Consider the following 57,671-nt stretch of genomic DNA (forward strand, 5'->3'; position numbering starts at 1 on the left):
GAAGCCGGCCTTGGTATTCAGCACCGGCACCTGCACATCGCGCAGCACCGGTGTGGGCAGGCAGAACTCCTCGCCAGTCTGCGCCTCACAGGGCTGGCTGCCGCGCATCACATAGATGCTGACGGGCACGAAGCGCTGGCTGCCGAGGGTGCGCACGCTGGCCGAGGCGGGCACGAGCTTGTGCGCCTTCACGCGCACAAACTGGCCCTTGACGCCGCGTACCGAGGTGGCCGCCGCACGGGCCATTTGCGCAGACGCGGCCGGTTGCTCCTCCACCCACAGGCCGGGTGGCAGGCTGACCTGCAGCAGGCGCTGGCCCTCATCGTGGGCGGCCAGCGGCAGCAGCCACCAGCTGCCGTCGGCCTGCTGCAGTGCGATGCGGTCCTGCAGCACCTCGTCGACATCCTCGTCGGCGCCGTAGCGCATCGACAGCGTCAGCGTGCGGGCCGGGCGCTCGGGTAGGCTGAGGCTCAGCCCCGGGCCGACGCCATCGGGCAGGGGATTGGTGACGGGCTGCAGCGTCGCAGTGCCGGCCTGGCTCAGGCTGCCGGCGGGCAGGTCGAGCTGCAGGCTGCCGTCCGCCAGGCGCAGGCTGCTCGTCGTGGGCGTGAAGGGCAGCGGGATGCCCGCGCCCACCGCCGTCGGGGCGGCCGTTGTCAGTACCGCCTCGGTGCCGGTGCGGGCCGTGGCCGTGGCCAGCACGCTGCCGTCAGTGCGGCTGAGGCGGTAGCTGTAGCCGGTGTCGGCACTGAGGCCGCCGTCCAGCCAGAGGCCCGCGCCGCTGTCCACCTCGGCGACGAGGGCGTACTCGCCACCGTCCTCGCGGCGGCGCTCCAGGCGCCATGCAGTGCCCGCGCTGCCGCCGCTCCAGGAGAGGGTGGCGTGCTGCGCCGAGCCGGACAGGGCCGCCATCTGCACGCTGGGGGCCGGTGCGGACGGCGTTGTGGGAGTGGAGGGGGTGCCCGGCGTGTCGGTGGTGGCGGGGTCGGAACCACCGCCGCAGCCAGCAAGGATGAGCAGGGCGGCGCACAGGGGCGCGAGGCATCGAGGCGAGAACATGAGGGCTCCAGGAAGTTGCGCAGGCGTCAGGTCGGGGCTCAGAGCCAATGGCGCATCAGCACGATGTCCAGGTCGCTGTTGCCGCTGGCTTCGCCGGCCTGCAGCACGCGCACCGTGGGCACGCGTTCGTCGGGCTGCAGGGCCAGGGCGCGGCCTGAGTCGGTGCGCACGCCGCTGGCCACCGCGGTGACGCGGACGCCGTTGGGGGAGAAACCGGTGTCGCGGCTGCCGTCGCTGTTCAGCCGCAGCAGCACGGTGTCGGCGCTGGAGCTGTTGCCGGTGTACATCCAGCCGCCGAGCAGCAGCCGGCCATCGGCCTGCTGCACGAGGGCGGTGGCTTCGTCCCAGTTGTCGGCGCTGACCGCGACGACGGCACGGCCCCCTGTGCCGAAGCTGGCATCCATGCCGCCGTTGGGCAGCAGGCGCACGGCGGCGAAATCATGGTCGCGGTGGCCGGCCAGCACGAGCTTGCTGTCGGCCGTGACGACGACGCCGCGCGCCGCGCCGGTGACGCTGCCGAACAGGCCGCGCACGATGCCCGCGGTGCCGAAGCCGGCGTCCAGCGTGCCGTCGGCGCGGTAGGCGGCGGCGATGAAGTCTCCTTCGCCGCCGGCGGCGACGATGCGGGACACGCCTGCGGCCGTCTGCAGCGCCAGCGCGTAGATGGTCTCGCGCGCGCCGTCGCTGCCGATGGCGGTCAGCACCTTGCCGCCGTTGCCGAAGCTGGCGTCGAGGCTGCCGTCGGCGTTGTAGCGGGCCATTGCGAAGTCGCTGCCGTTGGCGCCCTGGCTGCTGTCGCCGCCGAGGACGATCTTGCCGTCGGGCTGCAGCAGCAGGGCGTAGGCCTTGTCGGCGCCGTTGCCAAAGGAGGTCGTCACGCGGCCGCCGCTGCCGAAGCTCGTATCCAGCGTGCCATCGGCGTTGTAGCGGGCCAGCGCGAAGTCATAGCCGCTGGCGCCCTGGTCGCTGCTGCCGGCGACGAGGATCTTGCCGTCGGCCTGCACGGCCACGGCCTGGGCCTCATCGCTGCGGCCGCCGTTGTTGAACGCGGTGCTGACCTTGCCGCCGTTGCCGAAGCTCGGGTCCAGGCCGCCGTCGCGCAGGTGGCGCACCAGCATGAAGTCGGTGCCAGTGGTGGCGCCGAAGACACCGAAGCCGGCCACGACGGCCTTGCCGTCGGCCTGCACCGTGACGCCACGCACGTAGTCATCGGTGATGCCGCCCGGCGTCACCAGCGTGCCACCGCCGAAGCTGGTGTCGATGTCACCCGCTTGGCCGCGCACCGTCACCGTCAGGGGCTTGCTGGCGTTGGCCGTGCCGCCAGCGCCCTTGATCGTGACGCTGGTCGGCAGCGAGTGCGGTGCCGTGGTGGCGGCCTGCAGCGTCAGCGTGCCGGCGTTGCTGCCGGCGGGCACGCTGAGCGCTGCGGTCGTTGCACCGGCGGGCATGCCTTCGGCGCTGAACTGGATGGCGTCCGTGAAGCCGGCATCGCGCTGCACGGCGACGGCGACGCTGGCCTGCTGGCCCTGCCAGACGATGGCCTTGCCCGTGTCCAGCGTGAAACTGAACCCTGCTGCGGTGGGCGGCGGCGTGGTGGGCGTCGGCGTTTGTGGCGTTTGCGGCGTGGGGGCCGGGCTGCCGGTGGCGGCATCGGTGCCGCCACCGCCACAGGCGGTCAACGCAGCGGCGATCAGCAGGGAGAGGGGGAAACGGGAAGCAGTGGTGGTCATGTGGACTCCGGTCGATTGGGGTGGCGGCACTGTGCCGACCGGGTGCGCGGCTGCCATCCGCCCGACAGGCCATGGCGGCAGTCATCGGAGAGCCATGCATGCCACGGCCGCGATGGCTCTTCAGAGCGATGACAGCGCCCTGGCGGGTCGCAACACTGGCGCCTCGCTATCGCCATCCGTCGACCATGAATCCCTCATTCCGCTTCGACCTTCAGATGCCAGTCACCAAGGCCCTGCGCCTGTTCCTGAACGACACCTTGCCGCGCGCTGCTGTCGCGATGAGCACGTTGGCGCTGCTGGCCGTGCCGCAGCCCGCCGCCGCTGCCATCGACTGCTGGGTGGATGCGGAGCACCCCACCACGGCGGACCAGCGCCGCGTCACCGACCCCGCCGTCGCCCCGATGCGGCAGGCGCTGCAACGGGTCAACGCGATCCTCCATGCCCAGCGGGAACTGCACGAGCTGCCGCGCACGCGGCTGCGCAGCAGCTGGCAGGTGGGTGGCCAATGGGACGCACCCGCGCGCAGCGGCAGCCTGCTGCTGCGCGACCACCGCGAAAGCATGTGGCTGCCCGGCCGCTGCGACGTCAACCCCAAGGCCGACCGTCTCGGGCCGATGGCCGCCGTGGTGGTGGCCATCAACGCGCCCGCCAGCTTCTTCGAGTCGCCCCACGCCGAGTTGCGCGACGAACAGCTGCAGGCCTGGCGCGAGCTTCCCGCCACCGGGCAACTCAACGGCTACACGCTGTACGGCGGTCACCAACTGGTGTTCACGCGCGGTGGCCGCCTGCCCTGGGTGGCGGTGACCACCGCCGAGTACGTGGACTTCACGCTGCGCGACCTGAAGCGCCGCATGCAGGAGGACAGCAGCGCCCGCGCGGGCCTGCCGGCCGAGGGCGACGCCGCCGCACGCGAGGCTTTTGACGAAGCCCAGGTGCAGAAGGTGACCGCCGGCCTGCGCAAGGTGGACCCGGCCGCGGCCGAGAAGATGGCTGTCGAGTTGCGCGACCAACTGCGCGCCACCCGCGAAGCCGAGGCACGTACGGCCCGCCGCAAGGCAGCCGCCGGTGTCGACGCCAACCCGCTGCAGACCATGCTTCGCCGCGTCGAGGCCTGGCGCGCCGGCCTGTCGCCGCAGCAACTGGCCGCGCCTGCGCTGCTGGGCCTGAACGGGCTGCACGACGCCACCGTGCCGCTGGACCGCTACCCGCGCCTGGTCAAGCCCGACCCGGATTTTCCATGGGACCGCGGCCACCCCGGCCGGCCGCAGATGCTGAAGGTGGCCGTGAATGGCGGCGACGTCTTCACCGAACCGATGCAGCGCGTGCTGCAGCAGCTGGACCTGAAGGCACTGCAGGCGCTGGTCGATTGACCGAAGGTTCTTGAGAAGCGTGCCGACTCGGTGGGCGGCAGTCCCTACCCACCGTGCCCCGGCATCAACGGCGGCGGGAGGTTGGCTTCCAGCTCCGCCGTGTGGCTGCGGCAGGCGGCCAGCAGCGACAGCAGGTTGGGGTCACGCTCCCGCGTGCGCAGGAAGACGACACTGATCTTCTGCCTCATCTGGTAGCGCGCCGCCAGCGGCACGAGGCAGACGCTGCGCGGCAGCACGCCGCGCACGCGGCCGGGCAGCAGCGTGCAGCCGATGCCGCCGCCCACCAGGTTCATCAGCGAGAAGATGTCGCTGGTGGTCATGACGACGTTGGGCTCGAAGCCCGCCACCTGGAAGGCTTCGACGAAGCGGTCGCGCGTCACATAGCCTTCGTTCAGCGACACGAAACGCTCGTCCGCGCAGGCGCCCAAGTCCACCTCGGTCTGGCGGGCGTAGGCCGAGTCGGCAGGTGCGGCGAAGAAGATCTCGTCCTCGAACAGCAGCTGCGACTCGACGTCCGCCGCGCCCTCGGGGAAACCCATCACCGTCGCGTCCACGGCCCCGTCGCGCAGCTTGCGCAGCAGGTCGCTGTTGGAGCCCAGCACCAGCTCGGTCTGGATGTCGGGCTTGCGCAGGCGCAGCGCCATGATGAGGGCCGGCACGGTGCCGCTGGTCAGCGAGTACAGCGAGCCGATGCGGATGCGGTCGGCCGCGTAGCCGGCGATCTCGCGCGTCGAGCGGATGCCGTGGGCCATCGCCTGCAGCACCTCGCGGGCCACATCGGCCAGCGCGTGGGCGGCGTCATTGGGCTGCAGGTTGCGGCCCTCCAGCCGGAACAGGCTGCAGCGCGTGCCCGTCTCCAGCGAATGCAGTGCCCGGTGCACGCTGACCGCGCTGATGCCCAGCCGCTCCGCCGCCCGCGCGAGGTTGCCGCTCTCCATGAAGGCCAGCAGGATCTCGAGCTTGCGGAAGGTGATCTCTTCGTCGATGCGGTGGAGCATGGGCCGGCATCCTAGGCCCGGGCAGGCGTCAGATGTGCGCGGCAGCCAGCCCGCCCAGCACGATGCCGATGCCGCCCGCGGCGATGGTGGCCCATTCCATCCAGCGGCGCTTGGTCAGCAGCGCGATGGCGGCCAGCGCGATGGATACCTGCAGCGCCGTCGTCGCCTGGGCCCAGCGGTGATGCATGTGCAGCTGCGCCTCGCTCTTCTCGTCGAAGTGCTTGGACTCGGCTTCCAGCGCCTCGGCCGCCAGCTTGATGTCGGCCTTTTCCTTCTCGTAGCGGGCGACCTTGTCCTTGTACTTGGCCTTCTGCTCCTCGCTGGTCGTCAGCTCCAGCGCCAGTTCAGACAGGCTCTGCTTGCTGCTCTTGGCCTGGTAGTAGTTCCACTGGTTGCTGGCCTCGGTCTTCTTGATGGCCGCATCGTTCTTCAGGATGCCGGCATTGGCCTGGGTCGCGCCGCCCATGTACGAGAAGCCGGCGCCGAGCGTGGCCAGGATGGCCGTGATGACGGCCAGCTGGCCGGCGAAGCCCTTGGCATCGTGCTGGGCCGCATGCTCCAGCTCGTGCTCGTGCGGGCCGTGGACGTGGAAGCCGTGTCCGGACATGGGGTTACTCCTTGAGAACGTAGTCAACAAAATCGAAACGAAGACCGTTGGCGCCGGTGTGCGGCTCGCGTCGGTCTTCGATGAAGCGGTCGCGCGGCCAGGCCGGGAAATGCCGGTCCGCATCCGGGAAGACGGCATCCACCTCGGTCAACGCCAGCTTGTCAGCCCGCGGCAAGGCCAGCGCGTAGATCTCGCCGCCGCCGATGACGCAAGCCTCGGGCGCGTCCTGGCAGGCGGCCAGCGCGGCGTCCAGGCTCGCAAACACCTCGGTACCGGGCAGTTCGACCCCCGAACGGCTGATGACGAGATTGCGGCGGCCCGGGAGCGGGCGGAACTTTGTGGGTATCGAGTCCCAGGTCTTGCGGCCCATGACGACGGGCTTGCCCAGGGTCAGCGCCTTGAAGTGCGCCATGTCTTCGGGGAGGTGCCAGAGCAGCGCGTTGTTGCGGCCGATGGCACCGTCCTTCGCGACGGCGGCGATCAGTGTGATTTTCATGGCTTGCTCCAGCGCTGCGCGAGCAGGGCCACAGGCGGCAGGCGGTCAGCCCAGAATTCATCGGCAGGGCTGTTGTGGCTGGAGAAATAGGTGAAGGTACGACCCCAGACCGACTTCGCTGCCGATTCGAATACGGGTCGCGCCAAGGACTCGGTGTCAGGGGTCTGCAAAACGGTATCCGCCACCGCGTTCAGAAATGCAAAGACATGGTTGAGTGCCTCGGTCGCAGCACCGTCCTCATCTTCGACAACGGAAAAGGGGATGCCGGCGCGCAGGGTCGCGCGGTAGTCGGCGATAGGTGCCTGATCCCACAGGCCGATGAGGCGCTCCATCTTTTGCCGCGCCGATTCGGTCGGCGTCGATGCTGTGCGGCTCGCATGCCTGGCCGACGACGAGATGGCCCTGCGGATCTGGTTGCACGGTGCGCCCAAGGCGGCGAGGAGATTCTTGTCGCTGCGCTCTGCGTTGAAGTCCAGGGACATTAGCCCCAGGAGATCCGAGGGCAGATGAAGGTCCGTGGCATCGCGAGGCCGCACCATGAAGCAGCGTTCGGGGGAGAGATGTCCCATGAACAAGCCGAGCTCGAAGAGCACGTTGTCGCGCACGGCACGATGCGCTGTGCCGCGGATCTTCACGATGTCGTCGGGGCTGAAGACGAAGACGGCGAAATCCATGCGCTGCATGGCAGAGACGAGTTGGCCGAGCGCTTGACGCGTCGGTTGAAAGATCCCTTGCGTCCAGACCGTACATTCCGCGTCATAGTCCAGGTTCTCCTGGATGGCATACGCGATATCCAGGCTCTCGACTGAAGACCCGACAAAGAGGCGGGGTGGCCGCGTCGCCGACATCACTTCGAGACCTTGGCCGCGATGGCAGGGTGATGCTGATAACCGATGACTTCGAAATCCTCGTACGCGTAGTCAAAGATCGACGCGGGGCGGCGCTTGATATTCATCACCGGATAAGGGAAGGGCTCGCGCGCCAGCTGAGTTTCGGTCTGGACAAAGTGGTCGTTGTAGATGTGGCAGTCGCCACCGGTCCAGATGAAGTCGCCCAGGGCAAGGTCGCACTGCTGGGCCAGCATCATCGTCAGCAGCGCGTATGACGCAATATTGAACGGCACGCCCAGGAAGATGTCGGCGCTGCGCTGGTAGAGCTGGCAGCTCAGTTTCCCGTTCGCCACGTAGAACTGGAAGAACGCATGGCAGGGCATCAGCGCCATCTTGGACAGCTCGGCCACGTTCCAGGCACTGACGATGATGCGGCGTGAGTCCGGGTTGGTTTTCAGCTGCTTCACGACATCGGCGATCTGGTCGATGTGGCCACCGTCCGGCGTCGGCCAGGAGCGCCACTGCACGCCATAGACCGGCCCGAGGTCGCCATCCTCACGCGCCCACTCGTTCCAGATCGTCACGCCACGCTCCTGCAGCCAGCGGGCGTTGCTGTCGCCGCGCAGGAACCACAGCAGCTCCAGCACGATCGACTTCAGGTGCACCTTCTTGGTCGTGACCAGCGGGAAGCCCAGGGCCAGGTCGAAGCGCATCTGGTGGCCGAACACGCTGCGCGTGCCGGTGCCGGTGCGATCGCTTTTCTGCACGCCATGCTCGAACACATGGCGCATGAAATCTTCGTATTGCTGCGGAGGACGGGGCGGGGTGCTCATGCCCCTATTGTCTCCGCAGGCGCCTGGTCTAGCAGGGCCCCAGGTTGTCGGCCAGCACCTGCTCCAGCGGCGTGGCTGACACGCCCAGCAGGCGTTGCGTCTCGCTGGCATCCAGCAGGAACGGGCGCTCGAACAGGTAGACCATCTCGGCCACCTCCGCCATCATGGTGTCAGTCTCGGCCGCCTGCCGCAGCTCCTCGGCCGTCATGCGCCGCAGCCTGGGTGCGCCCAGCTTCGCCAGGCGGGCGGTGGCGTTGGCCAGCTCGCGCACCGAGGCCGTGCAGGACGGTACATGCCAGGCCCGGCCCCAGGACTGCTGCGATGTCGCCGCCGCGGCCAGCGTGGCCGCGACGTCCAGCGTGAAGCTCCAGCTGTGCGCGGCGTCGAGGTCGCCGGGAAAGACACTCTCCTCACCCTTCAGCAGCGCCGGCAGCACGAAGAGATTGAAGTAGCCCACCGACGCGTGGCCCAGGAAGTCGCTCGCGCGGACCTCGGCCACCGGGACGCCGCTGCGCCGGGCCAGGTCCCACATGCCGGCGCGCACCCGCCCCTTGACGGTATGGGGCGCCAGCGCATGGTTCTCGCGCAGCGGTCCTTCGACAGGGCCGTAGCCGTAGACGTTGCTCAGGGTCACGAGCCGGGCGCCCACGGCCGCCGCCACCGACAGCGCGGCGCTCCCGATCGGCGGGAATTCCTCGGGCCAGCGGTCGTAGGCCGGCATCGCGCAGTTGATGAGGGTGTCGACGCCCGTGGCGAGTTCGCGCATGGTTTGCGGGTCGTTGACGTCCGCCGCCACGTGCCTCACACCCGGGTGGGATGCAGGCGTTCCGCGCCGGCTGACCAGCGTGACGTGATGGCCCTTCGACGCAAGGAGGGCCGCAGTGTTCGAGCCCGTGGGGCCCGCGCCGATGACAAGGATGTTGTTCATGCCGAGTTTGTAGGGGCTGTGGGCATGCCCTGTCGCGCACGAGAAGAGCAGCGAACGGCACATTCGGGCACGGCCCCTCGGCGGCTGGGGATTTGGCCGGCCCGCTAGATTGCCGCCATGCATTCAGAGTTGATCAGCCGGAGCGGGATGGCGTTGCGGTCGCGGCACGAACGTGCGGGTCGGGCGCTCGCCACGCCGCTGGACCACCACCGCGYCGTCCTCCATCTCAGTGCCAGCACCAAGACGGCCTGTCTGCGCACGGGGCTGCCCTTCCTGCGCACGCGCGGCGACGTGGACATCGTGCCGGCTGGGGCCGCCGACGGGTTTGAGGCCCAGTCCGACTTCAACAGCCTGGAGGTGTTGATCGCCCCGTCCCGGCTGGAGCGGATGGCGGACGAGCTGGGCCTGGGCAGCCGGCATGTCGAAGTCGGCATGGTCCACATGGCGCGCGAGCCGCGCCTGCAGGGGCTGCTCTATGCGCTGGCCCAGGACCTGCAATCCGACGCTCCCTTTGGCGAGCACTTCCGCAACGGCCTTGTGCAGTCGGTTGCCACGGCGGTGCTGCTGCGCGCGCCGTCATCGCAGGAGGCGCCCGCAGCCCCGGCCCTGCAGCGCGTGCAGGACTACATCGAGGCGAATCTCGAACGACCGCTGTCGCTGCCCAGCCTGGCGCGGGTGGCGGGCGTCAGTCCGTGGAGCCTGCAGCGGCTGTTTCGCAGCGGCGTCGGCATGCCGGTGCATCGCTACGTGGTGTCGCGGCGTGTCGAGCGTGCCCGGCAACTGGTGCAGCAGCGGGCGGGGGCGCTCAGTGAGATCGCGTTGATGGCCGGCTTCGCCCACCAGAGCCACATGTCGCGCTGGATGCGGCGGCTGCCGGAGTAGCTCGGGCCGCTCCTGCGTTCGTGACCAAACCCAACTTCATCGCCGCCAGCTTCGCATACAGCCCGCCGCGAGCCACCAGCTCTTCGTGGCGCCCAATGCGGCGGGTTCTTCAGCATCGCACGAGCGATGCTGAAGCGCTGGCGCTGGCCGCCAGACAGGCGCTCGCTGCCCTCGCCAAGGAGGTTGGCATAGCCCTGGGGGGCCTTGGCCGCCGCGATGCCTATCGTCTAGCGCCGCAAGAAGCGAACGTACGCAGGCTGGTCAATCGCTACCTCGCCGCCAACGCGTGACAGCGTGCCGCGCTCGGGATTCATGCGAAAAACGGTGACGTTGCCGCTGTCATGATTGGCCGCCACCAGAAAGCGCCCGCCCGGCACGATGCCAAAACTGCGCGGCATGTGCCCGCCGGTGCTCGTCGCCTCGATGAAGCGCAGCGAACCGTCCTGCGGGTCGATCTCGAACATCGCGATGCTGTCGTGTCCGCGGTTGGACACGTAGAGGAACTGGCCGCCTGGGTGGACCAGAATCTCGGCGGTGCTGTTGCCTTCGGCCTTGGTGCCGGGCGGCAGGGTGGACAGCACTTGAAAGCCCTCCATCGCGCCGGTGGCCGCGTCCACGCGGTAGGCGGCCACGCGGGACGTGATCTCAAGGTTCACGTAGGCGAAGCGGCCGTTCGGGTGGAAGGCCATGTGGCGCGGGCCGCCGCCGGGCTCGGTGGTGGCGTAGGCAGGAACGTTCGGCGAGAGCCGGCCGCTCGCCGCGTCCAGCCGATAGATAACCACCTTGTCCAGCCCCAGGTCGGGCACGTAGGCGCGGGTCTGGGTCGGGCCGGGATAGATGCCGTGCGGGTGGGGTTGCTGCTGGCGCTGTGGGTTGACGCTGGCGCCCTCATGCTGGACCGTGGAGGCCGCCGGCCCCAGGCTGCCGTCGCCCTGGATGGGATAGGACACGACGTTGCCCCCGTTGTAGTTGGCCAGCAGCAGCACGCGCCCACCGGCATCGACGGAGATGTGGCAAGGGCCGTTGCCGCCGGAGGGCCGGGTGTTGAGCAGCACCAGGCGGCCGTCGTCCTGCACGGTGAACGCGGCAACTTCCTCTTTCCAGGACCCATCCGCGGCGCGGCCGGCGGCGACCGAATAGACCAGGGGCTTGCTCGGGTGCGTGGCGAGGAAGCCCGGGTTGCCGATGGCGGCGGCCAGCAGCGGCGGGGACAGCGCGCCGGTGGCCTCGTCGAGCGTGGAGACGTAGATGCCTTTGCTCTCGCCGCCGGTGTCGGTGCCGAAATAGACGAGCGTCTGGGCCGCGATGGCGATGGGCAGCAGTGAGGGGATCAGCGCAAGGGCGAGTTTTTTCATGCGGGGGGAGTTTGGCCGGGGAAGGCCGTGTTGCCCCGTCCGGTGCTCAGGCGGCAGCGTCTGGAGTTGCAGTGCGCCAGAGCCTATAGCTCGAAGCTTGCGTCAATGTCGCGTGATCCGTGCAAAACGCGAACGACATCAATACCGTCTGGCAAGGGCTGGAAGAACACCACGTATCGCCCGAACGCGAGGCTGCGAATTCCGGGTGCCAGTTCACCCCTATTGCGTCCCATCGTGGGTTGCGTAGCCCAGAGAGAAAGTTTCTCGTCCAGGCCATCCACCCAGCGATCAGCCTCAGCGAGGCTGTCTTCGGCGATGTAGCCCCAGATCTCGAGGATGTCGGCCTCTGCCAACGGCCGCCGAGTGACGCGCGCCATCTACTCCGCCGTCGACTTGGTCGTGCGGCGGGCACGGGCTTTCGCCTTCACGGCGGTAGCGTCCCATTGCTCGCTGGGACCACTGTCGAGGCCCTTGCGAACCTCGCGGCGCAGTTCATCAAACTTGACCTGCCGAAGGCGGTCCTGCTCGTCCATCAGCCGAAGTGCCTCGCGCACGACCTCGCTGGCTGATGAGTACATGCCCGAGTCGACCTTCGCGCGGACAAGTTCCTCAAGCTGCGGTGTGAGGTTCACGTTCATGCCCATGACTTGGTCCTCTCAGAGAAGGGAGGAATTTATCAGAAAGTGTCAAAGATTGACATCGCGCTTGCAGTGACGCTGCGCACAGGTGAGTGCGGAATCAGCCGCCGGGCTTGTTTGCACGAGCGACCGAAACAAGCAGCTTTGGCCGCCGCTCAAGCAGCGGCTTGCGCGTCGGCCTTCAGCCCAAACTGCATCGACGCCAACTTCGCATATAGCCCGCCCCGCGCCACCAGCTCATCATGACGGCCGATGTCGACGATGCGGCCGGCGTCCAGCACGACGATGCGATCCGCCTTCTGGATGGTGGCCAGGCGGTGGGCGATGACCAGCGTCGTGCGGTGCTGCATGGCTGCTTCCAGTGCGGCCTGCACAACGCGTTCGCTCTCGGCGTCCAGCGCGCTCGTCGCTTCGTCCAGCAGCAGCAGCGGCGGGTTCTTCAACATGGCCCGGGCGATGCTGATGCGCTGGCGCTGGCCGCCGGACAGGCGCACGCCGCGCTCGCCGAGGAAGCTTTGATAGCCCTCGGGCAGGGCGCGGATGAAATCGTCGGCAAAGGCGGCCTTGGCTGCGGCGATGACTTCGTCGTCCGTCGCGCTTGGGCGGCCGTAGCGAATGTTCTCCATCGCCGAGGTCGAGAAGATGACGCTGTCCTGCGGCACCAGGCCGATGTTGGCGCGCAGATCCTTGAGGCTCAGTTCGCGGGTCTCGACGCCGTTGAGCCGGATCGAGCCGGACTGCGGGTCGTAGAAGCGCAGCAGCAGTTGCAGCACCGTGCTCTTGCCAGCGCCGCTGGGGCCAACCAGGGCGACGGTCTCGCCAGGCGCGATGTTCAGGCTGAGCCGGTCCAACGCCGCCGTGGCGGGCCGCGAGGGGTAGTTGAAGGTGATGGCGTCGAACTCGACGCGGCTGCCGCCCTGCGCGGCCGTCAAGGCCTTCGGCGCAGCGGGCTCGGCCACTGGTGACCGCGCCTCCATCAGTTCGATGAGGCGCTCCGTTGCACCCGCCGCGCGCAGCACGTCGCCCCAGACTTCGGCCAGCACGGCCACGCTGCTGACCAGCAGGGTCACGTAGACGACGGTCTGGCCCAGGTGGCCGGCCGAGATCTTGCCGGCGATGACGGCCTGCGTGCCCTGGTAGAGGCCCCACAGCATGGCGCCGAAGACGGCCGTGATGATGAAGGCGACCATGAAGCTGCGGATGCGCGTGCGCTTGCGCGCCGTGTCGAAGGCGGCCTCGCTGGCGGCGGAGAAGCGTTTGGCCTCGGCGGCCTCCTGGGTGTAGCTCTGCACGACGGTGACGGCGTTCAGCACTTCGGCGGCAATGGCCGAGGTGTCAGCCACACGGTCCTGGCTGGCGCGCGAGAGCTTGCGCACGCGGCGGCCGAAGTAAAGCGCCGGCGCCACGACCAGCACCAGGATGCCCAGCACCTGGCCCATCACATAGGGATTGGTGACGATGAGCATGACCAGCGCGCCGGCGCCCATGACCATGTTGCGCAGGCCCATGGACAGGCTGGAGCCGACGACGGTCTGCACGACGGTGGTGTCGGTCGTGATGCGGGAGAGCACCTCGCCGGTCTGCGTCGTCTCGAAGAACTCGGGGCTCTGGCGAAGCACATGGGTGTAGACGGCATTGCGCAGGTCGGCCGTCACGCGCTCGCCCAGCCAGGTGACCATGTAGAAGCGCGACGCCGAGAACAGGCCCAGTGCGGCGCCGACGGCGAACATCGCGAGGAAATGCTCGCGCAACGCCATCAGCTTCTCGCCGGGGTTGGCGGCCTCGAAGCCGGCGTCGATGAGGCCGCGCAGCGCCAGCGGGAAGGCCAGCGTGGCCATGGCAGACAGCAACAGGGCTGCAAAGGCCAGCGCGATGCGGCCGCGGTAGGGGCGCAGGAAGGGCAGCAGGCCGCTCAAGGAGCGGGCCTGCTTGGACGCGGGGCGTTCGGTCGTGGAACTCATGGGGTTACAGCTTTTCAGTCAGCACGGCGCAGGTGCGGGCCAGCATCGCGTCGTCAAGGTCCTGGTGGCAGAGCAGTTGCAGCGCATGGCTGCGCCGGGTTGTCCCAGCCAAAGGTCGGGCGAGTGGGTTGCCGTGGCTACATTCGGCGCGCATTGTGGGTCACGGTAGTGGCAGGCGCCCTGCGTAGCCGGTCAACTCCAGGTAGCCGGCGCCGAGTGGCCGTTTTTCGCGGTCGAACAACTGGGCGACACCTTCCCAATAGACGAGGCCGCTGCTGTTTCGCGCGTCGATCTCCTGGGCGTCGAAGTACGTGCTCAGCAGCATGTCGCCAGCTGGGCTCTTCAGCCGCCATTCGACCGGGTAGCGCGCGCCCGTGGCGGGGCTGGTCCAGTGTCGCAGCGGCGTCATCTCGACCTCCTGGGGCGTGAAGCTGCGGTCGGGCTGGCCGGGGCTGCGCAGGCTGCCGCCGGCCCAGTCCCGGCTGCCGTCCTTGCGGCGCAGCTGGAAGAGGGTCAGCGCGCGTCCATCATCGAGGTTGATGCCCAGCCAGTCCCAACCTTGCGCCTGGCCCAGCAGGCTGTCGCTCCATTCATGGTCCAGCCAGGCGCGGCCGGTGAGGCGCTGGCGTTGGCCGTCCAGGGTCAGTATGGCCTCGGTGGCGAGTTGGGGGCGCGAGTAGTAGCGGCTGAACTGCGCGGGATCGGGCCCCTTGCGGGACAGGCCGGCCTCGCCCTGCAGCAGTGGCGCGTCGGGCGTGGACAGGTTCAGCGCCAGCGCGAAGCCCGGGCCGTTGAAGGCGGCGCGATAGCCGTCGCCGCTGCGCTTGAGCGTCCAGTCGCGCAGCTTGACGTCGCTGTCACCCTCCATGGCCTGCACCGCGCCGGGCAGGCCGCGCAGCAACCGTTGGCTGTGGCGTTGCTTCTTCGCACCCAGGTCGGACAAGGCGACATGGCCGAGCAGCAACTGCCTGGCCGCGAGTCCGCTGGGATGGTCGGCCGCTGCCGGGCCGGGCAGGCGGAAGAAGGTCAGCTGGTAGCCGAAGCGCGGCGGTGCGCTCTTGCTGTCGCCGAGCAGGCCCGTCAAATACCACCACTCGATGCCCTGGGCCGGGTGGGCGCCGAAGTCGTGCGGGAAGTTGAGGGCGGCGCGCGCGGGCAGTGGCAGGGCGGCGAGCAACAGGGCGCGGCGCTTCATGCGTCCTCCCTCACGGCGCGCACGGCGTCAGCGCCGAGGGCGCGCCGGCCGGCCAGCAGCGAAGCGCCGACCGCCGCCGCGAAGGCCAGGCCGACCAGGGCTGCTAGGCGCGCAACCGGCAAATGCATCTCCATGCTCCAGTGAAAGCTTTGCGGGTTGACGACGTAGACGAGCACCACGCTCAGGCCCAGGCCCAGCGCCAGCCCGGCCAGCGCGCCCGCGCCGCCCGACAGGCTTGCCTCGATGAGCAGCAGCCGCTGCAACTGGCGCCTGGACAGGCCGAGATGGCGCAGCAGGCCGAACTCGCGTTTGCGCGCCAGGGCCTGAGCCGATTGGCTGGCGATGACGCCGAACAGACCCACGGCCAGGGCCACGGCCTGCAGCCACACGGTGATGGCAAAGCTGCGGTCGAAGATCTTCAGCGACAGCGCGCGCAGCTCGCCCGCCGCGGCCATTTCGACGTTGTCGCCGCCGAGCTGGCGAACCGCGGTGCGCGCCGATTCCAGCGACCGGCCCGGTGCCAGCCAGAGTGCCAGCTCGGCCGTGCTGGTGTCGCCACTGGCGCGGCGGTAGTCGTCCAGCGCCATCCACAGCGCGGTGTTCTGGCGTGAATAGTCACGCCAGACGCCGCGCACCTGCAGCTTCAGCGCGCGGCCGCCGTCGACCAGCTCGCCCTGGAAGACATGGCCCGGCTTCAGCCCGTCGCGGTCCCGCGCGGCCTCGTTGACCCAGACCGCCAGAGTGCCCTCCGCGGCTGCGCCCGTCCAGCGTTCGACGAGAGGCAGGCCACCGGCCCGGATGTCGCGCGCAGTCAGGGCCACGGTTTCGCCGCTGGACGCCAGCCGCAGCCGGGCCGTGAGCTGGGGCGAGGTGCGGGCGACTTCGGGCAGGCGCGACAACGCCGTCAGCAGGGGTGGCGGCAGCGGTGTGGGAATGCCGTTGGCGCCCCGCAGCGCACTGCGCACGTAGAGGTCGGCCGGCAGGGCCTGGTCCAGCCAGCGCATMAGGGATTCACGGAAGCTGCCGATCATGACCGTCATGGCCACGGCCAGGGCCAGGGCAACCAGGACGCCGGCCAGCGACCGGCGCGCTTCGGTCGCCTGGTCGCGGCTGCGTTCGCGGGCCAGCAGCAGCAGGGCGCCTGCCGGCAGGCGCGAGAGCAGCGCCGTCATCAGCTGCACCAGGGCGGGCACCAGGGCCAGGCCGCCCATCAGCAGAAAGAACATGGCCGCATAAGCAGCGACCGGTGTGTCACCCCAGACGGGCGGCAGCCAGGCCAGCGACGCCCCCACAGCCAGCAGCGCCAGGCCGGCCCAGGCGGGCAAGGTGCGCGCCGCCGGCAGGCCCAGGCCCTTGAGCACGAGCGCGGGCGCGATGCGGCGCACCGTCAGTGCGGGTGCCAGCGCCGCGACCAGGGTGGCCGCCAGCCCCAGTGCCGCGTAGACCAGGGCCGGCAGCAGCAGTGGCTGGTTGAACAGCAGTTCGGCCGATGAATCGGTGGCGCCGTGCAAGCCCAGGTCGCTGCCCATCAGCTTCAGCGCCCCCGCGGCCAGGCCGACGCCCAGGGCCAGCCCCAGCGCCGTGCCCGCGAGGCCGATGACCAGGCCTTCGGCCAGGATCAACCGCCAGCGCATGCGCGCCGATACGCCGAGCAAGCCCACCAGCGCCCATTGCGCCAGGCGCTGGGCCGTGGCCAGGGACAGCACGGCATAGACGAGGAAGCTGCCGGTGAACAGGGCCATCAGGGCCAGCAGGCCGAGGTTGACGCGGTAGGAGCGCGTCATGTCGGACAGCCGGGCGCCGGTATCGGCCGGCGGCGTGGCCAGCCAGCGCGCGGGCAGGCGGGCGGTCCAGGCCGTGGCGTCCACGCCGGGCGCGAGTTGCACGTCGATGCGGTCCAGGCTGCCCACGCGGCCGAACAGGGCTTGCGCATCGGCGATGTCCAGCACGCCCAGCGGCGTGTTGTCGGCGGCGACGCGCCCGCCGATCGCCAACTCGATGTCGCGCGGCGTGCCTTCACCTGGCAGGCGCAGCGCCAGCTGGGTGGCGCCGCCAGGCAGCAGCTTGCGGGCAGCAGCGTTCAGGTGGACGACATGGGGGCTCAGCAGCGCCGCCGGCCCGCCTTCGACCTGGGGCGTCAGTTCAGCCGCCAGCGGACGGCCGGCAGCGGCCGAGGCCAGCAGCGCCAGTGGGTCCAGGCCGATGAGGCGGATGGACAGGCCCCGCCCACCTGGGCCGACCTGGCCCGGCCACAGCGCCATGGCCTCGACGACGGGGTTGGCGGCGGCGACTTCGGGGCGGTTCAGCAGATCGACGAGGTCGGCATCGGTCAGCGGGCCGGCGCGGGCCGTCAGCACCAGATCGGGCTGGCCGTTGACGCCGCGCGCCGCACGCGCGAATTCGGCCAGGGCGGCGCCATTGAGCAGATGTACGCCGAAGGCCAGGGCCACGCCCAGCATGACGGCGATGACGGCCAAAAGGACGCGGCCGGGCTGGTCCCGCCAGGCGGGCCAGGTGAAATGGCGCCAAAGGGTCATGCGCTATGCAGCCCGCTGGCATCCAGCCGAAGCCTGCGGTGTGCCGCCTCGGCCGCACGCTCGGAATGCGTTACCAGCAGGCAGGCCGCACCGGCTTCCTGCGTGCAGCGGCGCAGCAGGGCCAGCACTTCGCCGGCATGGCGCGGGTCGAGGTTGCCAGTGGGTTCATCGGCCAGCACGAGGCGAGGGCGGTGCACCAGGGCCCGCGCGATCGCCACGCGCTGCAACTGCCCGCCCGACAGCTGCCTGGGCATGCGGGCCGCCAGAGGCGCCAGTTCCACTGCCGTCAGCATCTGCCGCACCCGTTCGTCATCGCGCTGGCCCAGCAGGCGCAGCGGCAGGGCCACGTTGTCGGCCACGTTCAGGTGCGGCAGCAGATGGAAGGCCTGGAAGATGAACCCCAGCTCGCGGCGCCGCAGCGCCGAGCGGGCCTCGTCGTCCAGCGCCCGCAGGTCCTGGCCCACCAGCGTGATGGTGCCGGCGTCGGCCTCGTCCAGCCCGGCCAGGCAGTTCAGCAACGTGGACTTGCCGCTGCCGGACTCGCCGAGCAGGGCGACGATCTCGCCGGCGTCCAGGTCCAGATCCACATCGGAAAACACGGCCACCTCGCCGTAGGACTTCGCCAGGCGGCGCGCACTCAGAAGACTCATGGACCGGATTCTGGGTCCTCGCGCGCGGCGCCGGCCCGCGGGGGAATCAAGCGAGCAACCTCTGCAAGCCGACCAGCAGCTCGGGGATGGGTTGGGGGCCGTCGCAAGCGATGACGCGGCGCTGCGGCATGCTGCGCAGCCAGGTGATCTGGCGCTTGGCCAACTGGCGCGTGGCGGCAATGCCGCGCTCGCGCAGGTCGGAGAAGTTGTTGGCGTCCAGCGCTTCCCAGGCCTGGCGGTAGCCGACGCAACGCATCGATGGCAAGGCCAGGCTCAGGTCGCCACGGGCCCGCAAGCTCTTGACCTCGTCGACCAGCCCTTGGGCCAACATGACGTCGAAACGCTGCGCCAGGCGCTCGTGCAGCCAAGCGCGGTCGCTGGGCTCCAGCGAGAACAGCGGCCAGTCCACGCCTTCGTCGCGTGACGCGGCATGCAGCGCGCTCAGGGGCTGGCCGGTCAGGCGGATGACTTCCAGCGCGCGCTGGATTCGCTGGCTGTCGTTGGGTGCCAAGCGGGCGCCCGTTTCAGGGTCGAGCTTGGCCAGCTCCGCATGCATCGCTGGCCAGCCGCGCTCGGCCGCCTCGGCGTCGATGGCGGCACGCAGGTCGGCGTCGGCCTGGGGCAGCGTCGACAGGCCATCGAACAGCGCCTTGAAGTACAGCATCGTGCCGCCCACCAGCAGCGGCAGCTTGCCACGCGCGCTGATCTCCGCAGCAAGCCGTTTGGCGTCGCGCACGAACTCGGCGGCCGAATAGCTCTCGGTCGGGTCAAGGATGTCGATGAGATGGTGCGGCACCGCGGCCTGCTCAGCGGCCGTGGGTTTGGCCGTGCCGATGTCCATGCCGCGGTAGACCAGGGCCGAGTCGACACTGATGATCTCAACGGGCAGCACCTCGGCAATCGCCAGGGCCGCCGCCGTCTTGCCGCAGCCGGTCGGGCCGGCCAGGCAGATCGGTGTATTCAGAACTTCTCCCATGGCGCGAGATAGCGCCACTGCCCAACCGGCAGGTGCCCGAGCGGAATGCGGCCGATGCGCACGCGCTTCAGGCCGACGACCTTGAGGCCGACCAGTTCGCACATGCGGCGGATCTGGCGCTTCTTGCCCTCGCGCAGCACAAAGCGCAGCTGGTGCTCGTTCTGCCAGCTGACCTTGGCGGGCTTGAGTTCTTCGCCATCCAGCTCCAGGCCATGGTTCAGCAGGGCGAGTTTGTTGTTCGACAGCGCCGCGTTGGGCAGCGTGCCCTCTGGCACGGCTTCAGCACCGGGCAGGCCGACGAACTCGACACGCACGAGGTACTCCTTCTCGACGTCGGAGTCGTCGCCGATCAGCACCCGGGCGATGCGGCCGTCCTGCGTCAGCACGAGCAGGCCGGTGGAGTCGATGTCCAGCCGCCCGGCGGGAGCCAGGTTGCGGTGGTGGCCGGCGTTGGGCTTGATGCCGGAGGCGTCTTCCGCCCAGCGGTTCTCGGGCTGGAACAGCACGACGGCCGGCTCGTAGCCGTCTTCGGCCTGGCCCGAGACGTAACCGATGGGCTTGTGCAGCAGCACGGTGACAAGCTGGGCCTGTTGGTTGCGGGCGGCGGGGTCGATGTCGATCTGCACGTCGGGGCCGACTCGCTGGCCCAGCACGGCGACCTTGCCATTGACGCGCACCCAGCCGGCGGCAATCCAGTCGTCGGCCTCGCGGCGCGACGCAAGCTTGAGCTCGCCCATGCGCTTGGACAGGCGCTCGCCGTCTTCAGGAGCGACCTCGCGGGCCGGGTTGCGGCGTTGCTGAGGGCGTTGTGGCGGCTCGAAGTTGGGGCCGCGGTTGGCCACACGGCGTTGGTCGACGCGCGGCGGGCGGTCGGCAGGAGGGCCTTCGTCCGGTCGCGCGCGAGGGGCGCGTTCTGGGCGCTGCGGTGCGTCGCCGCGGTATTGCGGCGGGCGCTCGTCTGGCCGTGCACGCGGGCCGCGCTCTGGGCGCGGCGGCGCATCGCCACGCGGCTGCTGCTGCCAGTCAGACTTGAAGCCCGTCGGCTTCGGGCGAGCCGGCCGCTCGTCGCGAGACGGTGCGGGCCGTTCGGCGCGCTGCGCTTGCGACTTCTGGAACTGCTCCTCGCGCTCGGCCCGGTCGGCTTGCGCCTTGGCAAGCGTCGTGCGGGGCTTGGAGACGCCCTTGCCGCGCACCGGCGCGCGCTTCTCGCCCTCGGCGTTGCGAGTCTTGGCAGCAGGCTTGGGCTTGCCCTTGAGGGTGATGGTGGCCATCGTTTTCTTTCAGCGTCCGCGCAGGAAAAGGGCGTCCAGCTCGCGCATGTCGAGCTGGCGCCAGGTGGGGCGGCCGTGGTTGCATTGGTCGGCGCGTTCGGTGGCTTCCATGTCGCGCAGCAGCGCGTTCATTTCGTCCAGCGTCAATTGCCGGTTGGCGCGCACGGCGCCGTGGCAGGCCATGGTGGCGAGGATTTCATGCTGTGCGCGTTCGAGCACCGAGCTGGCGTCGAACTGGGCCATCTCGGCGAGCAGCTCGCGGGTCAGCGCGACGAGGTCGGAGGCCGCGAGCAGGGCGGGGCGGGAGCGCACGGCCAAAGTGCGGGCGGACAGCGGGGCGACATCCAGGCCGAGCTTTGACAGCGTGTCGGCATGCTGCTCGGCGGCGGCAACCTCCTCGGCCGTAGCGGCGAAGCTGACCGGGATCAGCAGCGGCTGGCTTTCGATCTGGGTCGCGCCGAGCCTGGCCTTGAGCCGCTCATAGACGACGCGCTCATGGGCCGCGTGCATGTCGACGATGACCAGGCCTTGCTTGTTCTCGGCCAGGACGTAGACGCCCTGGATCTGCGCGATGGCGCGGCCCAGCGGCCAGTCCTCGTCCGGCAACTTCATCTTCAAGCTGATCGTCGGCGCGGCTGTCGCAGGTGCGGGCTCAGGAGCTTCACCAGGGGCCCACAAGGCCTCGTGCTGGACCAGGGACAGCCTGACCTGCTCGGCCGTCGGCGGCACGGGCGGCACATAGGACTGGTAGGCCGGGCGCGGCTCCGAGACGAAGAGCGTGGCCGGCATCGTCGGCTCGAAGCCAAGCGGCGCCATGGCCGATTCGACGCCGGCGGCGTCCGCACGCGACTGGGCCAGCGCGTCGATGAAGGCGCGGCGCACGGATTGATGGATGGCACGGCCGTCGCGAAAGCGCACCTCGATCTTGGTCGGGTGCACGTTCACATCCACCAGTTCGGGCGCGATCTCGATGAAGAGCACATAGCTGGGCTGGCGCTGGCCGTGCAGCACGTCCTCGTAGGCCGAGCGCACGGCGTGGCTGATGAGCTTGTCGCGCACATGGCGGCCATTGACCCAGACGTATTGCTGGTCGGCCCGCGAGCGCGCCGCCTCGGGCAGGCCGGCGCGGCCGGTCAGGGCCAGAGGGCCGAAGCTGTGCTCGAAGGGGCGGCTCTCGGTGACAAAGTCTGCGCCCAGCGCATCGGCAATGCGCTGCTCGCTGGACGCGGCGCGCCATTGGTCGACGAGCTTGCCTTCGTGCCAGATCGCAAAGCCGACGTCGGGACGCGCCAGCGCATGGCGGCGCACGGCTTCAACGCAATGGGCCAGCTCGGTGGCGTCGGTCTTGAGGAACTTGCGGCGGGCGGGGGTGGCGAAAAACAGCTCGCGCACCTCGACGCTGGTGCCGCGCGCACGGGCGGCCGGCTGCAGCTCGCCACTGCGGGCGTCCAGCCGGTGGGCGTGAGCGTCGGCGGCCGTGCGGCTGGCAATGGCCATGTCGGAGACCGACGAGATGGCGGCCAGGGCCTCGCCGCGGAATCCCATCGTCGCGACGGATTCCAGGTCACTCAGGCTGGCGATCTTGCTCGTTGCATGGCGCTTGAGCGCCAAGGGCAACTGGTTGACAGGGATGCCGCAGCCGTCGTCCTCGACGACGATGGCCCGCACGCCGCCGGCCATCAGCTTGACCTGGATGTTCTTCGCGCCGGCGTCCAGCGCGTTGTCCACCAGCTCGCGCACCACCGAGGCCGGGCGCTCGACGACCTCGCCGGCGGCGATCTGGCTGATCAGCTCATCGGGCAGTTCGCGGATGGCGCGTGGGGCAGGGAGGTCGGGCAGGGGCAAATCCATCGACCGGATTATCGGCGCCGTCCGGCTGTCACGTCCGGGCCGGGATAATCGCTGCCCATGGATTTCCTTCCCTTCCTCATCGACTTCGTCCTGCACGTCGACCAGCACCTGGCCAACTTCGTCGCGAGTTACGGCGCCTGGGTGTATGCGCTGCTCTTTCTGATCATCTTCATCGAGACCGGCGTGGTCGTCATGCCCTTCCTGCCGGGGGATTCCCTGCTCTTTGTCGTCGGCGCCATGTGTGGCGTCGGGCTGATGGACCTGGGCCTGTCCATGGCGCTGCTGACGGCGGCGGCCATCCTCGGCAACCAGAGCAACTACAGCATCGGCCGGCATTTCGGCCCGCGCGTCTTCCAGTGGGAGGACTCGCGCTTCTTCAACAAGGCCGCCTTCGAGAAGGCCCATGCCTTCTACGAGAAGTACGGCGGCATCACCCTCGTTGCGGCTCGCTTCATGCCCTTTTTGCGTACTTTCGCCCCGTTTGTGGCCGGCGTGGCGCAGATGACGCGGCGCAAGTTCACGCTGTATGACGTGGGCGGCGGCGTGCTGTGGGTCTGCGGTGTCACGCTGATCGGCTATGTCTTCGGCAATGTGCCCTGGGTCAAGACCAACCTGGACAAGATCATCTGGGCCATGATTCTCATACCCGGCCTGGTCATCATCGCCGGCGGCCTGAAGGCCAGGTTCAAGCGCCAGCCGGGCTGACTCGGCACGGCCAACTCAGCCCGGCACTGACTTTCGGAGCCGCGCCCAAGGCGCACTAGAGTCGCGGGTTTTCGTCTGATCGGAGATCCCGATGACCCTGACCCGTATCGCCATGGCTTTGGCCTGTGCCTGGATGACCTCCGGCGCGGCCTTGGCGGCCGAACCGACGCTCATGCTGCGTCAGCCCGCCGTCTCCAAGGACCACCTGGCCTTCGTCTATGCCGGCGATCTCTGGCTGGCTGACCGCAGTGGCGGCAATGCCCGGCGCCTGACCAGCCATGCGGCTGCCGAGTTCGCGCCGCGCTTCTCGCCGGACGGCAGGAGCATCGCCTTCTCGGCCAGCTATGACGGCAATACCGACGTCTACGTCATCGGCCTGGACGGCAGCGCGCCCAAGCGCCTGACCTGGCACCCGACGGCTGACGTCGTCAGCGGCTGGAGCCCTGATGGCAAGCGCGTGCTGTTCGCCTCGCCGCGCGAGGTGCTGAACAACCGCAGCAACCAGCTCTACGAGGTCAGCGTGGAAGGCGGCTACGAGAAGCAGGTCATGAAGGCCGTGGCCTTCGAGGGCGCCTGGTCGGCCGACGGCAAGCAGCTGGCCTACCGCCCCTACAACGCCGCCTATGCCGGCATGAGCGGCTGGCGCCAGAGCCGCGGTGGCTCGACGCCACCGGTGTGGGTCATGGATGTCGCCAGCCAGAAGTGGCAGCAGATTCCCCACGTCAATGCGACCGACTCCGCACCGGTCTGGGCCGGCAGCGAGGTCGTTTTCATCTCCGACCGTGCCGACGGCGCGGCTAATCTCTTCGCTTTCAACCCGGCGACCCAATCGCTGCGCCAACTGACCCGCGAGACGCAATGGGACGTGCGCAGCGTCGACGCCGTCGGCACGACCCTGGTCTACGAGTCCGGTGGCCGCATCAAGCAGATTGAACTGGCAGGCGGCACGCCGCGTGTGCTCGACATCCAGCTCACCAGCATCGCGCCCCAGGCGCGGCCGCAGTGGAAGGATGCTGGCAAGACGCTGACCCATGCTCAGCTGTCCAGCACCGGCAAGCGCGCTGTCGTCAGCGCCCGCGGCGAGGTATTCACGGTGCCGGTCAAGGACGGCAGCGTGCGCAACCTGACCGAGACCGCCGGCGTGCGCGAGAAGGACGCGCTGTGGAGCGCCGACGGCCAGCGCGTGGCTTATCTGTCCGACGCCCCGGGCATGCGCCATGAGCTGGTGTTGCAGAACCAGACCGGCCTGGGTGCGAAGGAGCGTTTCCTGCTGCCCAAGGAGGGTTATTTCGCGCTGATGGACTGGTCCCCTGACGGCAATCAGTTCGTGCTGCAGGACAACCACCTCAACCTCTATCGGCTGAGCCTGGTGCCCGGCCCGCAGCGCGGCCAGCTCGTCAGGGTCGCCACCGACGTGCGCCGCTTCGGCGCCGACGGCTATGCCGTGTCCTTCTCGCCGGACAGCCGCTGGCTGGCCTACACGACCTCGGGCGAGAACTATTTCAGCCGCATCGTGCTGCACGAGCTGGCGACCGGCCGCAACCATGCCGTCACCGACGGCCTGGCCCATGCCGGCAACCCGACCTTCTCGGCCAAGGGCGACTACCTGTATTTCACGGCGTCCATCAACTCCGGCCCGAGCCAGGTCGGCCTGGACCTGTCCACGCAGGAGCGCCCGCGCCGTGCCGGCCTCTACGCCGTGGTGCTCGCGGCCGACGGCAAGTCGCCGCTGGCGCCCAAGGCGGGTGACGAGGATGGCAAGAAGGACGACAAGAAGGACGAGAGCAAGGACGACAAAAAGGAAGAAAAGAAGGACGACAAAAAGGACGACAAGAAGGCTGACGCCAAGAAGGACGAGAAGCCCAAGGCCGAGCCGGTCAAGCCGATCAAGGTCGACCTCGATGGCCTGGCCGATCGCGTCGTGGCCCTGCCGGTGGCCGAGCGCAATTACGACAACCTGGCAGTCGCCTCGGACGGCGCGCTCTTCTATCTGCAGCGCCCGCAACCCGGCGCCAGCAACGAGCCGCCGCAGGCCGAGCGTCGCGCGACGGCCGAGCTGTGGCGCTTCGACTTCGAGGAGCGCAAGCCCAAACTGCTGCGCACCGGCATTGCCGAGTTCTCGCTGAGCGAAGACCACAAGAAGCTGCTGCTGACCGTGGCCGGCGGCAAGCTGGAGGTGGGCGATGCCAATGACAAGGGCGACAGCAAGCCGCTGGACCTGTCGGGCCTGCGTGCCCGCATCGACCCCAGGGCCGAGTGGAAGCAGATCTTCGACGAGGCCTGGTGGATGGAGAGGGAGTTCTTCTACGACCCCGCCATGCATGGGTTGAACTGGCAGGCCGTCTATGACCGCTATCTGCCGCAACTGGCCCATGTGCAGCGCCGCGAGGACCTGAACGACCTGCTCGTGCAGATGATCGGCGAGTTGCAGGTCGGCCACAACCGTGCCGGCGGTGGTGACGTGCATCAGGAGGCGCCCGTCGCCGTCGGCCTGCTGGGCGCGGACTTCGTCGTCGAGCAAGGTCGCTACAAGGTCGCCAGGCTCTACGCCGGCGACCGCCTCAGCCCCAATCTGCGCTCGCCGCTGACGGTGGCCGGCCTGGGTGTGAAGGAAGGGGACTTCATCCTCGCCATCAACGGCCATGAGCTGATGGAGCCGACCAACATCTATTCGCTGCTGGAAAACACCGTCGGCAAGCAGGTCGTCATTGCCATCGCTCGGGACGCCGCCGGCAAGGGTCGCCGCGAGATCACCGTCGAGCCCATTGCCAACGAGAGCCTGCTGCGCCGCTGGGCCTGGATTGACGGCAACCGCAGGAAGGTGGAGCAAAAGAGCGGCGGCAAGATCGCCTACGTCTACATGCCCGACACTGCGGGCCAGGGCTTCGAGCACTTCAACCGCATGTTTTTCGCGCAGATCGACAAGCAGGCGCTGATCGTCGACGACCGCCGCAATGGCGGTGGGCAAGCGGCGAACTACGTGACGGAGCTGTTGTCGCGGCCTTACCTGGGCAGCTGGAAGGACCGTGACGGCCTGGTCTTCGACACGCCGGGCGGTGCCATCTACGGCCCCAAGGCCATGCTGATCGACCAGGACGCCGGTTCGGGTGGCGACTTCATGCCCTATGCCTTCAAGCGCGTGGGCCTGGGGCCGCTGATCGGCAAGCGCACCTGGGGCGGCCTGATCGGCATCTCGGCCAACCCGCCGCTGGCCGATGGCGGCTTCCTGACCGTGCCCTTCTTTCGTTTCTACACACCGGATGGCGAATGGCGCATCGAGAACGAGGGCGTGTCGCCAGACATCGACGTCGAGCTCGACCCGGCGGCCGTCAACCGTGGCGATGACACGCAGCTGGATGCGGCGATTGCCGATGTGCTGAAGCGCCTGGAGGCTTGGAAGCCGATCCAGCGCAAGGCGGCGCCGAGCGCCGCAACCTTGGGCCGCTGATGAAAGCCTGGGCGGCCCTGTCCCTGCGGGGCCGCCTGTTCCTGCTGGCGCTGCTGCCGCTGCTGGCCTCCCTCGCGCTGATCGCGCTGGCCGTGCGCCAGCAGGAAAGCGAGCTGGCGGCGCGCGAGCATGCGCTGGTGCGCGCCAGCTATATGGACGCGCGGCGCACCGAGCTCAAGCATTACGTCGACCTGGCGGTCAGCACCATCCAGCCCTTGCTCGGCCAGCCGGGCGGGCCCGAGAGGGCGCTGGCCATCCTGTCCTCGCTGGACTACGGCCGCGACGGCTATTTCTTCGTCTATTCGCTGGACGGCCACGTGCTGATGCATTCGCGCCAGCCCGAGCTGATCGGGCAAAACCTCTGGGAGATGCGCGACCCCAAGGGCCGGCCCACCATCCAGCAGCTCATCAATCAGGCCAAGGCCGGCGGCGGCTATGTCGAATACCTGTGGCGCAAGCCGTCCAGCAGCCTGCTGGCGCCCAAGCTGGGCTATGTCGTCACCGTGCCGCAGTGGAACTGGATGCTGGGCACGGGCCTGTATCTGGACGGCATTGAAGCCACGATGGCCGAACTGGAGCGCGGCGCGCGCCAGAACATCACGGCCACCATGCTGTGGGTGGGCGCTGTCGCCGTCTTCGGCGTCGCGCTGATCAGCGCCGGTGCGCTGGCCCTGAACCTGAGCGAGCACCGCAGCGCCGAGGCCAAGCTGCGTGCCCTGGCCCGCCAGGTCGTGCAGAGCCAGGAGGATGAGCGCGCACGGCTGGCGCGCGAGCTGCATGACGGCGTCAGCCAGGCGCTGGTGGCCACCAAGCTGCTGATCGAGTCCGCCCAGCACGAACCCGAGGGCGCTGCGCGGCTGCAGGAGCTGGCCTTGAAGCGCCTGAACAGCACGCTGGCCGAGGTGCGCCACCTGTCCCACGCACTGCGGCCGGCGCTGCTGGACACCCTCGGCCTGCCTGCGGCACTGCAGCATCTGGCGGGCGAGTTCGACGCTGCCGGTGGCACGCATTTCTCGGCGGCGGTCGAGGGTGAGGAGGTGGGCTTGCCCGAGGCCGTGAACACGGCCCTGTTCCGCATTGCCCAGGAAGCGCTGAACAATGCGGCCCGGCATGCCCACGCGACGACGGTGAGCGTGCTGCTGCGTTTCGAGCGCGACGGTGGCCTGGCGCTGGAAATCAACGATGACGGCCAGGGCTTCGACGCCGACGCCGCCCAGGCCGCAGCCGACCGGGGACTGGGCCTGCGCAGCATGCGCGAACGGGCGGCCGCCCTCGGTGCCCGCCTGAGTCTCTTCGCTTCGCCCGGCATGGGCAGTCGCCTCACAGTCAAACTAGCGGCTTCCGACCTGGCTCGCGCTGCTGCATGACCCCGACACCCATCCGTATCCTGCTCGTCGATGACCACCCGATGGTGCGTGAGGGCCTGGTCGCGCGCCTGGCCGCCGTGCCGCGCTTCGAGATCGTCGGTGAGGCCGGCGGGCGGGCCGAGGCCCTGGAGCAATTGGCGCGCACGGCGCCCGACGTCGTGCTGATGGATGTGGGCTTGAAGGACGGCAACGGCATCACGCTGGGCGCCGAGATGCTGGCCGCCCAGCCGTCCATCAGGCTGCTGATGTTCAGCATGTATGACAACCCCGAATACGTGCAACGTGCGCTGACCGCCGGTGCCCGCGGCTACGTGCTCAAGGATGCGCCGGCGACCGAGATCGTGTCGGCGATCGATGCGGTGGCCGCGGGCGGCACCTTCCTGAGCGCTGCAGTCTCAGGCCGGCTATTCCGCGGCCAGGCCCCCAAGCCGGTGCTGACGCCGCGCGAAAGCGAGATCCTCAGCCTGCTGGGGCAAGGCGCGTCGAGCAAGCAGATTGCCCGCGACCTGGACCTGTCGGTGCGCACCGTCGAGGCCCACCGCCAGAGCATCAAGCGCAAGCTGGAGCTGGACGGGCAGGCGGAGCTGATCCGGTATGCGGTCGAACATGCGAGAGAAGCCGGATTGAAATGACTCGCGCGTTCGCGCAAGAGCGGCCCGGAAAAGGGACTTGATCCCCCTAGATTGCCATGCTAGAAGCGGGCACTTTTCGTACCTGGCACAGCGGTTTGAAATGACCCGGCGCCGGGCGAAACTCACTCCTAATTTCTGAATCGGGCGGGACCATGAGTGTCGACATCGCGCAGCAACCTCGCAGAAAGCGCGCCAACCCCAAGGCGACCATTCCGGCCGCTACGGCCGATGTGTTGAATGGCGGCGCCGAGCTGAGCGCTCCACGCTCGCGCCAGATCCTGGCGGCGTTGTCCGCACTGCGCGACGGCGACTTCACGATCCGCCTGCCCAACAGCTGGGACGGCATYGACGGCCAGATCGCCGCCGCCTTCAACCAGATCACCGCCCAGGAGGCGCGCATCGCCTCCGAGGTGTCGCGGCTCTCCGCCACGGTCGGCAAGGAAGGCCGGCTCAAGCACCGCATGTCGATGCCGGGATCGCTGGGCGGCTGGGCCACCAAGGTCGAATCGATCAACACGCTGATGGACGACCTGGTGCGGCCGACCGCCGAGATCGCGCGCACCATCGGCGCGGTGGCCAAGGGCGACCTGAGCCAGTCCATGGAGCTGGAGGTGGACGGCCGCGAGCTCAAGGGCGAGTTCCTGCGCTCCGCGCGCCTGGTCAACACCATGATCGACCAGCTGTCGGTGTTCACGAGTGAAGTGACTCGCGTGGCGCGCGAGGTGGGCACCGAGGGCAAGCTCGGCGGCCAGGCCCAGGTGAAGGGCGTGTCGGGCGTCTGGAAGGACCTGACCGATTCGGTCAACCAGATGGCCGGCAACCTGACGGCCCAGGTGCGCAACATCGCCGAGGTGACCATCGGCGTGGCCAATGGCGACCTGTCCAAGAAGATCACCGTGGACGTGCGCGGCGAAATCCTTCAGCTCAAGGAAGCCACCAACACCATGGTGGACCAGTTGCGCTCGTTCGCGTCTGAAGTGACCCGCGTGGCCCGCGAGGTGGGCACGGATGGGCGCCTGGGCGGCCAAGCGGTGGTGCCTGGCGTGGCCGGCACCTGGAAGGACCTGACCGACTCGGTCAACGCGATGGCGACCAATCTGACGGCCCAGGTGCGCAACATCGCCAACGTGACGACGGCCGTGGCGCGCGGCGACTTGAGCCGCAAGATCACGGTGGACGTGAAGGGCGAGATCCTGGAGCTGAAGGAAACCATCAACACGATGGTCGACCAGCTCAACGGCTTCTCGTCCGAAGTGACCCGCGTGGCCCGCGAGGTGGGCACCGAGGGCAAGCTCGGCGGCCAGGCCGCGGTGCCCGGCGTGGCCGGCACATGGAAGGACCTGACCGACAACGTCAACTCGATGGCCTCCAACCTGACGAACCAGGTGCGCAACATCGCGGACGTGGCCACGGCCGTGGCCAGCGGCGACTTGTCGAAAAAGATCACCGTGGAGGTGAAGGGAGAGATTCTTGCCCTGAAGAACACCATGAACACGATGGTCGACCAGCTCAACGGTTTTGCCGGCGAGGTCAGCCGCGTGGCGCGTGAGGTGGGCACGGACGGCAAGCTCGGCGGCCAGGCCCAGGTGCCCGGCGTGGCCGGCACGTGGAAGGATCTGACCGACAACGTCAACTTCATGGCCTCCAACCTGACCGGGCAGGTGCGCAACATTGCCGAGGTGACGACGGCCGTGGCCAACGGCGATCTGTCCAAGAAGATCACCGTGGACGTGCGCGGCGAGATCCTGGAGTTGAAGAACACCATCAACACCATGGTCGACCAGCTCGGCGGCTTTGCCTCCGAAGTGACTCGCGTGGCGCGTGAGGTGGGTACCGACGGCAAGCTCGGCGGCCAGGCGCAAGGCCGCGGCGTGGCCGGTATCTGGAAGGACCTGACCGACTCCGTCAACGCGATGGCGACCAACCTGACGGCCCAGGTTCGCAACATCGCCGACGTGACGACGGCCGTGGCCAACGGTGACCTCTCCAAGAAGATCACCGTGGACGTGCGCGGCGAAATCCTGGAGCTGAAGAACACCATCAACACCATGGTCGACCAGCTCAACGGCTTTGCCGGCGAGGTCAGCCGTGTGGCGCGCGAGGTGGGCACGGACGGCAAGCTCGGTGGCCAGGCCCAGGTGCCCGGCGTGGCGGGTACGTGGAAGGACTTGACCGACAACGTCAACTCGATGGCGTCCAACCTGACGGGCCAGGTGCGCAACATCGCCGACGTGGCGACGGCTGTGGCCGGCGGCGACCTGTCCAAGAAGATCACGGTCGACGTGAAGGGCGAGATCCTGGAGCTGAAGAACACGCTCAACACGATGGTGGACCAGCTCAACGGCTTCGCCTCGGAAGTGAGCCGTGTGGCGCGCGAGGTGGGCACGGACGGCAAGCTCGGCGGCCAGGCCCAGGTGCCCGGCGTGGCAGGTACCTGGAAGGACCTGACCGACAACGTCAACTTCATGGCCTCCAACCTGACGGGCCAGGTGCGCAACATCGCCGACGTGGCGACGGCCGTGGCCAGCGGTGACCTCTCCAAGAAGATCACCGTGGAGGTCAAGGGCGAGATCCTGGCGCTGAAGAACACGCTGAACACCATGGTGGACCAGCTCAACGGCTTCGCTTCGGAAGTGAGCCGCGTGGCCCGCGAGGTGGGCACCGACGGCAAGCTCGGCGGCCAGGCGCAGGTGCCCGGCGTGGCCGGCACCTGGAAGGACTTGACCGACAACGTCAACTTCATGGCGTCCAACCTGACCGSCCAGGTGCGCAACATCGCCGAGGTGACGACGGCCGTGGCCAATGGCGACCTGTCAAAGAAGATCACGGTGGACGTGCGCGGCGAGATCCTGGAGCTCAAGGACACCATCAACACCATGGTCGACCAGCTCAACGCCTTCGCCGGTGAAGTGACCCGCGTGGCGCGCGAGGTGGGTACCGAGGGCAAGCTCGGTGGCCAGGCACAGGTGCCCGGCGTGGCCGGCACGTGGAAGGACCTGACCGACAACGTCAACTCGATGGCCTCCAACCTGACGGGCCAGGTGCGCAACATCGCCGACGTGACCATTGCGGTGGCCAACGGTGACCTGTCCAAGAAGATCACGGTGGACGTGCGCGGCGAGATCCTGCAGCTGAAGGAAACCATCAACACCATGGTGGATCAGCTGCGCGCCTTTGCGTCCGAAGTGACGCGTGTGGCGCGCGAAGTGGGTACCGAGGGCAAGCTCGGTGGCCAGGCTGCGGTGCCTGGCGTGGCGGGGGTCTGGAAGGACCTGACCGACAACGTCAACTCGATGGCGTCCAACCTGACGGGCCAGGTGCGCAACATCGCCGRCGTGGCCACCGCCATCGCCCGCGGCGACCTGAACCGCAAGATCACCGTGGACGTGAAAGGCGAGATCCTGCAGTTGAAGGAAACCATGAACACCATGGTCGAACAGCTCGGCGCCTTCGCGTCGGAAGTGAGCCGCGTGGCGCGCGAGGTCGGTACCGAAGGCAAGCTCGGCGGCCAGGCGCAGGTGCCCGGCGTGGCCGGCACGTGGAAGGACTTGACGGACAACGTCAACTCGATGGCGTCCAACCTGACCGGCCAAGTGCGCAACATCGCCGACGTGACCATTGCGGTGGCCAACGGCGACCTGTCCAAGAAGATCACCGTGGACGTGCGCGGCGAGATCTTGCAGCTGAAGGAAACCATCAACACGATGGTGGAACAGCTGCGCTCCTTCGCGTCGGAAGTGACTCGAGTGGCCCGTGAGGTGGGCACCGAAGGGCGTCTGGGCGTGCAGGCCGTCGTGCCCGGCGTGGCCGGCACCTGGAAGGACCTGACCGACTCGGTCAACACCATGGGCGCCAACCTGACCGCTCAGGTGCGTAACATCGCCGAGGTGACGACGGCCGTGGCCCGCGGCGACCTGAACCGCAAGATCACGGTGGACGTCAGCGGCGAAATCCTGGAGCTGAAGAACACCATCAACACCATGGTCGACCAGCTCAACGCCTTTGCCGGCGAGGTCACGCGCGTGGCCCGCGAGGTGGGCACCGAGGGCAAGCTCGGCGGCCAGGCCAAGGTGGCCGGCGTGGGCGGCACCTGGAAGGACCTGACCGACAACGTCAACTTCATGGCTTCCAACCTGACCGAGCAGGTGCGCGGCATCGTCAAGGTCGTGACGGCCGTGGCCAACGGCAACCTGACCCAGCGCCTGACGGTGCAGGCCAAGGGCGAGGTGGCGGCGCTGGCCGACACCATCAACAACATGACCGACACGCTGGCCACCTTCGCCGAGCAGGTGACCAACGTGGCGCGCGAGGTGGGCGTGGACGGGCGCCTGGGTGGCCAGGCGCATGTGCCGGGTGCATCCGGCACCTGGAAGGACCTGACCGGCAACGTCAACCTGCTGGCCGCCAACCTGACGACACAGGTGCGCGCGATTGCCGAGGTGGCCACGGCCGTGACCAAGGGCGACCTGACGCGCGCCATCCAGGTCGAGGCCAAGGGCGAGGTGTCCGAGCTCAAGGACAACATCAACACGATGATTTCCAACCTGCGCGAGACCACCGAGCGCAACCGCGAGCAGGACTGGCTGAAGACCAACCTGGCCAAGTTCACCGGCATGCTGCAGGGCCAGCGCGAGCTGCAGACCGTCAGCCAGATGCTGCTGACCGAGCTGGCACCGCTGGTGCAGGCGCACCAGGGCACCATCTATCACGTGGCCGGCGCCGAGGCCGACAACCGCCAGCAGCTGCGCCTGCTGGCGAGCTACGCCCAATCCGGCACCGTGCGGCTGGCGCCCACCATCGAGATGGGCGAAGGCCTGGTCGGCCAGTGCGCGCTGGAGAAGCGCAGCACTCTGCTGGCCGACATCGCGTCGGACTTCGTTGCCATCTCGTCCAGCCTCGGCTACGCGCCGCGCGTCAGCGTCATCGTGCTGCCGGTGCTGTTCGAGGGCCAGACCAAGGCCGTCATCGAGCTGGCCACGTTGCAGCCCTTCAGCAGCGCTTCGCTGGCCTTCCTGGAACTGCTGACGCAGAGCATCGGCGCGGTGTTCAACACCATCGAGGCGACGATGCGCACCGAGTCCCTGCTGTCGCAGTCGCAGCAGCTGACGGTGGAGCTGCAGTCGCGCCAGAGCGAGCTGCAGGAGACCAATGAGCAGCTCGGCACCAAGGCCCGCCTGCTGGCCGAGCAGAACGAGGAAGTGGAGCGCAAGAACGCCGAGGTCGAGCAGGCCCGCCACGCGCTGGAGGACAAGGCTGCCGAGCTCGCGCTGACGTCCAAGTACAAGTCCGAGTTCCTGGCCAACATGTCGCACGAGCTGCGCACGCCGCTGAACTCCATCCTGATCCTGAGCCAGCAGCTGGCCAGCAACAACGACGGCAACCTTTCAGGCAAGCAGGTCGAGTTCTCGCGCAACATCAACTCGTCCGGCTCCGACCTGCTGCACCTCATCAACGACATCCTGGACCTGTCCAAGATCGAGTCGGGCACCGTCACGGTGGAGATCGAGGACATCTCGTTCGTGTCACTGCGCGACAGCATCGACCGCAATTTCCGCCATGTGGCCGAGGCCAAGAGCCTGYCGCTGCGCCTGACGTTCGCCGACGACCTGCCGCGCAGCATGGAAAGCGATGCCAAGCGGCTGCAGCAGATCCTGAAGAACCTGCTGTCCAACGCGGTGAAGTTCACGGCGCACGGCCATGTGGAGCTGCGTGTCAGTCTGGCCAACGAGGGCTGGAGCACGGAGCATCCGGTGCTGAGCAAGGCCCAGCATGTGCTGGCCTTTGCCGTCGAGGACACCGGCATTGGCGTGGCGCCTGAGAAGCAGCGCCTGATCTTCGAAGCCTTCCAGCAGGCTGACGCCGGCACGTCGCGCAAATACGGCGGCACCGGCCTGGGCCTGGCCATCAGCCGTGAGCTGGCGGCCCTGCTCGGCGGCGAAATTCGCCTGACCAGCGTGCATGGCCATGGCAGCACCTTCACGCTGTTCCTGCCCTTGCACTTCGCCGGCGCGGACAGCGCCAGCATGGCGCCCCTGCCCGCGCACAGCCGCCCGATGGCCCCGGCGCGCAACAACCTGCCGCTGGTGCGCGAAACGCAGGTGCCCGACGACCGCGAGAACATCGAGGAAGGCGACTCGGTCCTGCTCATCATCGAGGACGACCCTCACTTCGCCCGCATCGTGCTGGGCCTGGCGCGGGACCGCGGCTTCAAGGGCCTGGTGGCGCTCAAGGGCAGCCTGGGCCTGGAGCTGGCGCGGCGCTTCAAGCCGACTGCCGTGTCGCTGGACATCTTCCTGCCCGACATGCTGGGCTGGACGGTGCTCAACCAGCTCAAGCTCGACCCGCTGACCCGCCACATCCCGGTGCAGATCTTCAGCGTCGCCGAGGAGGACCGCAACCACGGCCTGGCGCACGGCGCCTTCAGCTATGTGGTGAAGTCATCCACCAGCGAAGAGATGGAGGCTGCGTTGGACCGCATCCGCGACTTCACGGTGCCGCGCACCAAGCGGCTGCTCGTCATCGAGGACAACGACATCGAGCGCCAGGCCATCGTCGAGCTGCTCGGCCATGACGACATCGAGCTGCAGGCCGTCGGCACCGGCGCGGCGGCGTTGCAGATGCTGCGTGAGCAGACCTTCGACTGCATCGTGCTGGATCTGCGCTTGCCCGACGTCAGCGGTTTCGGCCTGCTGGAGCAACTGCATGCCGACCCTTCCCTGGCGGCCGTGCCGGTCGTCGTCTTCACCGGCAAGGATCTGACGAGCGCCGAGCAGAAGCAGCTGCGTGCGCTGGCCAAGAGCGTGGTGCTCAAGGATGTGCAGAGCCCCGAACGCCTGCTCGACGAGACGGCCCTCTTCCTGCACCGCGTCGTCACCGAGCTGCCGCAGGGCAAGCAGGAGATCCTGCACAAGCTGCACGGCGCCGCCGAGATGCTGCATGGCCGACGCGTGCTGGTGGTGGACGACGACGCCCGCAACATCTTTGCGCTGACGACGTTGCTGGAGAATCAGGAGATGCAGGTACTGACCGCCACCAGCGGCCGGGCCGCCGTCGAGATCATCCAGCACACGCCCGATCTCGACCTGGTRCTGATGGACATCATGATGCCGGASATGGATGGCTACGAGACCATGCGCGAGATCCGCTCCCACGCAGAGTTCCGCAACCTGCCCATCCTGGCCCTGACCGCCAAGGCCATGAAGGGTGACCGCGAGAAATGCCTGGAGGCGGGCGCCAGCGACTACATCTCCAAACCCGTCAACACGGCCCAGCTGCTGTCGCTGATGCGCGTGTGGCTGTACCGGTGATGACGATGCCGACAACGATCGACGTCGTGGAGCAGGTGGCGGGCGCTGAAGAGCTGACCAACATCCTGATCGTCGACGACGAACCGGCCAACCTGCTGGTGCTGGAGAGCGTGCTGGCGGACCCGGGCTACCGCATCGTGCGGGCGCTGTCGGCCGACCAGGCCCTGCTCGCGCTGATGGGCCAGGAGTTCGCCGTCATGGTGCTGGACATCCAGCTGCCCGACATGAACGGCATCGAGCTGGCGCAGATGATCAAGGAGCGCAAGCGCAATGCCCACCTGCCCATCATCTTCCTGACTGCCTATTTCGATCAGGACCAGTACCGCCTGCAGGGCTATGGCTCAGGCGCCGTCGACTACCTGCACAAGCCCGTGAACCCGGCGGTGCTGCGTTCCAAGGTGGCCGTCTTTGCCGAACTGGACCGCAAGACCCGCCAGCTGCAGCGCGCCAACCTGGCCCTGCAGGCCGAGGTGGAAGAAAGGCGCCGCGCCGAGGAGCGCTTGCGCGATCTCAACGAGACGCTGGAGCGGCGCGTCACCGAGCGGACCGAGGCCTTCCATGTGGCCGACCGCCGCTTGCGGGCCATGATGAGCAGCATCACCGATGGCCTGCTGCTCATCGAGCATGACGGGCGCATCGGCTACGTCAACGAGCAGGGCGCCCGGCTGCTCGGCCGTGGGGCCGACGAGCTGACCGGGCGGCGCAGTGGCGAGGTCTTTGGCGCCGGCGAGTTCGAGGCCGGCTTCGACAAGGCCCGGTCCAAGGGCGGTCAGGCCGTGTCCTTCGAGGCCATGGCACCGGGCGCCCCGGAGCGCTGGCTGGAATGCCATTGCTATCCCTCGCACGACGGCCTGTCCGTCTACTTCCACGACATCACCGACCGCCGCGAGCTGCAGCTGCGCCGCGATCAGTTGCTGTCCGCCGAGCAGGCCGCGCGCGGCGCCGCCGACCAGGCCGCGCGCGCCAAGGAGGAGTTCGTCGCCGCGATCAGCCACGAACTGCGCACGCCGCTGGCGGCCATCCTCGGCTGGGTCAACGTGCTCACCCACCCGGGCGTGCAGCCCGGTATGCTGCAGCGGGGCATCCAGGCCATCGCGCGCAATGCCCAGGCCCAGGCCGTCCTGGTCGACGACCTGCTGGAGATGAGCCGCATCGTCGCCGGCAAGCAGCTGATGAATGTCGAGCGGGTAGACCTGAACGGCATCGTTGCGGGCGCGGCCGACACGGCCCGCCCGACAGCCCAGTCCCGCCAGCTCGAGATCGTGCTGCAGCTGGCGCCCGAGGCCGCCGAGGTCTTTGGCGACGCGCGCCGGCTCACGCAGATCGTCATGAACCTGATCACCAACGCGATGAAGTTCACCCCCACGGGCGGCAGCATCACGCTGTCGACGAAGCTGAACGGCCCCATCGTCGAGGTCGCGGTCAGCGACACCGGCCAGGGCGTCGACCCTGAATTCCTGCCGCAGCTCTTCGACCGCTTCACCCAGGCCGACGGCACCGCCTCCAGCGTGCATGGCGGCCTGGGGCTGGGCTTGTCCATCGTCAAGAACCTCGTCGAGCTGCACGGCGGCGAGGTGGCAGCCCACAGTGCGGGCCGCGGCCAGGGCTCTGTGTTCAGCCTGCGCCTGCCGCGCGCCGGCCAGTCGAACGTGGCGGGTGTTGAAACCGAGGCGGGCGGTGTCGAGCCCTTGATCTCTGGCGTGCGGGTGCTGCTCGTCGATGACCACCCCGACGTGCTCGAGGCCCATGCCCGCCTGCTGTCCGAGCGCGGCGCTGATGTTGTCACGGCCGAGTCGGCGGAGGCGGCAATAGCCTTGCTGCAGCAGCAGCGCTTCGATGTGCTGCTGAGCGATCTCGGCATGCCCGGCATGGGGGGCTATGACCTGATCCGACATGTGCGCCAGGCCATGGAACTGGGCCCGGACGTGCTGCCCGCAGCGGCCGTCACGGCCTATGTGCGCGCGACCGACCGCGAGGCCGCGCTCGAGGCAGGCTTCCAGCGCTGCGTGCCCAAGGCAGTGTCCCCGCATCTGCTGGCCCGCGCCGTGGCCGAGCTCAGTGCTGCCCGGCCCACGCAGGCGCCGGCCTTGCGGGTGCTGTTCGTGGAGGACAACGCCGATCTGCGTGAACAGATCGCCTATTTGCTGGAGGAGGTGGGGATGCAGCCCGAAAGCTGCGCGACAGCAGAGGAAGCGCTGGCGGCCTATGCGCCCGACAAGTTCGACCTCGTCATGACCGACGTCAGCCTGCCGGGGATGTCAGGCATCGACCTCGCCCGGGCCATCCTGCGCCACGCGCCGGACACGTGGGTGGTGTTCTCGTCGGGCTATGAGATGGGCTCGGACCTGTCGGACTTCGGCCCCCATGTGCGGGCGCTGCTCAAGCCCTTCGACCTGCCCGACCTGCAACTGCTGCAGACCGAGATCCGCGGCGAGATGGCGCGGCGCTGACGGGCGCGGGCTCAGTGCCCGCGGCGCGGGCCGGAGTCGTCCCGGTCGTGGCTCCAGCGGTCGTTGCGCTCGTGGCGACCATGGTCCCAACGGTCGTCGCGACCTTCCCAGCGACGCTCGCGGTAGGACGGGGCATAAACCACCCGCGGGGCCGGCGCGTAGTAGACGTCGCGCTCGACATAGCGGCGCGCCGGCGCATAGCGCACGACGGGTGCCGGCTCGTAGTAGACCGGTGCAGGCTCGTAATAGACCGGAGCGGGTGCAGGTGCGTAGTAGCCGCCGTTCGACACGACGACACCCGCGGCCGGCAGGCTGACGCCGATGGACCAGTGTGTGCCCGCCTGGGCAGAAGCGGCGCCCAGCAGGGCGGCGGTGGCGGCAAAAGCGGCGATGAGGGGACGAAGCATGGCGGAACTCCTACAGGGCCGAACAAGATGCTGGCCGTGCTCGAACAACGCCAGGCCCCGCCCGACGTTGACGCCGTCCTGCGCCGTTGCGTAAGAGGGTGTTTCGGGGTTGACCCTTAGGTATTGCCGCGCGCCAGGCCTGCGTGGCTTGACCGATGCCGCGGAGCGCCTGTTTGCCGAGACTTCCATCACGGTCGCGCCCCGCTTCGAGGAGTGCACCGCAACGGAGACAAACCTCATGAATCTGCGCCGCCACCTTGCGTGGGCGGGCGTTGCGATCCTGGGTGCCGCATCCCTCGCCACCGTGGCCCTGAGCCGCGGCGAGACGATCAGCGCACTGTGGGTCGTGGCTGCCGCCCTGTGCACCTACCTCATCGCCTACCGCTACTACAGCCTGTTCATCGCGAACAAGGTGCTGGAACTGGACTCCAAGCGCCAGACGCCGGCCTGGAAGTACAACGACGGGCTGGACTACGTGCCCACCAACAAGCACGTGCTCTACGGCCACCACTTCGCGGCGATTGCCGGTGCAGGCCCGCTGGTCGGCCCCGTGCTGGCGGCGCAGATGGGCTATCTGCCCGGCCTGCTGTGGATCCTGGCCGGCGTCGTCTTCGCCGGCGCAGTGCAGGACTTCATCGTTCTTTTCATTTCCACGCGCCGTGATGGCCGGTCGCTCGGCGACCTCGTCAAGCAGGAGATGGGCACGGTGCCGGGCCTGATCGCGTTGTTCGGCGCCTTCATGATCATGATCATCATCCTGGCGGTGCTGGCGCTGATCGTCGTCAAGGCCCTGGCGGATTCGCCCTGGGGCCTGTTCACGGTGGCGGCGACGATTCCGGTGGCGCTGTTCATGGGCGTCTACCTGCGCTTCATCCGCCCGGGCCGCATCGGCGAGGTGTCGGTCATCGGCTTCGTGCTGCTGATGGGCGCCATCTTCGGCGGCCAGGCGGTCAGCGAGAGCCCGACGCTCGCGCCCATCTTCACGCTGCAACCGACGACGCTGGTCGGCTTGCTGATCGGCTACGGCTTCGTCGCTGCCTGCATCCCGGTCTGGCTGCTGCTGGCGCCGCGCGACTACCTCAGCACCTTCCTGAAGATCGGCACCATCATCGCGCTGGCCATCGGCATCGTCATCGTCGCGCCGCCGCTGAAGATGCCGGCGCTGACGCAGTTCGCGTCGGGTGGCGGGCCGGTCTGGGCTGGCAGCCTGTTCCCCTTCCTGTTCATCACCATCGCCTGCGGTGCGGTGTCGGGCTTCCATGCGCTGATCTCGTCGGGCACCAGCCCAAAGCTGCTGGAGAACGAGGCCCACGCCCGCTACATCGGCTACGGCGGCATGCTGGCCGAGAGCTTCGTCGCCGTGATGGCGCTGGTCGCGGCCTCCTGCATCGAGCCGGGCGTCTACTTCGCGATGAACAGCCCGGCCGCGGTCGTCGGCAAGGACGCCGCCACGGTCGCGCAGACGTTGTCGACCTGGGGCTTCGTCGTCACGCCCGAGATGCTGACCCAGGCCGCGGCCGATGTCGGCGAGAAGACCATCCTGGCCCGTGCCGGCGGCGCGCCGACGCTGGCCGTGGGCATGGCCGAGATCCTGCACCAGGTGGTGGGCGGCAAGGCGCTGATGGCCTTCTGGTATCACTTCGCCATCCTGTTCGAGGCTCTCTTCATCCTGACCGCCGTGGACGCCGGCACGCGCGCCGGGCGTTTCATGCTGCAGGATCTGCTGGGCAGCTTTGTGCCGTCGCTCAAGCGCACCGAGAGCTGGGTGGCCAATTTCGTCGCCACCGGCCTGTGCGTGGCGGCCTGGGGCTACTTCCTCTACCAGGGTGTCGTCGATCCGCTGGGCGGCATCAACACGCTGTGGCCGCTGTTCGGCATCGCCAACCAGATGCTGGCCGCCGTCGCGCTGCTGCTGGGCACGGTCGTCATCTTCAAGATGAAGAAGGACCGCTACGCCTGGGTCACGGCGGTCCCGGCCGCCTGGCTGCTGGTGTGCACGATGACGGCCGGCTGGCTGAAGATCTTCGCGGCCGACCCCAAGCTCGGCTTCCTGGCTCATGCCGACAAATACGCTGCGGCGATTGCCGAGGGCAAGGTGCTGGCGCCGGCCAAGACGCTGGACGCGATGTCGCGGGTGGTGTTCAACGACAGGCTGGACGCGGCGCTGTGTGCGCTGTTCATGGGCGTCGTCATCAGCGTGCTGATCTACAGCGTCAAGGCCGTGCTGGCTGCGCGCCGCAGTGGTCGGGCGACAGCGCAGGAGACGGCCTTCGTGCTGCTGCCGGCGGGGCAACGTGCTTGAGCTTCGTGAACTGGCCCAGGCGGGCCGGTATCTGACGCAGAGCCTGCGCCTGATGGTGGGCGTGCCGGACTACGGCAGCTATCTCGCCCACCACCAGGCCACGCATCCGGATCGGGCTGCGATGAGCTATGAGGAGTTCTTCAGGGAGAGGCAGGCGGCGAGGTATTCGGCACGGGTTGGTAAATGCTGCTGATTGGTTGGGTTGCTTTTGCCGTTGTCCTTATGACTCGCGTGCAGTGCCGCGGGAATCCGCCCCGCGAGGGCGGGTAACTTTTCTCTGACGCGCCAGAGAAAAGTCACCAAAAGAGGAGCGCTCAATGCAATCCGCACTCGAGTGGGATGAGGCGCTCGCAAGCTCGAAGCAGCGCCGGGCCTACAAGCGAACCGCTGCGCTCTCGCACACGACTTGTGAAGAGCGCCAGCGATCGGACCATCATGCCAGTTGACGCCGGCTGCACGCCGGGCTCATCAGGAAATACCGAACAGCCGCGTCGCCCGAGCGACGCTGCATTGGGCTGTTTTGATGAGCCCGGCGTGCAGCCGCGCGTCGAACGGGGTGCTCGTGCGATGCGTCGGGCTCGTCACAAGTCGTGTGCGAGAGCGCAGCGGYTCGCTTTTTGTCGCAATGCCGGTGGCTGTTTTCGCGCGCCGCTGATGGCGGCGTCGCGCTCGTGTGCGGTTCAGGGCCTCTTCTTTGGTGACTTTCTTCTGGCCCCGCAGAAGAAAGTTACCCGGCCGCCGGGACGGACTCCCGGCAATGCAACGAGCAGACGCGATCTTCGCAAAAGCAAGCACGACTACAACGTCGTGCTCCGCTTCCTTGCCATCGGCGGATTCTTCGCAAAGTACCTCGCGATGCCCGAGGCCAACGCATCCACCAGTTCGTCCTGATAGTCCGGATCGCGCAGCTTCTTCTCTTCCTCCGGGTTGGAGATGAACGCCGTCTCGACCAGGATGCTGGGGATGTCCGGCGCCTTCAGCACCGCGAAACCCGCCTGCTCGACCTTGGCCTTGTGCAGCTTGCCGATCTTGCCGATCTGGCCCAGCACCTCGCCGCCGAGCTTGAGGCTGTCCTTGATCTGCGCCGTGGTGCTCATGTCGAGCAGGGCGCGAAGCACGTTGGCGTCCTTAGTGGCCGCACCGACGTTGACGCCGCCGACCATGTCGGCCGCGTTCTCGCGGTTGGCCATCCAGCGTGCGGCGGCACTCGTCGCGGCACCGTCGCTGAGCACGAACACCGAGGCACCGCGCGCCTGCGGCGTCAAGAAGGCGTCGGCATGGATGGACACGAACAGGTCGGCCTGCACGCGGCGCGCCTTGTGCACGCGGTCCTGCAGCGGCACAAAGAAGTCGGCGTCGCGTGTCATCAGCACGCGGATGTTCGGATTGGTCTGGAGCCGCTTACGCAGCTTGAGGCCGACCGCCAGGACGACATCCTTCTCACGCAGGCCTGAGGGGCCGACGGCGCCGGGGTCTTCGCCGCCGTGGCCGGGGTCCAGCGCAATGATGATGAGGCGGTCGATCTTGGGCTCGACGGCAGGGGCGGGCACTGGTGCGGGTTTGGACGCGGCTTGCGCGGGCGGCGCCAGGGATGCCGAGGCTGCCGGCGCTGGCGGACGCTCGATCTTCTGGATGAGGTCACCGAGGGCGTCGTTGACGGCGCTGGCCGCAGCCTCGGCGCGCTGGGCCGGGGAGGGCGTCGCAGCGGCAGACGGCTTCTTGTCGCGCTCCTGCGCCAAGGCCAGCAGCGGGTCGGCCTCGAACTTGGGGTGGAGGTCGAAGACGAGACGGTTCTTGTAGGCGGCCACCGGCGCCAGCGTGAAGATCTGTGGTGCCGCGGGCTGGCGCAGGTCCAGCACGATGCGCACGACGGTGGGCGTGTTCTGGCCGACGCGCACGCCGGTGATGTAGGGGTCGTCGGCCTTGACCTTGCCGATCAGCTCGCGCAGCCCCGGGCTCAGCTCCAGGCCGTCGATGTCGATGACGAGGCGGTGCGGCGAGTCGACCAGGAAATGCTTGACCGTCAGCGGCCGGTCGGACTCGATGGTGACGCGGGTGTACTCCTGCGCCGGCCAGACGCGCACGGCGACGATGCTGGCCTGGCTGCCCGCCGCCAGCGTGTCGGGCGCCTTCAGCAGCAAAGCGAGCAGCCCCAAGGTTTCGCGGCGCTTCATGCCAGGGCTCCCACGAGGCGCGCGTCGCCAACCGCGCGCACGCTTCGACTGTCGTCGGGCATCAGCTCGATGAAGAGCTGCAGATCAGCCGCGGGCAGCTGGCCGGCCGCCTTCTCGGGCCATTCACAGAGCTTGAGGCCGGGTGCAGCGAAGACGTCGCGAAAGCCAGCGTCTTCCCACTCGCGCGGGTCGCCGAAGCGGTAGAAGTCGAAGTGGCTGGCAGTGTTGCCTCCCGCGGATTCAGGCAGCTCATAGCTTTCCATGACCGCATAGCTCGGGCTCTTGATGCGGCCTTGCACGCCCAGCGCGCGCAGCAACAGGCGCACGAAGGTCGTCTTGCCGGCGCCGAGCGAGCCGTGCAGCTCGATCAGCGCGTTGGGGGAGGGCAGCAGTACCGCCGCGAGGCGTCCGGCGGTGGCCTGGGCCGCGGCCTCGTCGGGCCACAGCAGATCGGTTTCTAAAATCGGTGCCAAATGCAAGAAGTCCCGTCCACTGTCGATGCCGCCGCGCTGTTGATCCGTTTGCGCGGCTGGGCGCATGAGCTGGGATTCTCACAGATCGCCGTGGCCGACGTGGACCTCAGCAGCGCCGAGCCGGGCCTGCAGGCCTGGCTGGACGCCGGCCACCATGGCCGCATGCACTACATGGCCAGCCACGGCATGAAGCGTGCGCGCCCGGCCGAGCTGGTGCCGGGCACGCTGCGCGTCATCACGGCGCGCATGGACTATCTGCCCCAGGCCACCGAGCCGGGCTGGCAGGCCGTCGAATGGGCTGGCTTGGCCCAGCCGGAGCAAGCGCAGATCTCGATCTATGCCCGCGGCCGGGACTATCACAAGGTGCTGCGCCAGCGGCTGCAGAAGCTCGCCGAGAAGCTGGAGGCCGAAGTCGGCCCGCTGGGCTATCGCGTCTTCACCGACTCGGCGCCGGTGCTGGAGGTCGAACTGGCCGCGCGCTCGGGCCTGGGCTGGCGTGGCAAGCACACCTTGACGCTGCACCGCGAGGCCGGCTCGATGTTCTTCCTGGGCGAGCTCTTCATCGATCTGGCCCTGCCGTTGACCGAAGCCGTCAGCGCGCATTGCGGCGAATGCCGGGCCTGCATCGATGTCTGCCCGACTGCCGCGATCACCGCACCCTACCGCATCGACGCCCGGCGTTGCATCTCTTACCTGACCATCGAACACGATGGGCCGATACCCGTCGAACTGCGCCCTTTGCTGGGCAATCGCGTCTATGGCTGCGATGACTGCCAACTGGCCTGCCCATGGAACAAGTTCGCGCAGCCCGCCGTGCTGGCCGACTTCGACGTGCGCCCAGGCATGGCGGGCGAGCCAATTGCCACGCTGCTTGGATGGGGCGAAAGCGAATTCCTGCGCCGCACGGAAGGCTCGGCCATCCGCCGCATCGGTTTCGCCCGCTGGCAGCGCAATCTGGCGGTGGCGGCGGGCAATGCCTTGCGGGTCCGCGACGACTCGACTCTGCGCGGCGCGTTGCAGCAAGCAGGGCACGGCGCCGACGAAGTGGTGACCGAGCACATCGCCTGGGCCTTGTCCGCGCCGGAGTCGCCTGCCGCGTTATCGTCCGGCCCGCTGACCGTTGGAGCCCGTGAATGACTTTGTCCATCCGCCGCCGTGCGGCCGTTCTCGCCCTGGCCGCAGCCGCATCCATGCCCGCCCGCGCTGTCCGCTATGAAAACCAGGACTTTCCCGACACGCTGCAGCTCGGCGGCAGCACCCTGGTGTTGAACGGTACCGGCAAGCGCCAGGTGGCCATCTACCCGCTCTATCTCGCGGCCCTTTACCTGCCACAAAAGGCGGCGGCGCCCGACGCCATCTACGCCGAGGCCGGCCCCAAGCGGCTGGAGATGCGCATCGTCATTCCGCTCGTGAAGGACGTGTCGACGCAGGAATTCGTCAAGGCCATCGGCAAGGGGGTGAATCGCAACTCCACCGAGGCCGAGAAGGCGGCGGTTGCCGAGCGTCTGAAGCAGTTCAACACGGCCATCGCCGACGTAGGCCGCGTGAAGAAGGGCGACCTGTTGCACATCGACTATCTGCCCACCCAGGGTGGCACCGTCCTGTCGGTCAATGGCAAGGTCTGGGGCAAGCCCATCGAGGGCCAGGACTTCTACACGGCCTTCCTGAAGGTCTTCCTTGGCGACAGCAACAGCGATGCCCGGTTGCGTGCCGGCCTGCTGGGTCAGCCGTCCTGAACTAGCATCGCCCCATCAAACCAAGGAGACCGACTTCATGCAACGCCGTTCCGTCCTCCAAGCCGCCGCACTCGCCAGCCTCGGCCCCTTCGGGCATCCGGCCTGGGCGCAGGGCTACCCCGCTAAACCCATCCGCCTGATCGTGCCGTTCGCACCAGGCGGCACGACGGACATCATTGCCCGCATCGTCGCTGAGCGCATGTCTAGCGTCCTGGGCCAGACCATGGTGGTCGACAACAAGGCCGGCGGCGGCGGCACAGTCGGCGCGATGGAAATCGTGCGCTCCGCGCCGGATGGCTACACGCTGGGCATGGCCACGGTGTCGACGACGGCGGCCAACCCGGCCATCAACCCCAAGATCGCCTACAACCCGCTGACCGACTTCACGCCCATCATCAACGTCGCGGCGACGCCGAACATCATTGCCGTGCACCCCAGCTTCCCGGCGCGCGACTACAAGGGCTTTGTCGCTGAACTCAAGAAGAACCCGGCCAAGCACAGCTACGCGACATCGGGCACCGGCGGCATCGGCCACTTGCAGATGGAGCTCTACAAGACGCTGGCCGGCGTCTTCGTGCTGCACATCCCCTACCGCGGTGCCGGCCCGGCGTTGAACGACACGGTGGCCGGCCAGGTGCCGATGATCTTCGACAACCTGCCGTCGGCCTTGCCCTTCATCAAGGACGGCCGCCTCATTCCCATCGTCGTCGCCGCACCGCAGCGCCTGGCGGCGCTGCCGAATGTGCCGACCTTCAAGGAAGTCGGCCTGGAGGCCGTCAACCGCCTGGCCTATTACGGCATCCACGGCCCCAAGAGCCTGCCGCGCGACATCGTCGACAAGGTGCACGACGGGGTCAAGAAGGCGCTCGAGATCCCCGACGTCAAGAAGCGCATCGAGGACACCGGCTCGCTGATCGTGGCCAACACGCCCGAGCAGTTCGCGGCGCAGATTGCGGCGGAGTTCGAGGTCTACAAGAAGGTCGTGGCGGCACAGAAGCTCAAGCTTGATTGACTTGAAACCCCTCGCCCAACCTCGCATCGCTGCACGCGAGCGAGTCTGGTCGGCCCCCCGAGGGGGCGGCGATGCTTGCGGCATTGAGCCGCAAGCACATCGCCAAACGGGGCCGGCTTGGGAGCGGCCCGGCGCTCGGCCCGAACTCACTGAGCTACATGGGTGCTAAGTTCGCTGATCCGGCGATAGAGGCCTTCATCGAAGCGCTCTGGCTGGAAGACGGCCTGAGCGCCAACACGCAGGCGGCCTACCGGCGCGACCTGAGCGCGCTGGCGGCCTGGTTGGCGCCGACGCCGCTGGACGCCTGCAGCGAACTCAAGCTGTTCGAGTACGCGGCCGCCAAGCCGGCCGGCAAGGCCACCAGCGCGAACCGGCGGCTGTCGGTCTTCAAGCGCTATTTCCGCTGGGCGCTGCGCGAGGGTCGCGTCCAGGCCGACCCGACGCTCAAGCTGACGACGGCCAAGCAGCCGCTGCGCGTGCCCAAGCTGCTCAGCGAGGCCCAGGTCAGCGCGCTGCTGGATGCGCCGGATRTCGMCWCSCCGCTGGGSCTGCGYGAYCGSGCGATGCTGGAGCTGATGTATGCCAGCGGCCTGCGCGTGTCCGAACTCGTCACGCTCAAGAGCGCCCATGTCGCCTTCAAGGATGCGGTGCTGCATGTCACGGGCAAGGGCAGCAAGGCCCGCCTCGTGCCCTTTGGCGAGCACGCAAGGGACTGGATGACGCGCTATCTGCGCGAGGCCCGCGCCGAGATCCTGACCGGCCAGAGCAGCGACGACCTCTTCGTGACCGCCCGCGGCGCCGGCATGACGCGGCAGATGTTCTGGACCCTGATCAAGCGACACGCGCTGGCGGCCGGCATCACCGTGCCGCTGTCGCCGCACACGCTGCGCCACGCCTTTGCCACGCATCTGCTCAATCATGGTGCGGATCTGCGTGCCGTGCAGCTGCTTCTGGGGCATGCCGATCTGTCGACGACGCAGATCTACACCCATGTGGCGCGGGAGCGCCTCAAAGCCTTGCACGCCGAGCACCATCCGCGGGGCTGAGCGCGGCGGCCTCTCGTTTTCCCGCCCTCGGGTTGCACCGAAGCTTCGTTCGTTTCGTTGGTTTCAAACCTGTCGGCGGGCCACAACACCCACCTTCACGGGCCTGTTACGAGGGGCAAACTCCGCCGCCATCACAAATCGATCACGGAGTCCTTCCATGCACGCCACCCGCCTGCTGCCAACCGCGCTTGCCGCCATCACCCTCTTTGCCACCGCCTCAGCCCTGGCCCAGGAAGCCAGCAACCTCGAGCGCGTGACAGTCATCGGCTCCCGCAAGAGCCTGCCCGCCGCGTCCAGCACCGACACGCTGGTGCCTGTCGACATCTATTCGATGAGCAAGATCACCGAGGGCGGGGGTCAATTCGACCTGGCGCAGACGCTGCAATACCTGTCGCCGTCCTTCAACTCGACGCGCCAGACCGGCGCTGACGGTGCCGACCTGATCGACTCGGCGGCCCTGCGTGGCCTGGGCTCGGACCAGACCCTGGTGCTCGTCAACGGCAAGCGCCGCCACACCGTGGCGCTGGTGAACATCTTCGGCGCGCGCAACCGCGGCACGACGGGCACTGACATGAACTCCCTGCCGCTGCTGGCTATCGACAACGTGCAGGTGCTGCGCGACGGCGCGGCGGCCCAGTACGGGTCGGACGCCATCGCCGGCGTCATCAACATCCAGCTGAAGAAGAAGGCCGGCTGCGAGGCCGTGGCCGGCTACGGCCAGTATTCGGCGGGCGACGGCAAGAACTATCTGGCCTCTGCCTATTGCGGCGTCAAGATCGCCGACGGCACGCTGGGCATCACCGGTGAATGGCAGGACCGTGGCCGCTCGAACCGCGCAGAGGGCGACCCCAACCTGAGCGGCCGCATCATTGGTGACACCAAGGTCGAGAACAAGACCGTCTACCTGAACGGAGAGTTTCCGATTGCCGGCAGCGACAAGCTCTACCTGACGGCCGGCGCGCAGAATCGCGATGCCTCCTCTGGTGCCTGGGCCCGGGGCGGTATCGGCTCGGACGACATCCCGGACCGCAACTCCGCTGCGATGTACCCCGACGGCTTCGTGCCCTTCATCAACGGCAAGATCGAGGACCGCTACTTCATCGTGGGTTGGAAGTCGACCTTCGCCGGCTGGGATACGGACCTGTCCCAGACCTATGGCAGCAACAAGCTGCGCTACAACATCAGCAACACGCTGAACGCCTCCATCGCCAACAAGGATCTGCTGGCCGGCGGCAAGGGCGTCAGCTCGTCAAGCTTCGACGCGGGCGGCTTCGGCTTCAGCCAAGCGACGACCAATTTCGACGTCAGCCGATTCTTCCCGGAAATACTAGGCGGCAGCAACATCGCCTTTGGCGCCGAATACCGCAAGGAGAAGTACGACATCGTCGCTGGCGAGCCGGGCTCCTATATCGACGCCGACGGCCTCAACTTCGGCGGTATCGCCGGCAGCCAGGGCTTCCCGGGCTTCCAGCCGGTCGACGCGACCAACCRCAGCCGCAACAGCCAGGCCCTCTACGTCGACTGGGAAGCCAACCTGACGCCTTCACTGACCATGGACGTCGCTGTGCGCGCCGAGCACTACAGCGAYTTCGGCTCCACGACGACGGCCAAACTGGCCGGCAGCTACAAGGTCGGCAAGGAGTTGCTGCTGCGCGCCGCCGCCAGCACCGGTTTTCGCGCGCCCAGCCTGCAGCAGCTCTACTTCTCGTCTACCTTCACCGACTTCATCAGCCTTGAGCCGGTGCAGGTAAAGCTCGCACCTAACGGCAGCGCCATTCCGCTGGCCGCCGGTATTCCGTCACTGAAGCAGGAAAAGTCCAAGAACTTCACGCTTGGCACGACCTTCAAGCCGAGTGCAGACACCGCGCTCACGATCGACCTCTACCAGATCAAGATTCGCGACCGCATCGTGCTGTCCGGCCGCTTTGATGCCGACAACTACCCCGCGCTGGCCCCGCTGTTAAACAGCCTGGGCGTGGAGCAGACAGCATTCTTCGTCAATTCGGTGAACACCAAGACCCAGGGCATGGATTTGACCGCGTCCACCAGCGCGAAGCTAGGTGCGGGTCAACTCGCGACCTTCCTCGCGCTGAACATCAGCCGTACGACGGTGACGGCCATCAACGCACCGACCTCGCTGAAGGGCTACGAGGACGTGCTGCTATCGACACGCGAACGCCTGTTTATAGAAGAGGCCGGTCCGCGCGCCAAGGCGACGTTGGGCTTCGAGTACAGCCAGGGCGCCTGGACGGGCGAGGCCAAGATCGTCCACTTCGGCAAGCAGACGCAGGGCAGCTTCGAGGATGACCTCTATTTGCACTACAAGCCCAAAACCTCCATGGACCTCGGCCTGAGCTGGCAGGCCACGCCGGCATTGAAGCTCAGCGTGGGCGGAAACAACGTCTTCAACGTCAAGCCGACGCGCCAGGACGCAGGCCAGACCGACAACGGCTACTACTACGACAGCGTGCAGTTCGGCCTGAATGGAGCGTCCTACTTCGCACGGGCTTACTACAAGTTCTAGTAGTGGAAATGTCATCATGAACCCGATATAAACCCGGTGGACATACGCAGCAGTCGCTGCGGTCGGGCGTCGCGATCTTCGTATGGTTGCGGCGCCCGAATCATTTCTGAGCGCAAGCCCCGCGCCTAGAAAGCCGCCGATAATTGGGGTAAGGGTGGGTTCATGAAGAATATATTGATGCTGGTTTCTGTTTGTACAGTTATCGGCAGCGCACAAGCGCAATCTCCAAAATCTCCGGCGAGCGCCAAAGTCGAATCGCTAGTGAGGGCATCGGCGCAACTCGCGATGGTGTCAGATGACGAGAGCCTCGATGTACGCGATGTCATCCAAGATGCAAACGGCGACTCCCATACGAGGTTTCATAGGAAATACAAAGGGTTACGCGTCATCGGCGGTGACTTTGTTGCCCATGCGCAAGCCAGTGGCGTTCTCAAAGGTGTGACGCATGAGATGCGCGAACACATCCGCGTCAACGTCAAGCCGACACAAAACGCCGGCGCTGCGGAAGCTCGTGTCAGAACGGTGTTCGGTGGAGCTATTGGCGGCGTGGTTAGCGAGTTGGTGATTTACGCAATCGGTGCGCCGGTACTGGCCTACGACGTTCTGGTCAGCGCAGGTGTTTCAATGCGCCGTCACTATATTGTTGACGCCCATGGGCTAAATTTAATTAATCAATGGGACGACGTGCATTCTGGGTCGGGCCCGGTGAGCACAACCGGCTCAAGTCAGTATTCAGGTGTTGTGCCGCTGACGATTTATTATCAGATTAGAGATCAGCGGACCGGCAATTGGTATGCATTGCGGGATATTGCGCGTGGTCCGTTTTCGATATCTGCCGATAGTGTTGGAAGTGCTTTGCATAAGGTGGATAACGGACAGGCGCCCAATACGCTCTGGGCGGGGGCTAACGTGGATGCCATGTATGGCCAAAATATTTCATGGGACTACTTCCTCACAAAATTCGGTCGAAACGGTGGTAGCGCCAATTTTGCGTATTTTGACTCGTCGATGGGGAGTAATGCTGAATTCAATCCCGACTGTTGGTGTATTCGTGTCGGTTTGGGTGATGGTGCAGGCATGCAATCATTTGCTGCGCCCGACGTGATGGGGCACGAATATACGCACGGTATTATCAGATCGACTGCCAATCTGATTTATTCGGGAGAGTCGGGAGCAATTAATGAATCGATGGCTGATGTATTTGGCACGTTGATTGAGTATTATGCCCCGTATCGACAGTATCCCGCAAACTACATGATTGGTGAGCGTGTCTACTCGACCAACAACGGGAACAGTCAGCCACTAACCTATGCGCTGCGGTACATGTTTAGGCCCAGCTACGACGGTCGGGGATCTCAGGATTGCTACTATCCTGGTATTGGGTCGCTTGATGTGCACTATTCCTCGGGCGTTGGTAATCGCTTCTTTTATCTGCTGGCTGAAGGGGCAGTATCGCCGGCAAACCTTCCTGGCGGTAATTACTTTCCTCCGAGTAGCCTAGTTTGCAATGGGGACACCGCATTGCAAGGAATTGGCAGGGAGGCTGCCGGGCAGATCATCTACCGCGCACTCACTGTGTATATGATCTCGTCGAGTGGATACAGCCAATATCGTGCCGCTTCGATCCAGGCCGCAATCGATCTGTATGGGTTGAATTCAACCCAGTACAACGCCGTCATTGCTGCATGGTCTGCAGCGGGCGTCAATTGAAGCACGCGGCCCTTTGATATCTGAATGGCCTGTCAAAATCGATCCGGCCTCGGTCGGATCTTTTGCTGGCGGTCGGCTCACTCCTGCGAATCTTGTTAAGAACTGGTGGGTGGTCGCCAACGAGGCCGCGGCAGGGCTGCGCAAGGCGATCGCTACGCAAGAACCAGATGCTCAGCACTTCGTGACGACCACCTGATTCGACATTGCTTAGTGGGCCTAGCGCCTTGCCGCTCCGATGAAGACTCATTCATATTCATGGCCAATTTGATCCGTTTGGATGCTTGAATATACCAGGGGGATTTAGTGAATTTTCGAACGAAACCTTCACTTCTGTGTGGCGAAATGGCTATTGCTGTTCTCGGCTTATATGCGCCGGCGAAATTACTCGCGGCCCCGCCCGGAATTACATACATCAATGAATGCGTTCAGAGAGGCGGGGCAGTGGCTTGCACGCCTCCTGATCGCCCCGCTCCGGTTCGTGGTCCACGGATTGATGGATTAAACGAGTACAACGCTTGCTCACTAATCGGCCGATACTCAGGTGAGGCCAACAATGGGTCAGCTACATATTTGGTGGATCCTCCCCCCTGGGGCCCAGCGCTGCCCGCGCCTTACACAAGCGGTGTCAATAACTGCACGAATCTCCCACCTATCAATGGGTATTTTCCCCGGCTTCTCGCCTATTATTCTTCTTGTGGAGGAAGCTACACGTCGCTGGCCGACGATCCGACTCTCTGTGCGCCGCGCTGTGCGCCGGAGCAGGAATGGTCGGAAGAACGCGGAGCTTGTGTAGTTGTCTGGGAGAGTTTCAGAACCAGTAAGCCGCCAGCATGCAATGAAACGTCAGGCAACCCGATAGTTACCGCGCTTGGCGTCAAATTGCAGGGGATAGATCTCGGGTTGAAGATCGCTGGTATCGAACTGAGGCTGGCATACAACAGCGCGCCCATTCTCTTCCCGCAGTTGGATAAGTTTTCCGGGCACGCCTTCCCATATTGGCGGCTGAATCTCGCGCGACGGATTTATCGCAATACGAACGGCAGCGCGATCAATGCGGTTCGCGGAGATGGGTCGATCCTGACCTTCACCAAGCAAGGTGCCAGCTTCATCGCAGATGCGGATGTGGGCGGGCGCTTGGTGGCCGATGGCGCCAACCTCCTGCTCTTTTCGGACAATGAAGGCCTGATTGAGAAATACAACGCAGACGGGCGCTTGCTGGCCATCACTACCAACGCGGGGCGACAAATCGCGTTCACTTACAGCGACGCCAGCACTCCGCCTGAGATCGCCAGCACCGCTGGTGCGCTGATCGGCATAACTGATGATTTGGATGGTTCCATCCAATTGCGTTACGAAGCCGGAAGCGGAGGGCTCAAGACGCTGACTGCTTTGCGGAATACCCAAGACGTTGTCACGTTGACCTATGACGGGGCGGGGCGCTTGTCCTCGGTCGTCTTCCCGGACAGTTCGTCGAAGATTCTGGAATACACCGACGCCAATCACTCGACCGCCTTGACGGGTGTCTTGCATGAAGACGGCGTCAGTCGCTCCGTTTACGCCTACGACTCCTACGGGCGCGCGACGTCGACGGGCATCGAGGGAATGCCAGCGGTTTCTTTGGCCTTTAACGGAACGCCGGTCGTGAGCACGACGCAGTCGTTCAATTCTGCGACCGGTGTCCTGACGAAGACGCACGAATGGTCCGTGCCGTCGTCCGTAGGCGTGACACAACCGAGTGGAGCTGTGTCGCAACAGGCGTTTGATTCAGTGCTCGGATTTCCGCGTTTGACCAGCAGCAGTCAGCCTGCCGGCTCGGGCTGTAGCGCCGCTACTAAAACACAGGCATTCGACGCGAACGGCAATGTCACGCAGCGAAACGACTTCAATGGCTTCCGTAGTTGCTATGCGTTCGATTCCAGTAGAAATCTGGAGGTTTCGCGCGTTGAGGGATTGGCTGGAACGGCCGCTTGCTCAAGCGTCGTATCCGCGGGTGCAACGCTGCCGGCAGGCAGTCGCAAGATCAGCACCCAATATCACCCCGCCTGGCGTTTACCCACCAAGACCGCCGAGCCGAGCCGGCTGACGACCAAGGTCTACAACGGCCAGCCCGATCCCTTCAACGGCGGTGCAATTGTCTCGTGCGCGCCTGCCAGTGCCTCGCTGCCTGACGGCAGTGCAATCGTCGTACTGTGCAAGCAGGTTGAACAAGCGACGACGGACACCAATGGTGCCCAGGGTCTCGCAGCGACGTTGGACGCCACCGTGCCGAACCGTGTGCAGCAGTGGACCTACAACCAGTACGGCCAGGTGCTCACCGCCAACGACCCGCTCAACAACACCACCGCCTACGCTTACTACAGCGACACCACCGCTGACCACACCAAGGGGGGCCTCAATACCGTCACCAACGCCAAGCAGCAGGTCACGACCTTCACCAAGTACAACGCCGCCGGCCAATGGCTGGAAATGAAGGATGCCAATGACGTTCTCACCACGCGCACCTTCGACCTGCGCCAGCGCCTGAAGAGCCTGAAGACAGGAACGGCGCTGACCAGCTACGACTACTGGCCCACGGGCCTGCTGCAAAAGGTGACCCTGCCTGATAGCAGCAGCCTGAGCTATGGCTACGACGACGCGCACCGTCTGACCGGCATCACCGACAACCTGGGCAACAGCATCACCTACACGCTGGACAACAGCGGCAACCGCACCGGCGAGGACGTCAAGGACCCCAGCGGCACGCTGGCCAAGACGCTCACGCGAGTGCCCGATGCGCTCAATCGAATTCAACAGGTGACTGGGAGGCACTGAGAATGAAAAACTTGCGTTTCTCGGCGGTGATCGCCGCCTGCTTCAGCGTCTCATTGTTGGCCCATGCGGCTGGCGGCCTCGGCGGAGGGGGATCTCCGACGAGCACGACGATTAGCGCTTCGCCGAACCCGGCCAGCACCTCGGTAAACGTGAGAGTGCAGGCTGTGGTCTCGCCTCCGGCCGAGGGCACGATGAACTTCATGGCTGACGGCCAGTTGCTCAGCAGTGTGTCGGTCGTGGCGAATACCAACGGCAACTGCCCACCAGACCCCACCAGTGTTGTCTCGCGCGCCAAGGCCGCGGCGGTCAAGCCGAGCGCAAAGTCGGCAGCCCCCAAGGTCACCGCCAGCACGGCGAGCACTTGCGGAGATCCCTTCGGGACGGTCGCCATCTTCATTGCGCCAGGAACCCTGGCGGCAGGCGACCATATCTTGACCGCCAGCTTCGTGAGTGGCGACCCGACCTACTATGAAGGCAGCGATTCTGACCCGCTGACCCTGACGATCTCCGCGCCGACCGGCGGCGCGACATTACCCGCTGTGCCGGTCTCGTCGACGCCTGTTACCAAGTACGAATACGACGCCGAGGGCCATCCCACCAAGACCATCGTCGCTCCTAGCACCCGAAACTACGCGACTAAGCATGAGTACGACGCGCTGGGCCGGCGCAAGAACACGACCGATGCCAAGAACGGTCTCACCCAGTTCGGCTACGACCTGCAGGACCAACTGACCTCGGTCACCGACCCGCGTCAACTCGTCACGCAGTACGAGCCTGGTGGCCTGGGCGATGTGAAGAAGCTCATCAGCCCCGACACCGGCACCATCAACAACACCAGCTTCGACGCTGCAGGCAACCTCAAGGCCAGCACCGACGCGCGTGGCGTGCTGGCCAGCTACGACTACGACGAACTCAACCGGCCCAAACAGGTCGTGTACAGCAAGACTGGCGCCACCAGCCGCACCGTCAGCTGGACCTATGACCAGACGGGTGCCAGCTTCGGCTATGGCGTGGGCCGCCTCACAACCGCAGCCACGCCCGACRCCAGCACCACCTTCCGCTACGACGCGCTGGGCCGGGTCAAGATGACCGTGCAGAGCGGCTCGGCGGGCAATCCTCTGGTCGTCAATTACGACTACGACGACGCCGGTCACGTCACCGGTCTGACCTACCCCTCCGGCCGTGTGGTCACCTTCGGCTGGGCCAATGGTCTGCCGCAATCCATCTCTATCACCAGCGGCACCACCACCAAGACGCTGCTGGACCAGATCGCCATGAGCGCCTTCGGGCCGGTGAAGAGCTGGGTCTGGCAATTGGGCGCAACACCTCAAGCGCATGAACGGGTGTACGACACCAACGGCCGCCTGGTGCGCCACCCGCTGGGCAACCTCGTGCGAGACATTGGCTACGACGACGCGGACCGGATCAGCGGCTACACCCACTACACCGCGGCGACCGCCCAGCCGGCCGCGGCCTATGACCAGGTCTTCGGCTACGACGAGATGAATCGACTGCTCACGGTGAGCGGCTCGACGAACTGGAGCTACAGCTATGACGCCAATGGCAACCGGACCAGCGCGGGTTCGCGGGCCTACACCGTGCARGCGACCAGCAACAAGCTCGACGTACTGACCAACCCGGCGCGCAACATGCTCTACGACGCTGCAGGCAACACCAGCAGCGACATCCAGAGCGGCTCCTCTGCCAACTACACAGCCACCTACAGTCTTGAAGGTCGCCTGGCCGCCATGGCACAAGGCAGCAGCGCGGGTGTGGATTTCGGCTACGACGCCATGGGGCGGCGCATTACCCGAGGACAGTGGGTGGGCAGTTCGAGCAACCCCAGGACCTACACGCTCTACGCCTATGACCAGGCCAACCACCTCATCGGCGAATACAACGCCAACGGCACGCCGATCACCGAATATGTGTGGCTGGGCGATACGCCGGTGGCGATCATCAAGCCTGATGGGACAGGAATGCAGATCTATGCCATCCACACCGATCATCTGGGCACGCCGCGGGTGATCTTGGATGCCAGCGGCCAGGTGCGCTGGCGCTGGGTGGGTGAGCCCTTTGGAGCGAGTCCGGCGGAGGAGCAGCCGACGGCGGGTCAGGCGGCGCTGCAGCAAAACCTTAGGTTCCCGGGGCAGCAGTACGAGGCCTTCGGCGGTAGGCATTACAACCACTTCCGGGACTATGACCCGACCACTGGACGGTATGTCCAAAGTGACCCTATCGGACTGAACGGGGGGATCAACACGTACAGCTATTCGTTCGGTAGTCCAATTGGCTATTCAGACCCCTCCGGGCTCTATGTAGGGGCTGATGATGTCGTTCTCGCATCCCCTTGGGGACGCGCGGCGTTGTTTGGCGGTTTTGTCGGGTGGCAGCTAGGCACCGGCCTCAACAATGGAATCAACTACGCCTTCGAACGCTTTACTGGGCAAGGACTCGCGGGTAATCTCTACGATTGGCTCCATCCGAATGCGTCAGCCGATGAAGGGGCTGACTACAGTCCTTGGTCGCCTGATCCTGAAGTAAATCGACGATTTATTGCAGACCGGGATAGGGTTAAGGATTTCGACGGAAAATTTGCACCCTACTCAAACCCAAATAAACCAACATGCGATGAGCTCAAAGAGCGCATCAAATACTTGGAGCGAGCCATTTCCACCCGTGTGGATTTCACCAACAATTGGTATGGTGGCAAATGGAATAAAGGGCACAAGCAGCGGGTTGACATTTTGACTGAGCTTCTAAACAGAATCCGTGCCCGATTGGAGAGGGGGGACTGCACGCCATGCTAAGTGTTTTGGAAGGTCTTCAGCAATTTTGGTTGGGTCTCGTAGACGAGAATGGCCTTGATATACCGCTGACAAAAATTGACCAGCTCAACGCATTTGGCGAAGGTCCAATTCACATTGCCGCATGGAAGGGCTCCAGTAAGCAACTTATATGGTTGATTGAAAATGGGGCGAATATCAATCAGCGGGGTGAATTCGGAATGACGCCACTTCACTACGCGTACATGGGCGAGCGCAGAGAAAATATTGACGTTCTGATTCGTGCAGGAGCGGACTCGACAATGAGGTGCGACCGGGGATTGCTGCCGCCCGAGGGGCGTCCAGAGTCATAGCAAGCCCTGGCCCCAGAATGGGCCTCTGAAAAAAACAAATTTCCTCCGCCAGGGAGGCTGCCTTCGTCTTCGCTCTGCAACCCCGTGTCACGCCTCAACAAAGCGCCTGCAACTACGGCGGACGCGTGCCCGGGCGTCTGGGCGGAGCTTCTTGCGAAGTGACCCCATCGAGTTGGCGGGCGGACTCAACGCCTACTCGTGAGCCGTGCCGGCCTCATTCACCCCATTTCGCGAGATATTTGTCGTAGTTTTCCCGCCAGT

Annotated in this window: 42 protein-coding genes and 1 pseudogene (2 of these 43 cut by a window edge); 19 read left to right on the top strand and 24 right to left on the bottom strand. The window is 66.8% G+C overall.

Features of this window, described 5'->3' with window-relative positions; translation table 11 throughout:
• Both ACXJKJ_RS13550 and ACXJKJ_RS13555 read right to left on the bottom strand, forming a co-directional pair.
• Positions 1–1,059 carry the 5' portion of a hypothetical protein gene (locus ACXJKJ_RS13550; protein WP_457390468.1) on the bottom strand. 645 nt of this gene lie to the left of the window's left edge, so the window shows 1,059 of its 1,704 coding nt (coding positions 1–1,059); the start codon lies at positions 1,057–1,059; its stop codon lies off the left edge, out of view.
• Positions 1,060–1,097: 38 nt separating this feature from the next.
• A complete protein-coding gene (locus ACXJKJ_RS13555; RefSeq protein WP_457390469.1) occupies positions 1,098–2,789 on the bottom strand; it encodes a hypothetical protein in 1,692 nt (563 codons plus the stop codon).
• 185 nt (positions 2,790–2,974) lie between these two features.
• Between ACXJKJ_RS13555 and ACXJKJ_RS13560 the strand changes: the two genes are divergently transcribed.
• Complete coding sequence (locus tag ACXJKJ_RS13560; RefSeq protein WP_457390470.1) at positions 2,975–4,159, top strand: hypothetical protein; 1,185 nt, start codon at positions 2,975–2,977, stop codon at positions 4,157–4,159.
• A gap of 44 nt (positions 4,160–4,203) precedes the next feature.
• On the opposite strand, the gene ACXJKJ_RS13565 is transcribed toward ACXJKJ_RS13560, so the two are convergent.
• From ACXJKJ_RS13565 to ACXJKJ_RS13590, 6 genes are read right to left on the bottom strand one after another with little or no spacing between them, the layout of a single operon-like run.
• Positions 4,204–5,157 carry a LysR family transcriptional regulator gene (locus ACXJKJ_RS13565; RefSeq protein WP_056201546.1) on the bottom strand — a complete coding sequence of 318 codons (954 nt, stop codon included), beginning with the start codon at positions 5,155–5,157 and terminating at the stop codon, positions 4,204–4,206.
• 28 nt (positions 5,158–5,185) lie between these two features.
• Positions 5,186–5,764 (bottom strand): DUF4337 domain-containing protein, encoded by a 579-nt coding sequence (locus tag ACXJKJ_RS13570; protein ID WP_457390471.1) that lies wholly within the window; start codon positions 5,762–5,764, stop codon positions 5,186–5,188.
• Between the two features lie 4 nt (positions 5,765–5,768).
• Complete coding sequence (locus tag ACXJKJ_RS13575; protein WP_457390472.1) at positions 5,769–6,260, bottom strand: dihydrofolate reductase; 492 nt, start codon at positions 6,258–6,260, stop codon at positions 5,769–5,771.
• Positions 6,257–7,108: a nucleotide-binding protein gene (locus ACXJKJ_RS13580; RefSeq protein WP_457390473.1), complete on the bottom strand. Its 852-nt coding sequence runs from the start codon at positions 7,106–7,108 to the stop codon at positions 6,257–6,259. The genes ACXJKJ_RS13575 and ACXJKJ_RS13580 overlap by 4 nt, the downstream gene beginning before the upstream one ends.
• Positions 7,108–7,923 carry a thymidylate synthase gene (locus ACXJKJ_RS13585; RefSeq protein ID WP_457390474.1) on the bottom strand — a complete coding sequence of 272 codons (816 nt, stop codon included), beginning with the start codon at positions 7,921–7,923 and terminating at the stop codon, positions 7,108–7,110. Before ACXJKJ_RS13585 ends, ACXJKJ_RS13580 begins: the two co-directional genes overlap by 1 nt.
• Before the next feature lie 28 nt (positions 7,924–7,951).
• Positions 7,952–8,851, bottom strand: coding sequence for an NAD-dependent epimerase/dehydratase family protein (locus ACXJKJ_RS13590; protein WP_457390475.1), 900 nt, complete (start codon positions 8,849–8,851; stop codon positions 7,952–7,954).
• A gap of 117 nt (positions 8,852–8,968) precedes the next feature.
• Here ACXJKJ_RS13590 and ACXJKJ_RS13595 point away from each other — a divergent pair, with 117 nt between their 5' ends.
• A complete protein-coding gene (locus tag ACXJKJ_RS13595) occupies positions 8,969–9,733 on the top strand; it encodes a helix-turn-helix domain-containing protein (protein WP_457390476.1) in 765 nt (254 codons plus the stop codon).
• 98 nt (positions 9,734–9,831) lie between these two features.
• Here ACXJKJ_RS13595 and ACXJKJ_RS13600 read toward each other — a convergent pair.
• The 11 genes and pseudogenes from ACXJKJ_RS13600 to mutL form a co-directional block, all read right to left on the bottom strand.
• A pseudogene (locus ACXJKJ_RS13600) lies at positions 9,832–9,939 on the bottom strand (ATP-binding cassette domain-containing protein); the annotation flags it as partial.
• A 21-nt stretch (positions 9,940–9,960) separates the two neighbouring features.
• Positions 9,961–11,088 carry a lactonase family protein gene (locus ACXJKJ_RS13605; RefSeq protein ID WP_457390477.1) on the bottom strand — a complete coding sequence of 376 codons (1,128 nt, stop codon included), beginning with the start codon at positions 11,086–11,088 and terminating at the stop codon, positions 9,961–9,963.
• Between the two features lie 83 nt (positions 11,089–11,171).
• Entirely contained in the window at positions 11,172–11,465 is a 294-nt protein-coding gene (locus ACXJKJ_RS13610) for a type II toxin-antitoxin system RelE/ParE family toxin (RefSeq protein ID WP_457390478.1), read from the bottom strand.
• Complete coding sequence (locus tag ACXJKJ_RS13615) at positions 11,466–11,732, bottom strand: type II toxin-antitoxin system ParD family antitoxin (RefSeq protein ID WP_457326617.1); 267 nt, start codon at positions 11,730–11,732, stop codon at positions 11,466–11,468.
• A 149-nt stretch (positions 11,733–11,881) separates the two neighbouring features.
• Positions 11,882–13,687, bottom strand: coding sequence for an ABC transporter transmembrane domain-containing protein (locus ACXJKJ_RS13620; RefSeq protein ID WP_457390479.1), 1,806 nt, complete (start codon positions 13,685–13,687; stop codon positions 11,882–11,884).
• A gap of 160 nt (positions 13,688–13,847) precedes the next feature.
• Positions 13,848–14,882 carry a lipocalin-like domain-containing protein gene (locus tag ACXJKJ_RS13625; protein WP_056201570.1) on the bottom strand — a complete coding sequence of 345 codons (1,035 nt, stop codon included), beginning with the start codon at positions 14,880–14,882 and terminating at the stop codon, positions 13,848–13,850.
• Positions 14,879–17,419, bottom strand: a complete 2,541-nt coding sequence (locus ACXJKJ_RS13630) for an FtsX-like permease family protein (protein WP_457390480.1) — start codon at positions 17,417–17,419, stop codon at positions 14,879–14,881. The genes ACXJKJ_RS13625 and ACXJKJ_RS13630 overlap by 4 nt, the downstream gene beginning before the upstream one ends.
• Positions 17,416–18,069 (bottom strand): ABC transporter ATP-binding protein, encoded by a 654-nt coding sequence (locus tag ACXJKJ_RS13635; protein ID WP_056201577.1) that lies wholly within the window; start codon positions 18,067–18,069, stop codon positions 17,416–17,418. Before ACXJKJ_RS13635 ends, ACXJKJ_RS13630 begins: the two co-directional genes overlap by 4 nt.
• A 46-nt stretch (positions 18,070–18,115) precedes the next feature.
• The gene (gene miaA, locus ACXJKJ_RS13640; protein WP_457390481.1) at positions 18,116–19,045 is read right to left on the bottom strand and encodes a tRNA (adenosine(37)-N6)-dimethylallyltransferase MiaA; all 930 of its coding nucleotides are present in this window, start codon (positions 19,043–19,045) and stop codon (positions 18,116–18,118) included.
• Positions 19,030–20,316: a pseudouridine synthase gene (locus ACXJKJ_RS13645; RefSeq protein WP_457390482.1), complete on the bottom strand. Its 1,287-nt coding sequence runs from the start codon at positions 20,314–20,316 to the stop codon at positions 19,030–19,032. Before ACXJKJ_RS13645 ends, miaA begins: the two co-directional genes overlap by 16 nt.
• Before the next feature lie 9 nt (positions 20,317–20,325).
• Positions 20,326–22,167 carry a DNA mismatch repair endonuclease MutL gene (gene mutL, locus ACXJKJ_RS13650; RefSeq protein WP_457390483.1) on the bottom strand — a complete coding sequence of 614 codons (1,842 nt, stop codon included), beginning with the start codon at positions 22,165–22,167 and terminating at the stop codon, positions 20,326–20,328.
• A 57-nt stretch (positions 22,168–22,224) separates the two neighbouring features.
• Between mutL and ACXJKJ_RS13655 the strand changes: the two genes are divergently transcribed.
• The 6 genes from ACXJKJ_RS13655 to ACXJKJ_RS13680 all read left to right on the top strand — a co-directional run bounded on the left by ACXJKJ_RS13655 (position 22,225) and on the right by ACXJKJ_RS13680 (position 38,076).
• A complete protein-coding gene (locus ACXJKJ_RS13655) occupies positions 22,225–22,872 on the top strand; it encodes a DedA family protein (RefSeq protein ID WP_457390484.1) in 648 nt (215 codons plus the stop codon).
• Positions 22,873–22,963: 91 nt separating this feature from the next.
• Positions 22,964–26,320: a S41 family peptidase gene (locus ACXJKJ_RS13660; RefSeq protein ID WP_457390485.1), complete on the top strand. Its 3,357-nt coding sequence runs from the start codon at positions 22,964–22,966 to the stop codon at positions 26,318–26,320.
• On the top strand, positions 26,266–27,687 hold the full coding sequence (locus ACXJKJ_RS13665; RefSeq protein WP_457390486.1) for a cache domain-containing protein: 1,422 nt from the start codon (positions 26,266–26,268) through the stop codon (positions 27,685–27,687). The genes ACXJKJ_RS13660 and ACXJKJ_RS13665 overlap by 55 nt, the downstream gene beginning before the upstream one ends.
• Positions 27,684–28,319 carry a response regulator gene (locus ACXJKJ_RS13670; protein ID WP_457353072.1) on the top strand — a complete coding sequence of 212 codons (636 nt, stop codon included), beginning with the start codon at positions 27,684–27,686 and terminating at the stop codon, positions 28,317–28,319. The genes ACXJKJ_RS13665 and ACXJKJ_RS13670 overlap by 4 nt, the downstream gene beginning before the upstream one ends.
• Before the next feature lie 152 nt (positions 28,320–28,471).
• Positions 28,472–35,626, top strand: a complete 7,155-nt coding sequence (locus tag ACXJKJ_RS13675; RefSeq protein ID WP_457390487.1) for a HAMP domain-containing protein — start codon at positions 28,472–28,474, stop codon at positions 35,624–35,626.
• A 5-nt stretch (positions 35,627–35,631) separates the two neighbouring features.
• The gene (locus ACXJKJ_RS13680; RefSeq protein WP_457390488.1) at positions 35,632–38,076 is read left to right on the top strand and encodes a response regulator; all 2,445 of its coding nucleotides are present in this window, start codon (positions 35,632–35,634) and stop codon (positions 38,074–38,076) included.
• 11 nt (positions 38,077–38,087) lie between these two features.
• Here ACXJKJ_RS13680 and ACXJKJ_RS13685 read toward each other — a convergent pair whose 3' ends face one another.
• Positions 38,088–38,483, bottom strand: a complete 396-nt coding sequence (locus ACXJKJ_RS13685) for a hypothetical protein (RefSeq protein WP_457353065.1) — start codon at positions 38,481–38,483, stop codon at positions 38,088–38,090.
• Between the two features lie 238 nt (positions 38,484–38,721).
• Here ACXJKJ_RS13685 and ACXJKJ_RS13690 point away from each other — a divergent pair, with 238 nt between their 5' ends.
• Together ACXJKJ_RS13690 and ACXJKJ_RS13695 are read left to right on the top strand one after the other, a co-directional pair.
• Positions 38,722–40,785 (top strand): carbon starvation CstA family protein, encoded by a 2,064-nt coding sequence (locus ACXJKJ_RS13690; protein ID WP_457390489.1) that lies wholly within the window; start codon positions 38,722–38,724, stop codon positions 40,783–40,785.
• Positions 40,778–40,978, top strand: a complete 201-nt coding sequence (locus tag ACXJKJ_RS13695; RefSeq protein ID WP_056201602.1) for a YbdD/YjiX family protein — start codon at positions 40,778–40,780, stop codon at positions 40,976–40,978. Before ACXJKJ_RS13690 ends, ACXJKJ_RS13695 begins: the two co-directional genes overlap by 8 nt.
• Before the next feature lie 604 nt (positions 40,979–41,582).
• Here ACXJKJ_RS13695 and ACXJKJ_RS13700 read toward each other — a convergent pair.
• A complete protein-coding gene (locus ACXJKJ_RS13700; RefSeq protein WP_457390490.1) occupies positions 41,583–42,959 on the bottom strand; it encodes an N-acetylmuramoyl-L-alanine amidase in 1,377 nt (458 codons plus the stop codon).
• Positions 42,956–43,432, bottom strand: a complete 477-nt coding sequence (gene tsaE, locus ACXJKJ_RS13705; protein ID WP_457390491.1) for a tRNA (adenosine(37)-N6)-threonylcarbamoyltransferase complex ATPase subunit type 1 TsaE — start codon at positions 43,430–43,432, stop codon at positions 42,956–42,958. The genes ACXJKJ_RS13700 and tsaE overlap by 4 nt, the downstream gene beginning before the upstream one ends.
• On the opposite strand from tsaE, the gene queG reads away from it, so the two are divergent.
• The 7 genes from queG (at position 43,433) to ACXJKJ_RS13740 (ending at position 54,271) form a co-directional block, all read left to right on the top strand.
• Positions 43,433–44,569 (top strand): tRNA epoxyqueuosine(34) reductase QueG, encoded by a 1,137-nt coding sequence (gene queG / locus ACXJKJ_RS13710; RefSeq protein ID WP_457390492.1) that lies wholly within the window; start codon positions 43,433–43,435, stop codon positions 44,567–44,569.
• Positions 44,566–45,168 carry a chalcone isomerase family protein gene (locus ACXJKJ_RS13715; protein ID WP_082532890.1) on the top strand — a complete coding sequence of 201 codons (603 nt, stop codon included), beginning with the start codon at positions 44,566–44,568 and terminating at the stop codon, positions 45,166–45,168. The genes queG and ACXJKJ_RS13715 overlap by 4 nt, the downstream gene beginning before the upstream one ends.
• Positions 45,169–45,205: 37 nt before the next feature.
• Entirely contained in the window at positions 45,206–46,180 is a 975-nt protein-coding gene (locus tag ACXJKJ_RS13720; RefSeq protein WP_457390493.1) for a tripartite tricarboxylate transporter substrate binding protein BugE, read from the top strand.
• A 158-nt stretch (positions 46,181–46,338) separates the two neighbouring features.
• Positions 46,339–47,226: a site-specific tyrosine recombinase XerD gene (gene xerD / locus ACXJKJ_RS13725; RefSeq protein WP_457390507.1), complete on the top strand. Its 888-nt coding sequence runs from the start codon at positions 46,339–46,341 to the stop codon at positions 47,224–47,226.
• A gap of 157 nt (positions 47,227–47,383) precedes the next feature.
• On the top strand, positions 47,384–49,750 hold the full coding sequence (locus ACXJKJ_RS13730) for a TonB-dependent receptor plug domain-containing protein (protein WP_457390494.1): 2,367 nt from the start codon (positions 47,384–47,386) through the stop codon (positions 49,748–49,750).
• A 177-nt stretch (positions 49,751–49,927) separates the two neighbouring features.
• A complete protein-coding gene (locus ACXJKJ_RS13735; RefSeq protein WP_457390495.1) occupies positions 49,928–51,460 on the top strand; it encodes a M4 family metallopeptidase in 1,533 nt (510 codons plus the stop codon).
• Positions 51,461–52,360: 900 nt separating this feature from the next.
• Positions 52,361–54,271, top strand: a complete 1,911-nt coding sequence (locus ACXJKJ_RS13740) for a hypothetical protein (RefSeq protein ID WP_457390496.1) — start codon at positions 52,361–52,363, stop codon at positions 54,269–54,271.
• Here the strand turns inward: ACXJKJ_RS13740 and ACXJKJ_RS13745 are convergent.
• Entirely contained in the window at positions 54,237–54,473 is a 237-nt protein-coding gene (locus tag ACXJKJ_RS13745) for a hypothetical protein (RefSeq protein ID WP_457390497.1), read from the bottom strand. The two genes, ACXJKJ_RS13740 and ACXJKJ_RS13745, sit on opposite strands and share 35 nt — an antisense overlap.
• Between ACXJKJ_RS13745 and ACXJKJ_RS13750 the strand changes: the two genes are divergently transcribed.
• Positions 54,463–57,081, top strand: a complete 2,619-nt coding sequence (locus tag ACXJKJ_RS13750) for an RHS repeat-associated core domain-containing protein (RefSeq protein WP_457390498.1) — start codon at positions 54,463–54,465, stop codon at positions 57,079–57,081. The genes ACXJKJ_RS13745 and ACXJKJ_RS13750 overlap by 11 nt on opposite strands.
• Positions 57,075–57,410, top strand: a complete 336-nt coding sequence (locus tag ACXJKJ_RS13755) for an ankyrin repeat domain-containing protein (RefSeq protein ID WP_457390499.1) — start codon at positions 57,075–57,077, stop codon at positions 57,408–57,410. Before ACXJKJ_RS13750 ends, ACXJKJ_RS13755 begins: the two co-directional genes overlap by 7 nt.
• A gap of 214 nt (positions 57,411–57,624) precedes the next feature.
• Here ACXJKJ_RS13755 and ACXJKJ_RS13760 read toward each other — a convergent pair whose 3' ends face one another.
• Positions 57,625–57,671: the end of a glycosyltransferase gene (locus ACXJKJ_RS13760; protein ID WP_457390500.1), read on the bottom strand. It continues 628 nt past the right edge of the window; 47 of the gene's 675 nt are visible here — the last part of the coding sequence; the start codon falls outside the window, past its right edge; the stop codon is at positions 57,625–57,627.

The sequence above is a fragment of the Roseateles sp. P5_E1 genome (assembly GCF_054049335.1).

Excerpts from the sequence above, each read along its gene's own strand:
- ACXJKJ_RS13555 (WP_457390469.1), bottom strand. The coding sequence starts at position 2,789 with ATGACCACCACTGCTTCCCGTTTCCCCCTCTCCCTGCTGATCGCCGCT.
- ACXJKJ_RS13560 (WP_457390470.1), top strand. The coding sequence starts at position 2,975 with ATGAATCCCTCATTCCGCTTCGACCTTCAGATGCCAGTCACCAAGGCC.
- ACXJKJ_RS13565 (WP_056201546.1), bottom strand. The coding sequence starts at position 5,157 with ATGCTCCACCGCATCGACGAAGAGATCACCTTCCGCAAGCTCGAGATC.
- ACXJKJ_RS13570 (WP_457390471.1), bottom strand. The coding sequence starts at position 5,764 with ATGTCCGGACACGGCTTCCACGTCCACGGCCCGCACGAGCACGAGCTG.
- ACXJKJ_RS13575 (WP_457390472.1), bottom strand. The coding sequence starts at position 6,260 with ATGAAAATCACACTGATCGCCGCCGTCGCGAAGGACGGTGCCATCGGC.
- ACXJKJ_RS13580 (WP_457390473.1), bottom strand. The coding sequence starts at position 7,108 with ATGTCGGCGACGCGGCCACCCCGCCTCTTTGTCGGGTCTTCAGTCGAG.
- ACXJKJ_RS13585 (WP_457390474.1), bottom strand. The coding sequence starts at position 7,923 with ATGAGCACCCCGCCCCGTCCTCCGCAGCAATACGAAGATTTCATGCGC.
- ACXJKJ_RS13590 (WP_457390475.1), bottom strand. The coding sequence starts at position 8,851 with ATGAACAACATCCTTGTCATCGGCGCGGGCCCCACGGGCTCGAACACT.
- ACXJKJ_RS13605 (WP_457390477.1), bottom strand. The coding sequence starts at position 11,088 with ATGAAAAAACTCGCCCTTGCGCTGATCCCCTCACTGCTGCCCATCGCC.
- ACXJKJ_RS13610 (WP_457390478.1), bottom strand. The coding sequence starts at position 11,465 with ATGGCGCGCGTCACTCGGCGGCCGTTGGCAGAGGCCGACATCCTCGAG.
- ACXJKJ_RS13615 (WP_457326617.1), bottom strand. The coding sequence starts at position 11,732 with ATGGGCATGAACGTGAACCTCACACCGCAGCTTGAGGAACTTGTCCGC.
- ACXJKJ_RS13620 (WP_457390479.1), bottom strand. The coding sequence starts at position 13,687 with ATGAGTTCCACGACCGAACGCCCCGCGTCCAAGCAGGCCCGCTCCTTG.
- ACXJKJ_RS13625 (WP_056201570.1), bottom strand. The coding sequence starts at position 14,882 with ATGAAGCGCCGCGCCCTGTTGCTCGCCGCCCTGCCACTGCCCGCGCGC.
- ACXJKJ_RS13635 (WP_056201577.1), bottom strand. The coding sequence starts at position 18,069 with ATGAGTCTTCTGAGTGCGCGCCGCCTGGCGAAGTCCTACGGCGAGGTG.
- miaA (WP_457390481.1), bottom strand. The coding sequence starts at position 19,045 with ATGGGAGAAGTTCTGAATACACCGATCTGCCTGGCCGGCCCGACCGGC.
- ACXJKJ_RS13645 (WP_457390482.1), bottom strand. The coding sequence starts at position 20,316 with ATGGCCACCATCACCCTCAAGGGCAAGCCCAAGCCTGCTGCCAAGACT.
- mutL (WP_457390483.1), bottom strand. The coding sequence starts at position 22,167 with ATGGATTTGCCCCTGCCCGACCTCCCTGCCCCACGCGCCATCCGCGAA.
- ACXJKJ_RS13655 (WP_457390484.1), top strand. The coding sequence starts at position 22,225 with ATGGATTTCCTTCCCTTCCTCATCGACTTCGTCCTGCACGTCGACCAG.
- ACXJKJ_RS13660 (WP_457390485.1), top strand. The coding sequence starts at position 22,964 with ATGACCCTGACCCGTATCGCCATGGCTTTGGCCTGTGCCTGGATGACC.
- ACXJKJ_RS13670 (WP_457353072.1), top strand. The coding sequence starts at position 27,684 with ATGACCCCGACACCCATCCGTATCCTGCTCGTCGATGACCACCCGATG.
- ACXJKJ_RS13680 (WP_457390488.1), top strand. The coding sequence starts at position 35,632 with ATGCCGACAACGATCGACGTCGTGGAGCAGGTGGCGGGCGCTGAAGAG.
- ACXJKJ_RS13685 (WP_457353065.1), bottom strand. The coding sequence starts at position 38,483 with ATGCTTCGTCCCCTCATCGCCGCTTTTGCCGCCACCGCCGCCCTGCTG.
- ACXJKJ_RS13690 (WP_457390489.1), top strand. The coding sequence starts at position 38,722 with ATGAATCTGCGCCGCCACCTTGCGTGGGCGGGCGTTGCGATCCTGGGT.
- ACXJKJ_RS13700 (WP_457390490.1), bottom strand. The coding sequence starts at position 42,959 with ATGAAGCGCCGCGAAACCTTGGGGCTGCTCGCTTTGCTGCTGAAGGCG.
- queG (WP_457390492.1), top strand. The coding sequence starts at position 43,433 with ATGCAAGAAGTCCCGTCCACTGTCGATGCCGCCGCGCTGTTGATCCGT.
- ACXJKJ_RS13715 (WP_082532890.1), top strand. The coding sequence starts at position 44,566 with ATGACTTTGTCCATCCGCCGCCGTGCGGCCGTTCTCGCCCTGGCCGCA.
- ACXJKJ_RS13720 (WP_457390493.1), top strand. The coding sequence starts at position 45,206 with ATGCAACGCCGTTCCGTCCTCCAAGCCGCCGCACTCGCCAGCCTCGGC.
- ACXJKJ_RS13735 (WP_457390495.1), top strand. The coding sequence starts at position 49,928 with ATGCTGGTTTCTGTTTGTACAGTTATCGGCAGCGCACAAGCGCAATCT.
- ACXJKJ_RS13745 (WP_457390497.1), bottom strand. The coding sequence starts at position 54,473 with ATGAAGTTCATCGTGCCCTCGGCCGGAGGCGAGACCACAGCCTGCACT.
- ACXJKJ_RS13755 (WP_457390499.1), top strand. The coding sequence starts at position 57,075 with ATGCTAAGTGTTTTGGAAGGTCTTCAGCAATTTTGGTTGGGTCTCGTA.